The following is a 49,632-nucleotide window of genomic DNA, read 5'->3' as shown; positions in this document are numbered from 1 at the left end:
CGGTGGCGGCCGGCAGCGGCAGGGGCAGCGGCGGGAGTTCGGTGGCCAGCCCGGTCGCGGCCGAGGCAGGCGCGGCGGGGCTGACGGCCGCGACGGTGGTCGTCGCGGGGGCCGGGTGAAATCGGGAATAGGTGGCGACGTAGGAAACGGCGATCGCGATCACGCATCCGAAAAATACGGCCAGGCCGCGCTTCTGACTCACCCGTGCGATCCCCTCGTTATTGTCTGTTAGTGAGCGCGCGAAAGATACGCGTTGAACCCGTGATCGAGATACGCGTTGAGCGGCAGGTCGTCGCTGAGCATCGCCGCGTCGATGTCGGCGAGTTCGGCGGTGCGCTGCATGTCTTCCCAGTAGGCGATGCCGACGAGCCCCGCGAGCAGCAGCGCAAGCGGCCACGCGCGCAGCAGGCGGCGCGCGAACGACGCTTTCGGGCGGTTCACGGGCGCCGGTCCGTAGGCGCCGGCCGCGCCGGCGAAGGCCGGCACGAACACCGGCGCGGTCGCGGCTTCGGGCTTCTTGCGCGCGAGCCCGGCCCGGCGGGCGACGGCCAGACGATCGGTGGTCGCGGCAGGCAGCGCGGCCGCACGCTCGTCAAGCGCGCGGCGCACCTTCAGCGCGAATTCGTGTTCTCGGTTTGCGGGAGCGGAGCTCATAGCGTGATTCCTTTGGCCTTGAGCGCTTGCGCCAGGGTATGGGTGGCTCGCGAGCAGTGCGTCTTCACGCTGCCCTCGGAGCACCCCATTGCGGCGGCAGTCTCGGCGACATCCATATCTTCCCAATAACGCATCAGGAACGCTTCCCGTTGACGCGCCGGAAGCTTCTGGATTTCTTCGTCGATCAGGGCCAGAACCTGCTCTCTTTCGAGGCGGTGCTCGCTGCTCTCGACGCCCGCGTTGTCGTCCGCGGATTCGAGTGTTTCGAGCGGGTCGAAGTCTTCGTCGTCGGTATTGTTCAGCGACGAGAAGAGCGTGACCCACGTGTTGCGGACCTTCTGCCGGCGAAACCAGTCGTGGACCGTATTCTGCAGGATCCGCTGAAAAAGCAGCGGCAATTCGGCCGCCGGCCGGTCGCCGTACTTTTCCGCAAGCTTGATCATCGCGTCCTGCACGATGTCGAGCGACGCATCGTCGTCACGCACGGCGTACGCAGCCTGCTTGAACGCGCGCCTTTCGACGCCCGCCAGAAAGTCGGCGAGTTCCTTGTCTGATGCCATTCCGTGAAGGTATGCGCTGCGGGCCGCTGCGTGGTGTAAAAGGTCGAAAAATTTCGTAAAACCCGCGGATGCTATCAAATTTTCGTGCCGCTTGGCACCGGGTCGGGCGCCGCACGTTGCGCGCGAGCCGCGGCGGCGGGGCGCCGGGCGGCGCGCATGATGCGGTGCGGGATATTTTGCTTGACGACCCAACCACGACCCGCTATCGTCAACGATTCGCAACATGAAGTGATGGTCTCATTTGAGGCTGGCCCAAGAAGCCCGCCCTTCAAACTGGACGCGCCGCTTGAACCCGAGCCACAAGCCCGGCAGAGAGCACCCGATCAATTTTTTGCCGAAAATTCGAAAGGTCAAAATGAACATGCCCAGCGCGGAATTCTCCACGTCGGAACCCCTTTCCCCTCCCGATAGCGACTCCATCGGCGGCACCGTGCTGATGAAGGCACTCGCCGACGAAAACGTCGAATTCATCTGGGGCTATCCCGGCGGCTCGGTTCTCTATATCTACGACGAGCTGTACAAGCAGGACAAGATTCAGCACGTGCTGGTGCGCCACGAACAGGCGGCCGTGCACGCAGCCGATGCGTATGCGCGTTCCACCGGCAATGTCGGCGTCTGCCTCGTGACGTCGGGCCCCGGTGTCACCAACGCGGTGACCGGCATCGCAACGGCCTACATGGATTCGATCCCGATGGTCGTGATCAGCGGCCAGGTGCCGACTGCCGCGATCGGCCAGGACGCTTTCCAGGAGTGCGACACCGTCGGCATCACGCGTCCGTGCGTGAAGCACAACTTCCTCGTGAAGGACGTGCGCGACCTCGCGGAAACCGTCAAGAAGGCGTTCTACATCGCCCGCACCGGCCGTCCGGGCCCGGTGCTGATCGACATCCCGAAGGACATCTCGAAGACGCCGTGCCAGTACGAGCCCGTCAAGAGCGTGTCGCTGCGTTCGTACAACCCCGTCACGAAGGGCCATTCGGGCCAGATCCGCAAGGCCGTGTCGCTGCTGCTGACGGCGAAGCGTCCTTACATCTACACGGGTGGCGGCATCATCCTCGCCGACGCGTCGCGCGAACTGAACCAGTTCGCGGACCTGCTCGGCTACCCGGTCACGAACACGCTGATGGGCCTCGGCGGCTATCGCGCGTCGGACAAGAAATTCCTCGGCATGCTCGGCATGCACGGCACCTACGAAGCGAACATGGCGATGCAGCACTGCGACGTGCTGATCGCGATCGGTGCCCGCTTCGACGACCGCGTGATCGGCGACCCGGCGCACTTCGCGTCGCGTCCGCGCAAGATCATCCACATCGACATCGACCCGTCGTCGATCTCGAAGCGCGTGAAGGTCGACATCCCGATCGTCGGCGACGTGAAGGAAGTGCTGAAGGAACTGATCGAGCAGCTGCAGACGGCCGAGCACGGCCCCGACACCGAGGCGCTCGCGCAATGGTGGAAGGACATCGAGGGCTGGCGCGCGAAGGACTGCCTGAAGTACGACCGCGAAAGCGAGATCATCAAGCCGCAGTACGTGGTGGAGAAGGCGTGGGAGCTGACGGACGGCAATGCGTTCGTGTGCTCGGACGTCGGCCAGCACCAGATGTGGGCCGCGCAGTTCTACCGTTTCAACAAGCCGCGTCGCTGGATCAACTCCGGCGGCCTCGGCACGATGGGCTTCGGCCTGCCGGCGGCGATGGGCGTCAAGATCGCGCACCCGGACGACGACGTGCTGTGCATCACGGGCGAAGGCTCGATCCAGATGTGCATCCAGGAGTTGTCGACCTGCCTGCAGTACGACACGCCCGTGAAGATCATTTCGCTGAACAACCGCTACCTCGGCATGGTCCGCCAGTGGCAGCAGATCGAATACAGCAAGCGCTATTCGCATTCGTACATGGATGCGCTGCCCGATTTCGTGAAGCTCGCCGAAGCGTACGGCCATGTCGGCTTGCGGATCGAAAAGACCTCGGATGTGGAGCCGGCGCTGAAGGAAGCGCTGCGCCTGAAGGACCGCACCGTGTTTCTCGACTTCCAGACCGATCCGACCGAAAACGTCTGGCCGATGGTACAGGCCGGCAAGGGCATCACCGAGATGCTGCTCGGATCGGAAGATCTGTAACGGCGCGACGCGCGCCTGGCCCGAGGCGGCCGCCTTCACGAAGGGCGGTGCGGCACGCGGCGGCGCGCGGCGCGAGTGAATCGACACGGACACATTCTGGAAGAAGCGAACATGAGACACATCATTTCCGTCCTGCTGGAGAACGAACCGGGCGCGCTGTCGCGCGTGGTCGGTCTGTTTTCCGCACGCGGCTACAACATCGAAACCTTGACGGTGGCGCCGACCGAAGACCAATCGCTGTCGCGGCTCACCATCGTTTCCATTGGCTCCGACGACGTGATCGAACAGATCACGAAGCATCTGAACCGCCTGATCGAGGTGGTGAAAGTGGTGGACCTGACCGACGGTGCACACATCGAACGCGAGCTGATGCTGATCAAGGTACGTGCAGTGGGCAAGGAGCGCGAAGAAATGAAGCGGATGTCGGACATTTTCCGCGGCCGCATCATCGACGTGACCGAGAAGACCTACACGATCGAATTGACGGGCGCGAGCGACAAGCTCGACGCATTCATCCAGGGGCTGGACGCGGGCGCGATCCTAGAGACCGTGCGCACCGGCAGCTCCGGCATCGGACGCGGCGAGCGCATCCTGAAGGTGTGATGCCGAATTTGCCAGACCGGCACGCCGGGTGCGCCGTCATGTCCCGGCCCGCAGTACTCCATCCGAACGAATTGTTGAATTTTTGAATTAGCGAAGGAACCATCATGAACGTTTTCTACGACAAAGACGCCGACCTCTCCCTCATCAAGGGCAAGCAAGTCACGATCATCGGCTACGGCTCGCAAGGCCATGCGCACGCGCTGAACCTGAAGGAAAGCGGCGTGAACGTGACGGTCGGCCTGCGCAAGGACGGCGCGTCGTGGAGCAAGGCCGAAAACGCCGGCCTGTCGGTCAAGGAAGTCGCGGAAGCGGTGAAGGGCGCGGACGTCGTCATGATGCTGCTGCCGGACGAGCAGATCGCCGACGTGTACGCGAAGGAAGTGCACGCGAACATCAAGCAAGGCGCGGCGCTGGCATTCGCGCACGGCTTCAACGTCCACTACGGCCAGGTGATCCCGCGCGCCGATCTCGACGTGATCATGATCGCGCCGAAGGCACCGGGCCACACCGTGCGCGGCACGTACTCGCAAGGCGGCGGCGTGCCGCACCTGATCGCGGTTGCGCAGAACAAGTCGGGCGCGGCACGCGACATCGCGCTGTCGTACGCGGCGGCGAACGGCGGCGGCCGTGCCGGCATCATCGAGACGAACTTCCGTGAAGAGACCGAAACCGACCTGTTCGGCGAGCAGGCCGTGCTGTGCGGCGGTACCGTCGAGCTGATCAAGGCGGGCTTCGAGACGCTGGTCGAAGCAGGCTACGCGCCGGAAATGGCGTACTTCGAGTGCCTGCACGAACTGAAGCTGATCGTCGACCTGATCTACGAAGGCGGCATCGCGAACATGAACTACTCGATCTCGAACAACGCCGAGTACGGCGAGTACGTGACGGGCCCGCGCGTTGTCACGGAAGAGACAAAGAAGGCGATGAAGCAGTGCCTGACCGACATCCAGACCGGCGAGTACGCGAAGAGCTTCATTCTCGAGAACAAGGCAGGCGCCCCGACGCTGCAGTCGCGCCGTCGCCTGACGGCCGAGCACCAGATCGAACAGGTCGGTGCGAAGCTGCGTGCGATGATGCCGTGGATCGCGAAGAACAAGCTCGTCGACCAGACGAAGAACTAAGCACCGCGAGCTGTTCCGGCCCTTCGAGTGGAGGGCCGGTTTCAAAAAGCCGTCCGAAGGCAGCAGTGCCCCGGGCGGCTTTTGCTATCCTACGGGCTTTGCAATTCACCGAACACAGAACGAATCCATGAACTATCCTCATCCGATCATCGCGCGCGAAGGCTGGCCGTTCATCGCGATTGCTGCCGTCATCGCGCTGTTGATCCACGCCGTCGGGGGCTTCGGCTTCGCGTGGCCGTTCTGGCTGCTGCTCGTCTTCGTCGTCCAGTTCTTCCGCGATCCGCAGCGCCCGATCCCCGCGCAGCCGAACGCGGTGCTGTGCCCGGCAGACGGCCGCATCGTCGCGGTCGAGACCGCACAAGACCCGTACGCGAACCGTGAAGCGCTGAAGATCAGCGTGTTCATGAACGTATTCAATGTCCATTCGCAGCGTTCGCCGGTCGACGGCGCGATCACCAAGGTCGAGTACTTCCCGGGCGCGTTCCTGAACGCGGCGATCGACAAGGCATCGACCGAGAACGAGCGCAATGCGGTCGTGATCCAGACGGCGAGCGGCAAGACCGTCACCGCCGTGCAGATCGCGGGCCTCGTCGCCCGCCGGATTCTCTGTTACGTGCGTGCCGGCGAGCCGCTGTCGCGCGGGCAGCGCTACGGTTTCATCCGCTTCGGCTCGCGCGTCGACGTGTACCTGCCGCTCGGCAGCCGCGCGAAGGTGTCGATCGGCGAGAAGGTCTACGCGTCGTCGACGATCCTCGCCGAGCTTGAGCAGTAAGCGGCGGGGCGCACGATGGCCGCATTCAAACCGCGTCGGCCGCGTAACGGCTCCGGCCAGACGCCACGACCGTTCCGCCGCAACAAGGGGATGGCGCCCGATCCGGCGCCGCTCGAGAGCCGTCGCGCCGCGCGCCAGCGGTTCCTGAAGACCCGCGGCATCTACCTGCTGCCGAACGCATTCACGACCGCCGCGCTGTTCTGCGGCTTTTTCGCGGTCGTGCAGGCGATGAACGTGCGCTTCGAGATTGCCGCGATCGCGATTTTCGTCGCGATGGTGCTCGACGGGATGGACGGGCGCGTCGCGCGCATGACGCACACGCAGAGCGCGTTCGGCGAGCAGTTCGACAGCCTGTCGGACATGGTGTCGTTCGGCGTCGCGCCCGCGCTCGTGATGTACGAGTGGGTGCTGAAGGATCTCGGCCGCTGGGGCTGGCTGGCCGCGTTCGTCTACTGCTCGGGTGCCGCGCTGCGCCTCGCGCGCTTCAACACGAACATCGGCGTGGTCGACAAGCGCTTCTTCCAGGGGCTGCCGAGCCCGGCCGCCGCCGCGCTGATCGCGGGCTTCGTGTGGCTCGCGACCGACAACCGCGTGCCGATGAAGCTCGGCTGGCTGCCGTGGGTCGCGTTCGTGCTGACGATCTACGCCGGCGTGACGATGGTGTCGAACGCGCCGTTCTACAGCGGCAAGGCGCTCGACGTGCGGCACCGCGTGCCGTTCGCGGCGATCCTGCTGGTCGTCGTCGCGTTCGTGCTCGTGTCGTCCGATCCGCCGCTGATGCTGTTCTGCCTGTTCGTGCTGTACGGGCTGTCCGGCTACGTGTTCTGGGCCTACATGGCCGTCCGCGGGCGCGCGAATCCGGCGCGCTCGTCGCAGCGCGATCACTGACGTGCGATCGACCGGAAACGGCGGCCGCAAGGCCGCCGTTTTCATTTGCCCCTTTTCCGCGCCGGGCGGCCGGAATCCCCGGGCGGCGTCCGATTGCGCGGCCAGCGGAATGCCGCTATAGTCTTCGGCATGACTGCATTTTCCCGCCTCTCCCTCCTTCTAGCCGGTGCGCCGCTACGCGCGCTAGCTTTGGCGCGCCTGCCGCGCTGACCGTTCTCGCCCTCCGTCAAGCCTCGTCTGTTGTTGAGCGTCGCCAGCGGTGGCGCGATCTCATTACGTTTGACTTCCGTATAAAGAGCCCTGGAGCCCCCCATGACAGACAAGCTGATCATTTTCGATACGACGTTGCGTGACGGCGAACAATCGCCCGGCGCGTCGATGACGAAGGAAGAGAAAATCCGCATCGCGAAGAATCTCGAGCGGATGAAGGTCGACGTGATCGAGGCCGGCTTCGCGGCCAGTTCGAACGGCGACTTCGACGCGATCCACACGATCGCCGGTCTGGTGAAGGACAGCACGATCTGCTCGCTGGCGCGGGCCAACGACAAGGACATCCAGCGCGCGGCCGACGCGCTGAAGCCGGCCAACAGCTTCCGGATCCACACGTTCATCGCGACGTCGCCGCTGCACATGGAGAAGAAGCTGCGGATGACGCCCGACCAGGTGTTCGAGCAGGCGCGCCTCGCGGTGCGTTTCGCGCGCAAGTTCACCGACAACGTCGAGTTCTCGCCGGAAGACGGCAGCCGCTCCGACATGGATTTCCTGTGCCGCGTGCTGGAAGCCGTGATCGCCGAAGGCGCGACGACGATCAACATCGCCGACACGGTCGGCTACGGCGTGCCCGAGCTCTACGGCAACCTCGTGAAGACGCTGCGCGAGCGCATTCCGAACTCGGACAAGGCGATCTTCTCGGTGCACTGCCACAACGACCTCGGCATGGCCGTCGCGAACTCGCTCGCCGGCGTGAAGATCGGCGGCGCGCGTCAGGTCGAGTGCACGATCAACGGTCTCGGCGAGCGCGCGGGCAACACGTCGCTCGAAGAAATCGTGATGGCCGTGAAGACGCGCAAGGACTACTTCGGTCTCGACGTCGGCATCGACACGTCGCAGATCGTGCCGACGTCGAAGCTCGTGTCGCAGATCACCGGCTTCGTCGTGCAGCCGAACAAGGCGGTGGTTGGCGCGAACGCGTTCGCGCACGCGTCGGGCATTCACCAGGATGGCGTGCTGAAGGCGCGCGACACCTACGAGATCATGCGCGCGGAAGACGTGGGCTGGACCGCGAACAAGATCGTGCTCGGCAAGCTGTCGGGCCGTAACGCGTTCAAGCAGCGCCTGCAGGAGCTCGGCGTGTCGCTCGACAGCGAAGCCGAACTGAATGCCGCATTCATGCGCTTCAAGGACCTGGCCGACCGTAAGGCCGAGATCTTCGACGAGGACATCATCGCGATCGTCTCCGAGGAGTCGGCACTCGCGCACGAGCAGGAGCACTACAAGTTCGTGTCGCTGGCGCAGCGCTCGGAAACCGGCGAGCAGCCGCAGGCGAAGGTCGTGTTCGCGGTCGAAGGCCGGGAAGTGACGGGCGAGGCACGCGGCAACGGCCCGGTCGACGCAACGTTCAATGCGATCGAGGGTGAAGTCGGCAGCGGTTCCGAGCTGCTGCTGTACTCGGTGAACGCGATCACGACCGGCACGCAGGCGCAGGGCGAAGTGACCGTCCGGCTGTCGAAGAGCGGGCGGATCGTCAACGGCGTCGGCACCGATCCGGACATCGTCGCCGCATCGGCGAAGGCGTACATTTCCGCGCTGAACAAGCTGCACTCGAAGGACGACAAGCTCAACCCGCAGCGCGCGTAAGCGCCGCGCGCAGCGCACCACCGAAACGCCCCGCGGCCGTGTGCCGCCGGGGCGTTTTTTCATCGGCCGCTCATTCGGCCGCAGGGGCGCGGAACAGCCAGCGGCGCGCGGCGGGGCGCGGCGCCGGGCTGCGCCGGCGGAACTCGACCGCGATCCCGCGCCGCGGCGCGTCGGCGACGAACGCGTCGAGCAGTTCGAGCACGTCGTGATCGATGTAGTCGGCGCGCGTCGCGTCAATGATCACGGCCGCGCGATCCGGAATGTGCCGCAGGTGGTGCTTGACCTGCACCTTGCCGAGGAACGACACGTCCTTGCGGAACGACAGCAGGAAGTGGTCGTCGTGCTGCGCGAGCGTGACGGGGCTCTTCAGGTTCGCGACCGCGACGGCCAGCACGCTGCACGCGAGGCCGAGCGCGATGCCAAACAGCAGGTCGACCGCGAGCACGCCGACGATCGTCGCCGCGAACGGCACGAAGGCGGCCGGCCCTTGCTTCATCACCGAACGGAACAGCGCCGGCTTCGCGAGCTTGAAGCCCGTATGGATCAGGATCGCGGCCAGGCTCGCGAGCGGGATCAGGTTGATGAGGCCGGTGAGCGCGAACACGCTCGCGAGCAGCAGCATCCCGTGGACGATGGCCGACATCCGGCTTTGCGCGCCCGCGTTGACGTTCACCGAGCTGCGCACGATCACCGACGTGATCGGCAGCCCGCCGACCGCGCCCGCGACGAGATTGCCGACGCCCTGCGCCTTCAGCTCGCGATCGGGCTGGGTCGGCCGGCGCTTCGGGTCGATCTGCTCGACCGCTTCGAGGCTCAGCAGCGTCTCGAGGCTCGCGACGACCGCGAGCGTGATCGCGACGCGCCACACGTCCGGATTGACGAGCTGCGCGAAGTTCGGGCCGAGCTCCGCGTGCTTGAGCGAGGCCGCGAACGCCGCGAACGATCCGAGCTCGGGCAGCGTCACGCGATGGGCCGCGCCCGGCGCAACGGCCGGCGCGACGAAGCCCAGCACGAGCGTCGCGCCGATCCCGAGCACGACGACCGCGAGCGGCGCGGGCACCGCGCGCACCAGCGCGAAGCGGCGCAGCGTGGGCGTGTCCCAGGCGATCAGCAGCGCGAGCGACGCGAGCGCGATGGCCGTGGCGGCCCAGGCGACCGGCAGGTCCGGCCAGTTCGCAAACGATTGCGCGGCCGAGCCGCCGATGCCGAACGCGAACGGCATCTGCTTCACGATCAGCAGCAGGCCGATTGCGGCGAGCATGCCCTTGATGACGGGCGACGGCACGTAGGCGGCGAAGCGGCCGGCGCGCAGCATGCCGAACCCGAACTGCAGCACGCCGGACAGCAGCACCGCGAGCAGGAACGCGGAGAAGCTGCCGAGTTGCGCGATCCCTTCGACGACGATCACGACGAGGCCGGCGGCCGGCCCGCTGACGGACAGCGACGAGCCGCTCAGCAGCGCGACGACGATGCCGCCGACGATGCCGGACACGAGCCCGGCGAACGGCTCGACGCCGGAGGCGTTGGCGATGCCGAGACAGAGCGGCAGCGCGACGAGGAAAACGACGATGCCGGCGACGATGTCGCGCGGCAGGGTGGAGAGGCGCTCGTTCAGTTTCATGGTTGGGGCGTTTTCGTGGGCGTTGGGGCGGGGGATGAATCAGCCGAGCGCGGCGGCGGTCGTGGCCAGCGCGGGTTCGACGTCGACGGGCGGGGCCGCGTAGCCGGAATCGAGCTCCAGCAGGCGACCGTCGGCGAGCGAGAAGATCCAGCCATGCACGAGCGGCGGCCGTTCGCGGCCGCGCACGATCGGCGATGCGCGCAGCAGCCGCACCTGTTCGAGGACGTTCAGTTCGGCGAGGCGGTCGGCGGCGGCCGTGTCGTCGAGGCCGTCGAGCGTGTCGCGATGGCGCCGCGCGAGCGCGCAGAGCGGCGCGATGCGGCGCGCGACGTGCGGCAGGTCGGCCGGCGGCGGCAGCAGCGATGCGCGCACGCCGCCGCAGCCGTAGTGCCCGCACACGATCACGTGGTCGACCTTCAGCACCCGCACCGCGTACTCGAGCACGCTGGCGGAGTTGTCGTCGTCGGGGTGGAACAGGTTCGCGATGTTGCGATGGACGAACAGTTCGCCGGGCGCGCAGTGCGTGATGGTTTCGGCCGGCACGCGGCTGTCGGCGCAGCCGATCCACAGCACGCGCGGGTTCTGGCCGCGCGCGAGCGCGTCGAAGAAACCGGGCGTGTGTTCACGCGTCTCGCGGGCCCAGGCAATGTTGGCAACCAGCATGCTCTTGGGGCGATTCATGAGGACTCCTTTGTAATAAAGGCAAATCAATATCGATCGAAATGACGCAACCCCATTCTTTCTAAATTGAAAGGTTGGATTTCGACTGATATTAGGGGTATGCCCTAGCATTCCGGGGGCATTGAAACAAATTGTTTCAAATTGATTTGGCGCAGTGCATTGCTTGCACCAACCCGACGCACGACAGGCATCGGGCATGACAGTATCCGCGCAGACGACCGCATGACGGGGCGTTCAGCGGATTGTCATCGGGATGTCATCGACCGGAAAAGTTTTCCGTCATATTCCGTGAATTAAATAGCGGATCGGAAAAAACGAAATGGCCATTCACGCAATAATTCGTGAATGGCCATGGTGAAAATTGCGCGTAAATGCGTAATCGGTCAGAACAGGTTGCGACGATCGGGATCGTGCATCGGGTCCGGTGTTTTCTGCGTGATGCGCAGGATGCCCTGCGGATCGAAATAGAAGCTGTACATCATGTACCAGACGTTGTCCTCGAGATACCGGTACGTCCATACCTCGCGCTTCATCAGCGGGAAGTAGGACGTCTCGACCGGGCGTCCGAAATTGACGAGCACGTCGGTCTTCGTCCACTTGCCGATCTCCGCGCGATAGAACTCGCTCGGCTGCAGCACCTGGCGCACGTTGACGATCTTGTGGGCCGCGTCGACGTCGGCCGCGATCGTGATTTCGCCCATCGGCTGGGTCGGCCACATCAGCCGCTTGCCGCCGCCGGGCAGGTCGTAGATCTCGCGCGGCGGGCCCATGCGCGCGACGATCGCCGATTCGTCCTGGCCGGCCTGGTATTGCTGCCACGGTTGCGCGCAACCGGCCAGCAGTGCCGCGGCGCCGGCGACCAGCACCGGCAGGCGCGCGGGAATGCGAATGCGCATGGGATCCTCCAGAACACGGAAACAGGCCCCGTTGTATCACGGACGGCGCGTGCCGGTGCATCGCGCGGAAAAAATCGGTGCGGATCGGCGGCGCGGCGAGGCTTGCGGGCGGCGGGCGCGCCGGCCTATGATCCGCGCTTCTCGGGCAAATCGAAGGGCAGGTGGCCGATGCAGGGGTGGAAGCGGTACGCGCTCGCGTTGAGCGCAGGATGGGTGCTGGCTGCGTCCGCGTTCGCCGGCGGCGAGCCGGTGCGGATCGCGCTGATCGAAGGGATGTCGGGCCCGTTCGCGAACGCGGGCGCGGCGGTCGAGCGCAACCTGCGCTTCGGCGTCGAGCAGGTCAACGCGGCGGGCGGCGTGAAGTTGCGCGACGGCGCACACCCGCTCGAACTCGTCGTGCTCGACAGCAAGGGCAGCCCGGAGGAGGCGCTCGTGCAGCTGCGCGCGGCCGCGGACCGCCATATCGGCTTCGTTGCGCAGGGCAACAGCTCGGCCGTCGCGGCCGCGCTGGTCGCGGCGCTCGACAAGCTGAACGCGCGCGACCCCGACAACCGGATGCTGTTCCTGAACTATTCGGCCGACGATCCGGCGCTCACTGGCGCGCGCTGCAGCTTCTGGCATTTCCGCTTCGACGCGCACGCGGGGATGCGGATGGCCGCGCTCGCGGACGTGATGGCGCGCGACCGCGCGCTGCGCAAGGTCTACCTGCTGAACCAGGACTACAGCTTCGGTCACGACGTCAGCACGCTCGCGCGGCAGGCGCTGGCCGCGCGGCGCCCGGACGTGACGATCGCCGGCGACGAATTCCACCCGATCGGCCGGATCAAGGATTTCTCGCCGTACATCGCGAAAATCCGCGCGAGCGGCGCGGATGCCGTCGTGACCGGCAACTGGGGCAACGACCTCACGCTGCTCGTGAAGGCGGCGCGCGAGCAGGGGCTGAACGCGAAGTTCTACACGTTCTACGGCAACAGCCTCGGTGCGCCGGCCGCCCTTGGCGATGCCGGCGTCGGGCGCGTCGTGGCCGTGGCCGACTGGCATCCGAATGCGGGCGGCGCGAAATCCGACGCGTTCTACCGCGCGTTCCGGACCCGTTTCCCGGCCGCGCAGGACGACTATCCGGTGCGGCGCATGAGCCTGATGATCGAGATGCTGGCCGCGGCGATGAACCGGGCGGGGTCGGCCGACCCCGTCGCGGTCGCGCGGTCGCTCGAGGGCCTGTCGTTCGACGACGGTTTCCATGCGTCGCGGATGCGCGCGCAGGATCACCAGCTGATCCAGCCCCTTTACGTGATGGAGATGGACAAGGCCGGCGCGCCGGGCGTGCGCTTCGACAACGAGGGGTCGGGTTATGGCTTCCGGACGGTGCTGGCGGTGCCGGCGCAGCGCACGGAGATGCCGTCGGCGTGCTCGATGACGCGTCCGTGACAGGAGGCGGTAAGAACGGCGGGGAGTTGTGCTACAATGCCCGCCGGTTGTAAGTCACGGCACGGCCATTCTTCCGTGTCCGCCTGTTCAGTTAGAAAGGAAATCACATGTCTGTTGCAGATATCAAGAAGTCGGAAGTTGTTGCTCAGTTCGCCCGCGGTACCAACGACACGGGGTCGCCCGAAGTCCAGGTCGCACTGCTGACCGCACGTATCGTCGAACTGACGGGTCACTTCAAGACCCACGCGAAGGATCACCACAGCCGCCGCGGCCTGCTGCGCATGGTGAGCCGCCGCCGCAAGCTGCTCGACTACCTCAAGGGCAAGGATGCCGACCGTTACCGCGCACTGATCGAGAAGCTGGGTCTGCGTAAGTAATCGAGGCGATTGCCGCCAGCAAGATGCCTGTGTCAGTCCGCTGATACAGGCATTTTGTTTTTGCGCGGTGCGTAGCGTCACGCGCATCGCAGGCTGTCCGGCACGTTCGTGCGGGGCCGCCGCAACGACTGATTCCGGGGCAGGATTTGTGTCATTCCAGCGCGCTGCTGCACGAGCGCCGCGCTGGAATGGCATAAAAAACACACCTTGCTCCGGGTGATTCGGTCGAGACGCCGCCGTGCCGGATGGCCGGCGCGGCGAATGAAATGCATGAATACAAAGGAGCAACCATGTCCATGTTCAACAAGGTCGTGAAGGAATTCCAGTGGGGCCAGCACAAGGTGCGCCTCGAAACCGGTGAAGTCGCTCGCCAGGCGAGCGGTGCGGTGATCGTCGACGTCGAAGACACCGTCGTGCTGGCAACCGTCGTCGGCGCGAAGTCGGCGAAGCCGGGTCAGGATTTCTTCCCGCTGACCGTCGATTACCTCGAGAAGACCTACTCGGCCGGCAAGATCCCGGGCGGCTTCTTCCGCCGCGAAGGCCGTCCGTCGGAGCATGAGACGCTGACGTCGCGCCTGATCGACCGCCCGCTGCGCCCGCTGTTCCCGGAAGGCTTCTACAACGAAGTCCAGGTCGTGATCCACGTGCTGTCCGTGAACCCGGAAATCCCGGCGGACATCCCCGCGCTGATCGGCGCATCGGCCGCGCTCGCCGTGTCGGGCCTGCCGTTCAACGGCCCGGTCGGTGCCGCACGCGTGGCGTACATCGACAATGCGTACGTGCTGAACCCGACGCGTGACCAGATCAAGGCATCGAGCCTCGACCTCGTCGTCGCGGGTACCGAGCGCGCCGTGCTGATGGTCGAATCGGAAGCCGACCAGCTGTCGGAAGAAGTGATGCTGGGCGCGGTCGTGTTCGGTCACGAGCAGATGCAGGTCGCGATCGACGCGATCCACGAACTGGTGCGCGAAGGCGGCAAGCCCGAGTGGGACTGGCAGCCGGCGCCGAAGAACGAGGCGCTGATCGCCCGCGTGACCGAACTGGCGCAGAACGACCTGCTCGCCGCCTACCAGCTCCGCGACAAGCAAGCGCGTTCGGCGAAGCTGAAGGAAGTCTACTCGGCCACCTCGGCGAAGCTCGAGGAAGAAGCGCTGGCGGCCGGTACGGCTGCGGCCGACAAGGCCACCGTCGGCAACGTGCTGTTCGACATCGAGGCAAAGATCGTCCGTTCGCAGATCCTGAACGGCGAGCCGCGTATCGACGGCCGCGACACGCGCACCGTGCGCCCGATCGAAATCCGCACCGGCGTGCTGCCGCGCACCCACGGCTCCGCGCTGTTCACCCGCGGCGAGACGCAGGCGCTGGTCGTCGCGACGCTCGGCACGAAGGGTGACGAGCAGATCATCGACGCGCTCGAAGGCGAATACCGCGAGCGCTTCATGCTCCACTACAACATGCCCCCGTTCGCCACCGGCGAAACGGGCCGCGTCGGCTCGCCGAAGCGCCGCGAAATCGGCCACGGCCGCCTCGCGAAGCGCGCGCTGGTCAAGTGCCTGCCGAGCGCCGACGAATTCGGCTACTCGATCCGCGTCGTGTCGGAAATCACCGAGTCGAACGGTTCGTCGTCGATGGCGTCGGTGTGCGGCGGCTGCCTCGCGCTGATGGACGCCGGCGTGCCGATGAAGGCGCACGTCGCGGGTATCGCGATGGGCCTGATCCTCGAAGGCAACAAATTCGCGGTGCTGACCGACATCCTCGGCGACGAAGATCACCTCGGCGACATGGACTTCAAGGTGGCCGGCACGGAACAAGGCGTGACGGCGCTGCAGATGGACATCAAGATCCAGGGCATCACGAAGGAAATCATGCAGGTCGCGCTCGCGCAGGCGAAGGAAGGCCGCATGCACATCCTCGGCAAGATGACCTCGGCGGTCTCGGGTGCGAACACGCAGCTGTCGGAATTCGCGCCGCGCATGATCACGATCAAGATCAACCCGGAAAAGATCCGCGACGTGATCGGCAAGGGCGGTTCGGTGATCCGCGCGCTGACGGAAGAAACGGGCACGACCATCGACATCTCGGATGACGGCGTCGTGACGATCGCGAGCACCAGCAGCGAAGGCATGGCCGAAGCGAAGAAGCGCATCGAGCAAATCACGGCCGAGATCGAAGTCGGCCAGGTGTACGAAGGCACGGTGCTCAAGCTGCTCGATTTCGGCGCGATCGTGAACCTGCTGCCGGGCAAGGACGGCCTGCTGCACATCTCGGAAATCGTCAACGAGCGTGTGAAGGACATCAACGACTACCTGAAGGAAGGTCAGCAGGTCAAGGTCAAGGTCATTCAGACGGACGAGAAGGGCCGTGTGCGCCTGTCGGCCAAGGCGCTGCTGAACGAAGCCGCCGCGGCAGCGCAGTCGGATACGCCGCCGCAGCAGTAAGCGGACGGGCGGACCAGCGGCCGGCAGTGCGAAAGCGTGCCGGCCGTTTTTTCTGTAGCATCGTTGTGCGGCGCAGCAGCGCCGGCAAGGCGTCCGTGCCGCGTGCGCGGGCGGGCCATCCGATTCCGATCCTGGAGCCTCCTTCACCATGAAAGCCATCGAAATCACCGAATTCGGCGCCCCCGACGTGCTGAAGCTCGCGGAGCGCCCGCGCCCCGAACCGAAGCGCGGCGAGGTGCTGATCAAGGTGGCGGCTTCCGGTGTAAACCGGCCCGACGTGTTCCAGCGCAAGGGCGGCTATGCGCCGCCGCCGGGGGCGTCGGATCTGCCGGGCCTCGAGGTGGCGGGCGAGATCGTCGGCGGCGACCTGTCCGACGCCGCGCTGAACCCGTTCGGCCTGAAGCTGGGCGATCGCGTGTGCGCGTTGCTCGCGGGCGGTGGTTATGCCGAATACGCGGTCGCGCCGCTGCCGCAGTGCCTGCCGGTGCCTGACGGGCTCACCGATATCGAGGCCGCGTCGCTGCCCGAGACGTTCTTCACCGTGTGGAGCAACGTGTTCGACCGTGCGCGGCTCGGCGCGGGCGAGGGCGGCGAGCAGGAGACGCTGCTCGTGCAGGGCGGCTCGAGCGGCATCGGCGTGACGGCGATCCAGATCGCGCACGCGCTCGGCTTTCGCGTGTTCGCGACGGCTGGCACCGCCGACAAGTGCCGCGCGTGCGAGGCGCTCGGCGCCGAACGCGCGATCAACTACAAGACCGAGGATTTCGTCGAGGTCGTGAAGTCGCTGACGCACGATCGCGGCGTCGACGTGATCCTCGACATGGTGGCGGGCTCGTACGTGCCGCGCGAGCTGTCCGCGCTCGCGGACGGCGGCCGTCTCGTGCTGATCGCGCTGCTCGGCGGCGCGAAGGCCGACGTCAACCTGAGCGAGATCCTGCGCCGCCGGCTGACCGTCACGGGTTCGACGCTGCGCCCGCGTCCGGTCGAGTTCAAGGCGCGCATCGCCGCGCAACTGAAGGCGCGCGTGTGGCCGCTGATCGCCGACGGGCGCATCAAGCCGGTGATCTACCGCGTGTTGCCGGCCGCGGACGCCGCGCAGGCGCATGCGCTGATGGAAAGCAGCGAGCACACCGGCAAGATCGTGCTCGATTGGGGTACGAACGCCTGACGGCCCGCGTGGCCGGACTTGACATGCGCGGTTTGACCGGTTCAAGCCGTGCGCAGTAAAATCGCGGGTTTGCTTCGCCAGATCAAACCTGACGGCCGGTTTCCGGCGCGTCAATGACACAGCGGTGACGAGACAGACACGATGTCGAAACAGAGAACGAAGCGGGTGATCGGCAACTGGAAGATGCACGGCCGGCTGGCCGGCAACCAGGCGTTGCTGAACGAAGTGGTGCAGGGCGCGGGCGCGGTGGCGGCCGATACGTCGGTCGGCGTGTGCGTGCCGTTCCCGTATCTCGCGCAGGTTCAGGCGCAGCTGGGTGACGGTCGTGTCGTCTTCGGCGCGCAGGACGTGTCCGCGCACGAACAGGGCGCGTTCACCGGCGAAGTGGCGGCCGCGATGGTCGCCGAGTTCGGCGCGCGTTATGCGATCGTCGGTCACTCGGAGCGTCGCGCGTATCACGGCGAAAGCAACGAGACGGTCGCGGCGAAGACGCGGCGCGCGCTCGCAGCCGGGCTCACGCCGGTCGTGTGCGTCGGCGAGACGCTCGACGAGCGCGAATCGGGCGCGACCGAGCAGGTCGTCGGTGCGCAGCTCGACGCGGTGCTGGCCGTGCTGACGGCTGACGAGGCCGCGCGCATCGTCGTCGCGTACGAACCGGTCTGGGCGATCGGCACGGGCAGGAGCGCGACGTCGGCGCAGGCGCAGGACGTGCACGCGTTCCTGCGCGCGCGTCTCGCGGCGAAGGGGGCGGAGGACGTCTCCGTGCTGTACGGCGGCAGCGTGAAGCCGGACAACGCGGAAGAGCTGTTCGCGCAGCCGGACATCGACGGCGGCCTGATCGGCGGCGCGTCGCTGAAGGCGGAAGATTTCCTGGCGATCTGCCGGGCCGCGCGATAAGCGGTCCGAGATCGAATTGAACCATGACGGCGGCCGGACGGTCCGGTCGCCCGATCCAATCGGGTGGGTGTGATGCTGTTATTCAAGACGCTGATTATTGTGGTGCAGGTACTGTCTGCACTCGGTGTGATTGGTCTCGTGCTGCTGCAGCACGGCAAGGGTGCCGACATGGGCGCCGCGTTCGGCAGCGGCGCGTCGGGCAGCCTGTTCGGTGCGACGGGCTCGGCGAACTTCCTGTCGCGCACGACGGGCATCCTGGCGACGATCTTCTTCGTCGCGACGCTCGCGCTGACGTATCTCGGTTCGTACAAATCGACGCCGTCGGCCGGCGTGCTCGGCTCGGCAGCGACCGCGCCGGCACCTGCCGCATCGACGCCGGCCGTCGCGGCATCCGCGGCCGTCGCGGGCTCGGCGGCAAGCGCGCCGGGCCAGGATGTCCCGAAATAAAAAGTTAATTTTTTTGCGGTTGTGCGTTGAACAAATCTGGAACTCGGGTTAGAATTTAATTCTTGAAGCGATTCGCGGGAAACAAGCAGCACAACCCGAGTTGCATGCAGTGCCGACGTGGTGAAATTGGTAGACACGCTATCTTGAGGGGGTAGTGGCGAAAGCTGTGCGAGTTCGAGTCTCGCCGTCGGCACCAAAGTTACTCAATGCCAGCCGCTTCTAGTGGCTGGCATTTTTCATTTCTGGGGTGTGCTTGCGGTTGTCTTGCGATCGCCTGCACTCCGAAATGATTCCTTCCGCCGGAAGTGGTATTCTCCGGACGCTCAGAACCAACCGATAGAGGATTGCCTTGAACCTCGCAGCCTATTACCCCGTCTTGTTGTTCCTTCTCGTGGGCACTGGTTTAGGTATAGCGCTGGTCAGCATCGGCAAGCTCCTGGGTCCCAACAAGCCGGACGTCGAGAAGAACGCACCATACGAGTGCGGCTTCGAAGCCTTTGAAGACGCCCGGATGAAATTCGACGTCCGGTATTACCTCGTCGCCATCCTGTTCATCATCTTCGATCTCGAAACCGCATTCCTGTTCCCGTGGGGCGTCGCGCTCCGGGACATCGGCTGGCCGGGTTTCATCGCAATGATGATTTTTCTGCTCGAATTCCTGCTGGGCTTTGCCTATATCTGGAAGAAAGGCGGGCTCGACTGGGAGTGATGGGTTAATCGCCGGTTTGCATGGGCGGCCACGCTCGGTCGCTCGTCTGGAGTGGAAAGCAAATGAGTATCGAAGGGGTCTTGAAGGAAGGGTTTGTCACCACGACGGCTGACAAGCTGATCAACTGGACGCGTACCGGCTCGCTGTGGCCGATGACGTTCGGGCTCGCGTGTTGCGCCGTCGAGATGATGCATGCGGGCGCGGCCCGTTATGACCTGGACCGGTTCGGCGTCGTGTTCCGTCCGAGTCCGCGTCAGTCGGACGTGATGATCGTCGCCGGCACGCTCTGCAACAAGATGGCGCCCGCGCTGCGCCGCGTGTACGACCAGATGGCCGAGCCGCGCTGGGTGATCTCGATGGGGTCGTGCGCGAACGGCGGTGGTTATTACCACTACTCGTATTCGGTGGTTCGCGGCTGCGACCGGATCGTGCCGGTCGACGTCTACGTGCCGGGCTGTCCGCCCACGGCCGAGGCGTTGGTCTACGGCGTGATCCAGCTTCAGGCGAAGATCCGTCGCACCAACACCATTGCCCGTCAATAAAGCCCCGAGCGTCCCCTCAATATGGCAAGCAAAATCGAGACCCTCAAGGCAAACCTCGAAGCCGCGCTCGGCGCGCGCGTGGTGAGCCTCACCGAAGCGATCGGTGAACTGACGCTCGTCGTGAAGGCGAGCGATTACCTCGAAGTCGCAAAGACGCTGCGCGACGATCCGAAGCTCCGATTCGAGCAGTTGCTCGACCTCTGCGGTGTCGATTACCAGACCTTCGGCGACGGTGCCTACGACGGCCCGCGCTTCGCGGCCGTGTCGCACCTGCTGTCGGTCACGAACAACTGGCGCCTGCGCCTGCGCGTATTCGCGCCGGACGACGACCTGCCGATCGTGGCATCGCTGGTCGATACCTGGACCTCCGCGAACTGGTACGAGCGCGAAGCGTTCGACTTGTACGGCATCGTGTTCGAAGGCCACCCCGACCTGCGCCGCATCCTCACCGACTACGGCTTCATCGGCCACCCGTTCCGCAAGGACTTCCCGGTGTCGGGCTACGTCGAAATGCGTTACGACCCGGAAGAGAAGCGGGTCGTGTACCAGCCGGTGACGATCGAGCCGCGCGAAATCACGCCGCGCGTGATCCGCGAGGATCGCTATGGCGGTCTGAAACATTAAGGGGGCGTCATGGCAGAAATCAAGAACTACACGCTCAACTTCGGCCCGCAGCACCCGGCAGCGCACGGCGTGCTGCGCCTCGTGCTCGAGCTCGACGGCGAAGTCATCCAGCGTGCCGATCCGCACATCGGCCTGCTGCACCGCGCGACGGAAAAGCTCGCGGAATCCAAGACCTTCATCCAGTCCGTGCCGTACATGGACCGTCTCGACTACGTGTCGATGATGGTCAACGAGCACGGCTACGTGCTCGCGATCGAGAAGCTGCTCGGCATTGAAGTGCCGGAGCGCGCGCAGTACATCCGCGTGCTGTTCGACGAGATCACGCGCGTGCTGAACCACCTGATGTGGATCGGCGCGCATGCGCTCGACGTCGGCGCGATGGCCGTGTTCCTGTACGCCTTCCGCGAACGCGAAGACCTGATGGACGTGTACGAAGCGGTGTCCGGCGCCCGGATGCACGCGGCGTACTACCGTCCGGGCGGCGTCTACCGCGACCTGCCTGACGTGATGCCGCAATACAAGGCGTCGAAGATTCGCAACGAGAAGGCGCTCGCGAAGATGAACGAAGCGCGCAGCGGCTCGGTGCTCGACTTCATCGACGACTTCTTCACGCGCTTCCCGAAGTGCGTCGACGAATACGAAACGCTGCTCACCGACAACCGGATCTGGAAACAGCGCCTGGTCGGGATCGGCGTGGTCAGCCCGGAACGTGCGCTGCAGATGGGCCTGACGGGCCCGATGCTGCGCGGCTCGGGTATCGCCTGGGATCTGCGCAAGAAGCAGCCGTACGAAGTGTACGATCGCATGGATTTCGACGTGCCGGTCGGCGTGAACGGCGATTGCTACGACCGCTATCTGGTGCGCGTCGAGGAAATGCGCCAGTCGATCCGCATCGCGAAACAGTGTATTGAGTGGCTCCGCAAGAATCCGGGCCCGGTGATGACGGACAATCACAAGGTTGCCCCGCCGTCGCGCGTCGGCATGAAGACCAACATGGAAGACTTGATTCACCACTTCAAGCTCTTCACCGAAGGTTTCCATGTGCCGGAAGGCGAAGCGTACGCGGCGGTCGAGCATCCGAAGGGTGAATTCGGCATCTACCTCGTGTCGGACGGCGCCAACAAGCCGTATCGCCTCAAGATTCGCGCGCCGGGTTTCGCGCACCTGGCGTCGCTCGACGAAATGGCGCGCGGTCACATGATCGCCGACGCCGTCACGATCATCGGTACGCAGGACATCGTGTTCGGCGAGATCGATCGCTAATGGTTGCGCCGCCCGCGCGAGCGGGCGGCGAAGCAGTAAGTCACACGCGATGCGCGCTGAACCGGCGCGGCTTCGCAAGCTGTCAACAGAGTGAGCGCCAGGTCTGCCGTCCATGCACCCCAGTGTGCGGCAGGTTGTTCGTTCGGTAGGAATTGAAAGAGTCGTGTCTGAAAATGATCTCAGCTGAAGGCCTGAAGGAAATCGATCGAGCGTTGACGAAGTATCCCGCCGATCAGAAACAGTCCGCCGTGATGTCGGCGTTGGCCGTTGCTCAGGAAGAGCACGGCTGGCTGTCGCCCGAACTGATGCAGTTCGTCGCGGACTATCTCGGCATGCCGGCCGTTGCCGTGCAGGAAGTCGCGACGTTCTACACGATGTACGAGCTCAACCCGGTCGGCAAGCACAAGATCACGCTCTGTACGAACCTGCCGTGCCAGCTCGGCCCGCACGGCGGCGCGGAAGCGACTGCCGACTACCTGAAACAGAAGCTCGGCATCGGCTTCGGCGAGACGACGCCCGACGGCAAGTTCACGCTGAAGGAAGGCGAATGCATGGGCTCGTGCGGCGATGCGCCGGTGCTGCTGGTGAACAATCACAGAATGTGCAGCTTCATGAGCCGCGAGAAGATCGACCAGCTGCTTGAGGAGCTCTCGAAATGACGTCCCTCCACGACCGTCACATCAAACCGCTGATCCTCGCTGGTCTGAACGGCGAGAACTGGCATCTCGAAGATTACGTCGCGCGCGGCGGCTACAAGCAGTTGCGCCGCATTCTCGAAGAAAAGATTCCGCCCGAGCAGGTGATCGCCGACGTGAAGGCGTCGGGCCTGCGCGGCCGCGGCGGTGCGGGCTTCCCGACCGGCCTGAAGTGGAGCTTCATGCCGCGCCAGTTCCCGGGGCAGAAGTACCTCGTCTGCAACTCGGACGAAGGCGAGCCGGGCACGTTCAAGGATCGCGACATCCTGCGCTGGAACCCGCACGCGCTGATCGAAGGCATGGCCATCGGCGCGTACGCGATGGGCATCACCGTCGGCTACAACTACATCCACGGCGAAATCTTCGAAGTGTATCGACGCTTCGAAGCCGCGCTCGACGAAGCGCGCGCGGCCGGGTTCCTCGGCGACAACATCATGGGCTCGGAATTCTCGTTCCAGCTGCACGCGCACCACGGTTACGGCGCGTACATCTGCGGCGAGGAAACGGCGCTGCTCGAATCGCTCGAAGGCAAGAAGGGCCAGCCTCGCTTCAAGCCGCCGTTCCCGGCGAGCTTCGGCGTGTACGGCAAGCCGACCACGATCAACAACACCGAGACGTTCGCCGCGGTGCCGTTCCTGCTGTCCATCGGGCCGCAGAACTACCTCGAGATCGGCAAGCCGAACAACGGCGGCACGAAGATCTTCTCGGTGTCGGGCGACGTCGAGCGCCCGGGCAACTACGAAGTGCCGCTCGGCACGCCGTTCGCGACGCTGATGGAGCTCGCCGGCGGGATGCGCGGCGGCAAGAAGATCAAGGCCGTGATTCCGGGCGGCTCGTCGGCGCCGGTGATCCCGGGCGACATCATGATGCAGACGGATCTCGACTACGATTCGATCGCGAAGGCGGGCTCGATGCTCGGTTCCGGCGCGGTGATCGTGATGGACGAGACGCGCTGCATGGTGCGCTCGCTGCTGCGCCTGTCGTACTTCTACTACGAGGAATCGTGCGGCCAGTGCACGCCGTGCCGTGAAGGCACCGGCTGGCTGTATCGCGTCGTGAACCGTATCGAGCACGGCGAAGGCCGCCAGGAAGATCTGGACCTGCTGAACTCGGTGGCCGAGAACATCATGGGCCGCACGATCTGTGCGCTCGGCGATGCGGCGGCGATGCCGGTACGCGGGATGCTCAAGCACTACTGGGACGAATTCGCGTACCACGTCGAGCACAAGCACTGCATGGTCGGCGGCCACGCGCACGCGGCGGCGGCCTGAAGCGAACCCGGTTGCGGAATTTGAGCGCACGGTCGGGCCAAGGCGCGAACGGGCGGAAATAGGTTAAGGACCATTCACCATCATGGTTGAACTTGAAATAGACGGTAAGAAGGTCGAGGTGCCCGAAGGCAGCATGGTGATCCAGGCTGCGCACAAGGCGGATACGTACATTCCTCACTTCTGCTATCACAAGAAACTGTCGGTTGCGGCCAACTGCCGGATGTGTCTCGTCGAAGTCGAGAAGATGCCGAAGGCCGTGCCTGCCTGCGCGACCCCCGTGTCGGCCGGCATGATCGTCCACACGCAGTCCGACAAGGCCGTGAAGGCGCAGCAGTCGGTGATGGAATTCCTCCTCATCAATCACCCGCTCGATTGCCCGATCTGCGATCAGGGCGGCGAATGCCAACTGCAGGATCTGGCGGTCGGCTACGGCAAGTCGTCGTCGCGCTACTCGGAAGAAAAGCGCGTGGTGTTCCACAAGAACGTGGGCCCGCTGATCTCGATGGAAGAAATGTCGCGCTGCATCCACTGCACGCGCTGCGTCCGCTTCGGCCAGGAAATCGCCGGCGTGATGGAGTTCGGCATGCTGGGCCGCGGCGAGCACTCGGAAATCACGACGTTCGTCGGCAAGACGGTCGATTCCGAAATGTCGGGCAACATGATCGACCTGTGCCCGGTCGGCGCGCTGACCAGCAAGCCGTTCCGCTACAGCGCCCGTACGTGGGAGCTGTCGCGCCGCAAGTCGGTGAGCCCGCACGATTCCGTCGGCGCGAACCTCGTCGTGCAGGTGAAGAACAACCGCGTGATGCGCGTGCTGCCGTTCGAGAACGAAGCGATCAACGAATGCTGGATCTCGGACAAGGACCGCTTCTCGTATGAAGGCCTCAACAGCGAAGAGCGCCTGACGAAGCCGATGCTGAAGCAGGGCGGCCAGTGGATCGAAACCGACTGGCAGACCGCGCTCGAATACGTCGCGAAGGGCCTGAAGGGCATCGCCGCGGATCACGGCGCGAACGCGCTGGCGATGCTCGCGAGCGCGCACAGCACCGCTGAAGAGCTGTTCCTCGTGAAGCAGCTCGCCAACGAACTTAAGACGCCGAACGTCGACTTCCGTCTGCGTCAGCAGGATTTCTCGGCGCCGGTCCAGGGCGCGCCGTGGCTCGGCATGCCGATCGCCGACCTGTCGAACGTGGACGCCGCGTTCGTCGTCGGTTCGTTCCTGCGCCGCGACCACCCGCTGTTCGCGTCGCGCCTGCGTCAGGCCGCGAAGAACGGCGCGAAGCTGCATTTCCTGCACGCGACCGCTGACGACGCACTGATCCCGACCGCGCAACGCATCGTGGCCGCACCGTCCGCGTGGCTCGACGAGCTGGCCGGCATCGCCGCGGCCGTCGCGCAACTGCGCGGCGTCGCGCTGCCCGACGCGCTGGCAGGCGTCACCGCATCGCCGGCCGCGCAGGCTGTCGCGCAGTCGCTGTCGAACGGCGAACGCCGCGCGGTGCTGCTCGGCAACGTCGCGGTCCGCCACCCCGAATTCGCGAAGCTGCATGCCGTCGCCAAGTGGATCGCCGACAACACCGGCGCCACGTTCGGCTTCCTGACGGAAGCGGCGAACACGGTCGGCGCGCACGTCGTCGGCGCATTGCCGGGCGAAGGCGGCCTGAACGCACGCGAAGCGTTCGCGCAGCCGCGCAAGGGCTACGTGCTGCTGAACGTCGAGCCGGAATTCGACACGGCCGATCCGGCCCAGGCGCTGGCCGCGCTGAACCAGGCGGAAATGGTCGTCGTGATGTCGCCGTTCAAGCACGGCCTCGACTACGCCGACGTGCTGCTGCCGGTTGCGCCGTTCACCGAAACGGCCGGCACGTACGTGAACGCGGAAGGCACCGTGCAGAGCTTCAACGGCGTCGTGCGCCCGCTCGGCGACACGCGTCCGGGCTGGAAGGTGCTGCGCGTGCTCGGCAGCCTGCTCGGCCTGCCGAACTTCGAATACGAGACCGCGGAAGAAGTGCGTCTCGCCGCGCTCGGCGACGCCGGCGTCGCGGGCCGTCTGTCGAACCAGACGTCGGTCGCGCCGGTGCGTGCCGCGGCGAATGCCGCGAACGGCGGTTTCGAGCGCCTGGCCGATGTGCCGATCTATCACGCCGACGCGCTCGTGCGCCGCGCGGGTGCGCTGCACCTGACGGCTGCCGCGAAGGCGGCGAATGCCGCAGCCCTGCCGGCCGCGCTGTTCGACAAGCTGGGCTTGAAGGAAGGCGACGCCGTGCGCGTGCGCCAGGGCGAGCGTGCGGTGCAGTTGCCGGCCGTGCGCGACGCGAATCTTGCGGAGACGGTCGTTCGCGTGTCGGCGGCGACGCCTGCCGGCGCAGCGCTCGGCAGCCTGTCCGGTGAACTGGTGGTGGAGAAGGCGTAAATGAGCTTGTTCGATACGATCAACGCGGGCGGGGCCGAGCTTCTCGGCTTCGCGTGGCCGACGGTGTGGGCAGTCGTGCGCATCCTCGTCGTCTCCGTCGTCATCCTGCTGTGCGTCGCGTACCTGATTCTGTGGGAACGCAAGCTGATCGGCTGGATGCACGTGCGTCTCGGCCCGAACCGCGTCGGCCCCGGCGGCCTGCTGCAGCCGATCGCCGACGTGCTGAAGCTGCTGCTGAAGGAAGTCATTCAGCCGAGCGCCGCCAGCCGCTGGCTGTACCTGATCGCGCCGGTGATGACCGTCGTGCCGGCATTCGCCGTGTGGGCCGTGATCCCGTTCCAGGCCGAAGCGGTCCTCGCGAACGTGAACGCGGGCCTGCTGTACGCGATGGCGATCTCGTCGATCGGCGTGTACGCGGTGATTCTCGCGGGCTGGGCATCGAACTCGAAGTACGCGTTCCTCGGCGCGATGCGCGCCGCGGCACAGATGGTGTCGTACGAAATCTCGATGGGCTTCGCGCTGGTGCTTGTGCTGATGACGGCCGGCAGCCTGAACCTGTCGGAGATCGTCGGTTCGCAACAGCACGGCTTCTTCGCCGGCCACGGCGTGAACTTCCTGTCGTGGAACTGGCTGCCGCTGCTGCCGGCGTTCGTCGTGTACTTCATCTCGGGCATCGCCGAAACGAACCGCCACCCGTTCGACGTGGTGGAAGGGGAGTCGGAAATCGTCGCGGGTCACATGATCGACTACTCGGGCATGGCGTTCGCGCTGTTCTTCCTCGCCGAGTACATCAACATGATCGTGATCTCGGCGCTGGCTGCGACGCTGTTCCTCGGCGGCTGGGATGCGCCGTTCGAATTCCTGTCGTTCATCCCGGGCATCTTCTGGCTGGTGCTGAAGGTATTCGCACTGCTGTCGGTGTTCATCTGGGTCCGCGCGACGTTCCCGCGCTACCGTTACGACCAGATCATGCGTCTGGGCTGGAAGGTGTTCCTGCCCGTCACGGTGATCTGGGTGGTCGTGGTCGGCTGCTGGATGATGTCGCCGCTGAACATCTGGGTGAAGTAAGGACGAAATCATGACGGCTATCCAACACTTCTTTAAGACCTTCTTCCTGACCGAGCTGCTGAAGGGGCTCGCGCTGACCGGTCGTTACACGTTCAAGCGCAAGTTCACCGTGCAGTTCCCGGAAGAGAAGACCCCGATCTCGCCGCGTTTCCGCGGGCTGCATGCACTGCGCCGCTACGAAAACGGCGAAGAGCGCTGCATCGCGTGCAAGCTGTGCGAGGCCGTGTGCCCCGCGATGGCGATCACGATCGAATCGGAAACGCGCGCGGACAACACGCGCCGCACGACGCGCTACGACATCGACCTGACGAAGTGCATCTTCTGCGGTTTCTGCGAAGAGAGCTGCCCGGTCGATTCGATCGTCGAGACACAGATTCTCGAGTACCACGGCGAAAAGCGCGGCGACCTGTATTTCACGAAGGAAATGCTGCTCGCGGTGGGCGATCGCTACGAGAAGGACATCGCCGCGGCGAAGGCTGCCGACGCGCCGTATCGTTGATTGTGTTTGCAGTGCCGGCCCGCAGCCAGGGCCGAGCCGCCGCGACGGGTGCGGCACGCGAGAGCGTCCCGCAAGCCGCGCCTGACTATGGCCTAACGATGAACCGGTAATCATGGAATTCACGACCGTACTGTTCTACATCTTCGCGCTGCTCCTGGTGGTATCAGGGCTGAAGGTGATCACTTCGCGCAACCCGGTGGCGTCTGCGCTTTTCCTTGTGCTGGCGTTCTTCAACGCCGCCGCGATCTGGATGCTGCTGGAAGCGGAGTTCCTCGCGATCCTGCTGGTGCTGGTCTACGTGGGCGCCGTGATGGTGCTGTTCCTGTTCGTCGTGATGATGCTGGATATCAACATCGACTACCTGCGCCGCGACTTCAAGCGCTTCGTGCCGATGGCGACCGTGGTCGGCGCGATCATCGTGATCGAGACCGCGCTGATCCTGTGGCGCGGTTACGGCGACACGCACACCGTGCATGCGATGGCGACGGGCGAGATGGCCAACTGGTCGAACACGCGCCTGATCGGCAAGGTCATCTACACCGACTACATCTTCGCGTTCGAAATCGCCGGTCTCGTGCTGCTGGTCGCGATCATCGCCGCGATCGGGCTGACCGAGCGCAAGGGCAAGGACAGCAAGCGCCAGCGCGTGTCGGATCAGGTCAAGGTGCGCCGCAACGACCGCGTGCGCCTCGTGAAGATGGAAGCGGACAAGCCGCAGCCGGAAACGGCGCAGAGCGAAGCCGGTTCGGGCACCAACGGCTAAGCGGAGGAAAAGAAAATCATGCTGACTCTTGCTCACTACCTTGTGCTCGGCGCGATCCTGTTTGCGATCGCGATCGTCGGGATCTTCCTGAACCGCCGCAACGTCATCATCATCCTGATGTCGATCGAACTGATGCTGCTGGCGGTGAATACCAACTTCGTCGCGTTCTCGCATTACCTCGGCGACGTGCACGGCCAGATCTTCGTGTTCTTCGTGCTGACCGTCGCGGCAGCGGAAGCCGCGATCGGTCTTGCGATTCTGGTGACCCTGTTCCGTAAGCTCGACACGATCAATGTCGAGGATCTCGATCAGCTCAAAGGTTAATTTCAGGCAACGCTGTTATGTCAACGACACTCAATGAAAACCTGCTGCTGGCGATTCCGCTCGCTCCGCTGGCCGGCTCGCTGATTGCGGGGCTGTTCGGGAACGCAGTCGGGCGCAAGGGCGCACACCGGATCACGATCCTCGGCGTGATGATCGCGTTCCTCCTGTCGGCGAAAGTCTTCCTCGACGTGATGGGCGGCGCAAGCTTCAACGCGACCGTCTACGAATGGATGAACGTCGGCTCGCTGAAACTCGAAGTCGGCTTCCTCGTCGATTCGCTGACCGCGATGATGATGGTCGTCGTGACCTTCGTCTCGCTGATGGTGCACGTGTACACGATCGGCTACATGGCGGAAGAAGACGGCTACCAGCGCTTCTTCTCGTACATCTCGCTGTTCACGTTCTCGATGCTGATGCTCGTGATGAGCAACAACTTCCTGCAGCTGTTCTTCGGCTGGGAAGCGGTGGGTCTGGTGTCGTACCTGCTGATCGGCTTCTACTTCACGCGTGAGAGCGCGATCTACGCGAACATGAAGGCGTTCCTCGTGAACCGCGTGGGCGACTTCGGCTTCCTGCTCGGCATCGGCCTGCTGCTCGCGTTCGCCGGCTCGATGAACTACGGCGAAGTGTTCGCGAAGCGCGCGGAACTCGCGAGCCTGCACTTCCCGGGCACCGACTGGGGCCTGCTGACCGTGGCCTGTATCTGCCTGTTCATCGGCGCGATGGGCAAGTCGGCACAGTTCCCGCTGCACGTGTGGCTGCCGGACTCGATGGAAGGTCCGACGCCGATTTCGGCGCTGATTCACGCGGCGACGATGGTGACGGCCGGTATCTTCATGGTGTCGCGCATGTCGCCGCTGTTCGAGCTGTCGGATACCGCGCTGTCGTTCATCACGGTGATCGGCGCGATCACGGCGCTCTTCATGGGCTTCCTCGGCATCGTCCAGAACGACATCAAGCGCGTGGTCGCGTACTCGACGCTGTCGCAGCTCGGCTACATGACCGTCGCGCTCGGCGTGTCCGCCTACCCGGTCGCCGTGTTCCACCTGATGACGCACGCGTTCTTCAAGGCGCTGCTGTTCCTCGGCGCCGGCTCGGTCATCATGGGCATGCACCACGACCAGGACATGCGCAACATGGGCGGCCTGCGCAAGTACATGCCGATCACGTGGATCACGTCGCTCGTCGGTTCGCTCGCGCTGATCGGCACGCCGTTCTTCTCGGGCTTCTACTCGAAGGATTCGATCATCGACGCGGTGAAGCTGTCGCACCTGCCGGGTTCGGGCTTCGCGTACTTCGCGGTCGTCGCGAGCGTGTTCGTCACGGCGCTGTACTCGTTCCGCATGTACTTCCTGGTGTTCCACGGCGAGGAGCGCTTCCGCAAGCCGAAGCATCCGGAGTCGCCGATGGGCATGGCGGCCGCGCATGGCCACGACGATCACGGCCATGGCCACGGTCATGACGACCACGCGCACGAGCCGCACGAGACCCCGTGGGTCGTGTGGGTGCCGCTGGTCCTGCTGGCGATCCCGTCGGTGATCATCGGTGCGATCGCGATCAGCCCGATGCTGTTCGGCGATTTCTTCCAGCATGGCGTCGCCTTCGACAAGGTGATCTTCATCGGCGAAAACCACCCGGCGCTCGCCGAGATGGCCGAAGAGTTCCACGGCTGGGTGGGCATGGGCCTGCACTCGGTGTCGGGCCTGCCGGTTTGGCTCGCGCTCGCCGGCGTCGTGGTCGCCTGGTTCCTGTACCTGAAGCGTCCGGAACTGCCGGCGTCGATCCGCCGCGCGTTCGGCCCGATCTACACGCTGCTGGACAACAAGTACTACCTGGACAAGATCAACGAAGTGGTGTTCGCCCGTGGTTCGGTGGCGATCGGCCGCGGCCTGTGGAAGGAAGGCGACGTCGTGGTGATCGACGGCCTCGTCAACGGCAGCGCCCGGTTCATCGGCTGGTTCGCCGGCGTGATCCGCTTCCTCCAATCCGGTTACATCTATCACTACGCGTTCGCCATGATCATCGGCATGCTGGGGCTCCTGACCCTGTTTGTAACGCTCGGCGGCAAATAAGGCGAGGGGACAAGAACAATGCACGCTTTTCCGATTCTCAGTACCGCGATCTGGTTGCCGATCGTTTTCGGCCTCCTGGTACTCGCGGTAGGTAACGACAAAAATCCGGGGACGGCCCGCTGGATCGCGCTGATCGGCTCGCTGCTCGGTCTCGCGGTCACGATCCCGCTGATCACGGGCTTCGACTCGAGCACGGCCGCGCTGCAGTTCGTCGAGAAGTCGACCTGGATCGAGCGCTTCGACATCGCGTATCACCTCGGCGTCGACGGTATCTCGATGTGGTTCGTCGTGCTGACCGCGCTGATCACGGTGATCGTCGTGATCGCCGCGTGGGAAGTGATCACCGAGAACGTCGCGCAGTACCTCGCGGCGTTCCTGATCCTGTCCGGGATCATGATCGGCGTGTTCTCGGCGGCCGACGGCCTGCTGTTCTACGTGTTCTTCGAGGCGACCCTGATCCCGATGTACATCATCATCGGCGTGTGGGGCGGCCCGAACCGCGTGTACGCGGCGTTCAAGTTCTTCCTGTACACGCTGGCCGGCTCGCTGCTGATGCTGGTCGCGCTGATCTACCTGTACACGGAAACGCACTCGTTCGACCTCGCGACGTGGCAGAACGCGAAGATCGCGATGACGCCGCAGATCCTGTTGTTCATCGCCTTCTTCCTCGCCTTCGCGGTGAAGGTGCCGATGTGGCCGGTGCACACGTGGCTGCCGGACGCGCACGTGGAAGCGCCGACGGGCGGCTCGGTCGTGCTGGCCGCGATCATGCTGAAGCTCGGCGCCTACGGTTTCCTGCGCTTCTCGCTGCCGATCACGCCTGACGCGAGCCACTTCCTGGCACCGGTCGTGATCACGCTGTCGCTGATCGCGGTGATCTACATCGGCCTCGTCGCGATGGTGCAGGCCGACATGAAGAAGCTGGTCGCGTATTCGTCGATCGCGCACATGGGCTTCGTCACGCTCGGCTTCTTCATCTTCAACCAGCTCGGCGTCGAAGGCGCGATCATCCAGATGATCTCGCACGGCTTCGTGTCGGGCGCGATGTTCCTCTGCATCGGCGTGCTGTACGACCGCGTGCACTCGCGCCAGATCGCCGATTACGGCGGCGTCGTCAACGTGATGCCGAAGTTCGCGGCATTCGCGATGCTGTTCTCGATGGCCAACTGCGGCCTGCCGGGTACGTCGGGTTTCGTCGGCGAGTTCATGGTGATTCTCGCGGCCGTCCAGTACAACTTCTGGATCGCCTTCGGCGCGGCGTTCACGCTGATCCTCGGTGCGGCCTACACGCTGTGGATGTACAAGCGCGTGTACTTCGGCGCGGTGGCGAACGATCACGTTGCCAAGCTGAAGGACATCGGCCGTCGCGAATTCCTGATGCTGGCCGTGCTCGCCGCGTTCACGCTGCTGATGGGTCTTTATCCGAAGCCTTTCACGGACGTGATGCACGTTTCCGTGGAAAACCTCCTCTCCCACGTCGCGCAGTCGAAGCTGCCGCTGGCCCAGTAATCGCGAGCGGAGGAAACCAAGATCATGAATGCTCCTATGAATGTCCTGTTGCCTGACGCGCTGGTGATGGCCGCCATCGTCGTCGCATGGCTGAACGACACCTTTACCGGTGCTTCCGGCCGCCGCCTGACCTATCTGATCGCGGTCGTTTCGTCGGTCGTCGCGGGCGTGTGGTTCGCGGTGCAGGCACTCGACCCGCAGCAGTACTACTTCTTCTCGAAGATGGTCGTCGTCGACTCGTTCGCGAGCACGATGAAGGCCGTCGTGTCGTTCGGTTTCGCGGTCTCGCTGGTCTATTCGCGCAAGTACCTCGAAGATCGCGACATGTTCCGCGGCGACGTGTTCCTGCTCGGCATGTTCTCGCTGCTCGGCCAGCTGGTCATGGTGTCGGGCAACAACTTCCTGACGCTGTACCTCGGTCTCGAACTGATGTCGCTGTCGCTGTATGCCGTGATCGCGCTGCGCCGCGACGCCGCGCAGTCGAGTGAAGCCGCGATGAAGTACTACGTGCTGGGCGCGCTCGCGTCGGGCTTCGTGCTGTACGGCATCTCGATGCTCTACGGCGCGACCGGCTCGCTCGAGCTGGGCGAGGTGTACAAGGCCGTCGGCGGCAACACCGACGCAGCCGTGCTGATGTTCGGCGTGGTCTTCATCGTCGCCGGTATCGCGTTCAAGCTGGGTGCCGTGCCGTTCCACATGTGGGTGCCGGACGTCTACCAGGGCGCACCGACCGCGATGACGCTGTTCGTCGGCGGCGGCCCGAAGGTTGCCGCCTTCGCGTGGGGCCTGCGTTTCCTGGTGATGGGCCTGCTGCCGCTCGCCCAGAACTGGCAGACCGCGCTCGTGATCCTCGCCGCGCTGTCGCTGATCGTCGGCAACATCACCGGTATCGTCCAGCGCAACATCAAGCGGATGCTCGCCTACTCGGCGATCTCGAACATGGGCTTCGTGCTGCTCGGCCTGCTCGCGGGCATCGTGAAGGGCGACGCGGCGGCACCGGCGAACGCCTACAGCTCGGCGATGTTCTACGCGATCGTCTACCTGATCACGACGCTCGGCTCGTTCGGCGTGGTGATGCTGCTCGCACGCCGCGATTTCGAAGCGGAAACGATCGACGACTTCAAGGGCCTCAACAAGCGCAGCCCGGTGTTCGCGTTCGTGATGATGGTCATGATGTTCTCGCTGGCCGGCATCCCGCCGACCGTCGGCTTCTATGCGAAGCTGGCCGTGCTCGAGGCGACCGTCAACGCGGGCCTCACGTGGCTGGCCGTGCTGGCCGTGATCACGTCGCTGTTCGGCGCGTTCTACTACCTGCGCATCGTGAAGCTGATGTATTTCGATGCACCGCAGGATTCGACGCCGATCACGGGTGATTTCTGCAAGCGCACGATCCTCGTGCTGAACGGCCTGGCGGTCGTCGTGCTCGGCCTGATTCCGAGCCCGCTGCTGACGGCCTGCCTGCAGGCAATTCGTCACACGCTGCCGCTGTAATGTCGGCAGCCGGCTGGTTTATCGTGCTGTTGGCGCTCGTATGCGCCAACCTCCCGTTCCTGAACCAACGCCTCTTCGCCGTCGTGCCGTTCGGCGCGGCGAAGAAGAGCGCGTGGGTGCGGATCGGCGAGCTGATCGTGCTGTATTTCATCGTCGGCGCGCTCGGCTTCTGGCTCGAATCGCGTGCCGGCAACCGCTTTGAACAGGGCTGGCAGTTTTACGCGATCACGTTCAGTCTGTTCGTCGTGTTCGCGTTCCCCGGCTTCACGTTCCAGTATCTCGTCAAACGACGCTGACGGCCCCCGGCCGTCCGTCGTGCTCATCCAGGAGCCGCCGATGGCCGAACTACCCAATCACGACGCCGCACTGACCGAAACCTGCCTCGAGAGCGAGGCGATTTTCGAAGGCGCGTTCCTCAAGCTCAAGCGCGACACCGTCCGTCTGCCGGACGGCAAGAAGGCCACGCGCGAATACGTCCAGCATCCGGGCGCGGTGATGGTGATCCCGCTGTTCGACGACGGCCGCGTGCTGATGGAAAGCCAGTATCGCTATCCGATCGGCAAGGTGATGGCCGAATTCCCGGCCGGCAAGCTCGATCCGGACGAAGGCGCGCTCGCGTGCGCGGTGCGCGAACTGCGCGAGGAAACGGGCTACACGGCGCGTGAATACGTGTTCCTGGCCCGCATTCACCCGATCATTTCCTATTCGACCGAATTCATCGACCTGTACCTTGCGCGCGGGCTGACGGCCGGCGAGCGCAAGCTCGACGAAGGCGAATTCCTCGAGACCTTCACCGCGACGCAGGCCGACCTGCAGGAGTGGGTGCGCACGGGCCAGATCACCGACGTGAAGACGATCATCGGCATGATGTGGCTCGACAAGGTGCTGTCCGGCGCCTGGCCGCTCGGGCCGGTCCTGACGCCCTGAGCGTCGCGCCAACGGCGAGCGGGGCGCCGCGTTACAATCCGGTGACGCGGTGCATTCGTCCCGCGCGATCGGGATTTAGCACGATCGTTCACAAAACCGCAATTTGCGCTACACTCGTCACACGCCCTGATTCAGCATGAAGGTCCTCGATTTACAGTGCCCGCACGGTCATCGGTTCGAAGGCTGGTTTGCTTCCGCCGATGAATTCGAAGCGCAGTTGTCCCGCAAGCTGGTCGAATGTCCGGTGTGCGGAACGACCGAGGTCAACCGTCTGCCGTCGGCGCCGCGCCTGAACTTGTCGGGCGCGACGCAGGCCCGGCCGGCCGATCCGCGTGCGCTGCAGGCGCAGGTGATGCGTGCGCTGCGCGAGGTGCTGGAGAAAACCGAGAATGTGGGCGAGCGCTTCGCCGAGGAAGCGCGGCGCATCCATTACAACGAGGCGCCCGCACGCAGCATTCGTGGCGTCACGACGCCGGAAGATGCGCAATCCTTGGCCGAAGAAGGCATCGACGTGATGCCGCTGCCGATTCCTGCCGCGCTGAAAGAACCGCTGCAATGACGCATGCAGCGGATCCTTGCCGGGGCGGACGGCCGCGGCGAGCGTCTGCATGAGACCGGAGCAACCGCTGAAGCGCGCACTCCGGCCGACAGGAGACACTGCGCATGGATCTGGATTATTCCCCCGCCGACGACGCGTTCCGCGTTGACGTCCGCGCCTGGCTCGAGGCCAACCTGCCTCACGCGCTGCGCGCCAAAGTACTCGATCACAAACGACTCGACCGCGAGGATTTCGCGAGCTGGCACCGGATTCTCGGCCAGCGCGGCTGGTCCGCGCCCGCGTGGCCCGTCGAATACGGCGGCCCGGGCTGGAGCGCGACGCAGCGACACATCTGGGATGAGGAGTGCGCGCGGATCGGCGCGCCCACCGTGCTGCCGTTCGGCGTGTCGATGGTCGCACCGGTGCTGATGAAGTACGGCAGCGAGGCGCAGAAACGCCACTATCTGCCGCGCATACTCGACGGTTCCGACTGGTGGTGCCAGGGTTACTCGGAGCCCGGTTCGGGGTCCGATCTCGCATCGCTGCGCACGCGCGCCGAGCGCCATGGCGACCACTACGTCGTCAACGGCCAGAAGACCTGGACGACGCTCGGCCAGCACGCCGACATGATGTTCTGCCTCGTCCGGACCGATCCGGCCGCGAAGAAGCAGGAGGGCATCTCGTTCCTGCTGATCGACATGAAGACGCCCGGCATCACCGTGCGCCCGATCGTCATGCTCGACGAGGACCACGAGGTCAACGAAGTGTTCTTCGAGGACGTGAAGGTGCCGGTCGAGAACCTCGTCGGCGACGAGAACCGCGGCTGGACCTACGCGAAATACCTGCTCGGCCACGAGCGCACCGGCATCGCACGCGTCGGCGCGTCGAAACGCGAGCTCGCGTTCCTGAAGCGCGTGGCGTCGAACCAGCGCAAGAACGGCAAGCCGTTGCTCGCCGATCCGGTATTTGCCGCGAAGGTCGCGGCGCTCGAAGTCGAGCTGATGGCGCTCGAGGTGACGGTGCTGCGTGTCGTCAGCCGCGAGACGAGCGGCAAGGGGCCCGGCCCCGAGGCATCGATGCTGAAGATCAAGGGCACCGAGGTGCAGCAGGCGCTCACCGAACTGATGGTCGATGCGATCGGCCCGCTCGCCGCGCCGTTCGACGTGCCGTTCCTCGACGGCGAGCGCGAGCACAGCATCGCGGGCGACGACGATGCGGCGCCGCTTGCCGCGTACTACTTCAATTACCGGAAGACGTCGATCTACGGTGGCTCGAACGAGATCCAGAAGAACATCATCGCGCAGATGATTCTGGGGCTGTGATCAGGGAACGGAGACAACCATGGATTTCAGCTTTACCGATGAGCAGCAGCAGTTCGCCGACGCGCTGCGCCGGTATCTCGGCGAGCAATACGGCTTCGACGCGCGTCAGGCGATCGTGCGCGGCGACACGGGTGTCTCGGACGCGCAATGGCGCGCATTCACCGAACTGGGGTTGACCGCATTGCCGGTGCCCGACGCCCAGGGCGGCTTCGGCGGCGGTCCGGTCGACATGCTGGTCGTGATGCAGGAGCTCGGCCGCGCGCTCGTGATCGAGCCGTACTGGGCCACGGCGGTCGGCGTCGAGGCACTGCGCATCGCCGGCTCCGGCGCGGGCGACGATGCCGCGTTGCTGGAGGCGGTGGCGCAGGGACAGAAACGGCTGGCGGTTGCGTTTCATGAGCCGCAGGCGCGCTACGATCTGTACGAGCTCGACACGCATGCGCGCGAGCACGGCGGCACGTACCGGCTGACCGGCATCAAGTCGGTCGTTCAGCACGGCGCACAGGCGCATGCGTGGATCGTGCCCGCGCGTGTCGATGGCGGCGGCATCGGCCTGTTCGTCGTCGAACGCGACGCGGCGAACGCGAAGGTGACCGACTACCGGACGATCGACGGCCAGCGTGCCGCGACGATCGAATTCAACGCAACGCCGGCCCGGCTGCTGACGGGCGGTGCGCGCGACGCGGCGGCGCTCGAGCAGGTTGCCGATTACGCGACGTTCCTGCTGTGCGCGGAAGCGGTCGGCGCACTCGACGAGCTGAATCGCGCGACGGTCGAATACACGAAGACGCGCGAGCAGTTCGGCGTGCCGATCGCGCGTTTTCAGGCACTGCAGCACCGGATGGTCGACATGCTGATCCATGCGGAGCAGGCGCGCTCGCTGACCTATCTGGCGGCGGTGCGCTACGGGAGCGGCGACGCCGATGCGCGGCGCAAGGCCGTGTCCGCCGCGAAGGCACGTGTCGGCGCGGCCGCGCGTTTCGTCGGCCAGCAGGCCATTCAGTTGCATGGTGGCATGGGCGTGACCAACGAGGTCGCTGCCGCGCATTTGTTCAAGCGGCTGACGATCATCGAGACGACGCTCGGCGACACCGACCATCATCTTGCCCGGATCGCGGCGCTGCCCGATTTCGCGCAGGCCGACGCGGCATGACGGCGACGCGCGAGCGCGCCAGACAAGGAGACTTGCAAGTGGGTATCAGTTACGAAGACCTGGTGGTCGGCAGCACGACCGAAGTGGGCCGCTACACGTTCGAGCCCGACGACATCAAGGCGTTCGCGCAGCGCTACGATCCGCAACCGTTCCATCTCGACGAGGCGGCCGGGAAGGCATCGCATTTCGGCGGCCTCGTCGCGAGCGGCTGGCATACGTGCTCGGTGTTCATGAGCCTGCTCGTCCGGAAGCTCGGGCCGGATTCGACCAGCATGGGCTCGCCGGGCATCGACTCGATCCGCTGGCTCAAGCCGGTGCGGGCCGGCGACACGATCACGATGTACCAGAAGGTTCACGACAAGCGCGTGTCGGAGAGCAAGCCCGACCGCGGCATCGTGTCGACGGAGTGGGTCGGCGTGAACGAAGCCGGCGAGACGGTGATCAGCGTGCATACGAAGGTGCTTTTCGGGCTGCGCCATCCGGGAGGGGCGAGCGCATGACGGACGTGACCTTGCCGCTGATCGCGTCGGCCGAGGCGTTGCAGGCACGGGTCGGCGCGGAGCCGCTCGCGAGCGGCTGGATCGCGATCGACCAACATCGCGTCGACGGTTTCGCCGACGCGACCGGCGATCATCAATGGATTCACGTCGATCCCGAGCGCGCCCGACGCGAGTCGCCGTTCGGCGGACCGATCGCGCACGGGTTCCTGACGCTGTCGCTGATTCCCGCGTTGATGACCGATGCGATGCGCTTCGAGCAGAAGATGGGCGTGAACTACGGGCTGAATCGCGTGCGATTCCTGAAGCCGGTGCCGGTCGGTGCACGCGTGCGTGCGCTGTTCGCGGTGAAGGAAACCGCCGGCGCCGCGCAGGGCGGGGTGCAGGTGACGTGGTCGGTGTCGATCCAGGTCGAGCGTCCCGATGCGCCGCTGCTGGTGTGCGCGGCGGAGTTCATCACGCTGCACTACTTCTGACGCGCGGGGCGGCAGGCACGCTTGCCGCCCCGTCCGTCCCTGCGTGTCAGTGCTTCGCGTACTGCGTCGCGCCGAACAGCACTTCGCGAGCCTTGTCGTCCTGCAGTGCCTTGCGCATCGACGCGAGCACCTCGACGCCGCGCTGCACGGCGGGTCGCGCGGCGATCGCGTCGTACCAGCGCTTCACGTTCGGCAACTCGTCGAGCACGATGCCCTGGTTTTGCCACGAACGCGTCCACGGGAACGTCGCAATGTCTGCGATCGTGTACGCGTCGCCCGCGAGATATTCGGATTCGCCGAGGCGTTTGTCCATCACGTTGTACAGGCGTTTCGCTTCGTTCGTGTAGCGGTTGACCGCGTATTCGATCTTCTCCGGCGCGTACAGGCGGAAGTGGTGCGCCTGCCCGAGCATCGGGCCGACGCCGCCCATCTGGAACATCAGCCACTCGAGCGTTGCATAGCGCGCGGCCGGATCGGTCGGCAGGAACTTGCCGGTCTTCTCCGCGAGATAGATCAGGATCGCGCCCGATTCGAACAGCGAGATCGGTTTGCCGCCGGGACCGTCCGGATCGACGATGGCCGGGATCTTGTTGTTGGGGCTGATCTTCAGGAAGTCGGGCTTGAACTGGTCGCCCGCGCCGATATCGACCGGATGTGCACGGTATGCGAGGCCCGTTTCCTCGAGCATGATGTGCACCTTGTGGCCGTTCGGGGTCGCCCAGCTATAGACGTCGATCATCGTCAACTCCTCGGTTGCATGCGCGAAAACGGCGCCGGGGGCGCCGCGACAGGCGGACATTAGAGCATGGATCGACGCGGGCTGCTGGCGACGGAAACGTGCCTGCCGATGCGTGTGCGCAGGCGGCGTGAAGCGCGCCGCCGACGTCGGGCGCGACGTGCGTCAGTGCATTTCTTGCGCGGTATCGAGCGCCGTTACGACCGGGCGGCGTCGCGTCGTCACGAGAGAAGGCTGGCTCGATCAGCGCTTGTAACGCGGCTGGCGTTTCTCGAGAAACGCGGTGATGCCTTCGAGCCCGTCCGCATGATGCAGCGACGCGACGAAATGATCGCGCTCGGTACCGAGATGCGGTTCGAGCGATTGCGTCGTCGCATCGTCGAGCAGCGACTTGATGCGTGTGAGGGCGTTCGGCGAGATGCCGGCGAGTGCGTCGGCCCACGCGAGCGCGTCGGTCAGTGCCGCGCCGGGCACGGCGAGCCGGTTGACGACGCCGAGCGCATGCAGGCGTTCGGCCGTGACCGGCTTGCCTTCGAACAGGAGTTCGGCCGCCATCGCGCGCGGCAGTGCGCGCGCGAGGAACCACGAACCGCCGCCGTCCGGCGTGAGGCCCACACGCGCATACGACATCACGAATTTCGCGTCGTGCGCGGCGACGATCAGGTCGCACGCGAGCGCGAGCGAGAAACCCGCGCCGGCCGCGGCGCCTTCGACGGCTGCGATCACCGGTTTCGTCGACGCGCGGATCGCCGTGACCCAAGCGGCGAGCTGGTCGATGCTGTCGGCCTGGTAGGACGGATCCTTCGAACGGTTCTCGAGCAGCCGGTTCAGGTTGCCGCCCGCGCAGAAGAAGCGATCGGCACCGGTCAGGACGACTGCGCGAATCGCGGAATCGCGATCGGCGGTGGCAATCGCCTCGATGCCGGCCGCGTACATGTCGGGATGCAGCGCATTGCGCGCGCCGGGATTGGACAGCGTGAGGACGAGCGTCGAATCGCTCTCGGGCGGACGCGAGGCCAGCAGTTCAGCACTCATGCGAGCGTGTCTCCATCGGATGGCGGGGCGGCTGCGCCGCGCATGTTGCGCGAACAGCCGGAATGGCTGCCGCAGCGGATGTAATGTTGTCGTGACGAACGCAAAACTTGCTTTAGACTAGCACGAACGTGCTTTTCGGCGCGACGAATCTCGATGCGGCCGGCACCGTTACGGCCGCGCTTCAGCAAGGAAGGAGACCTTGATGCTACAGCTGTGCGGTATGCCGTTGTCCAACTATTACAACAAGGTGAAGTTCGTGCTGCTCGAGCACGACATTCCGTTCGAGGAGTCGGTGTGCGGTTTGCCGATCAGCGATCCGGCCCGGCTCGTCGATTCGCCGCTCGGCAAGATTCCGTTCCTGAAGACCGAGGAAGGCGCATTGTTCGAGTCGCAGGCGATCGTCGAATATCTGGCCGCGCGCTATCCCGAAAAAGGCATTTTCCCGGCGAGTCCGTTCGCGGCCGCGAAGGTGCGCGAACTGGTCGAGACGCTCGAGCTGTATCTCGAATGGGTGACGCGCGAGGTCTATACGGAGGCATTTTTCGGCGGCAAGGTCAGCGACGGGACGAAGGCGCACGTCGAGAAGCGCCTGCCGCGAGCGATCGATGCGTTCAAGCAGATGACGCGGTTTTCGCCGTATGTGCTCGGCGAGACGTTCGGCCTCGCGGACATCGCCGCGTGGGTTCATCTGCCGGTCATCGGGATGGCGACGAAGGCGATATTCGGGCGCGATTTCCTGCTCGACGCCGGCATCGACTGGAAGGCGCACGCGAAGCAGGTCGGCGAGCGTCCGGCCGCGCAGCGCGTGGCCGCCGAGCGCAAGGCATATATCGAAGCGACGCGCGTCGCGCGCTCGTAAGCGCGGTTCCGGCAGGGCGGCGGGGGCCGCCCATGCGGGGTTTACAGGCGGGCGAGCCGTTCGAGCGCGGACGCGAGCGTGCTTTCCTGCTTCGCGAAGCAGAAGCGTACGACGCCCGATTCATGCGGCTCGTGATAGAACGCCGACACCGGAATGGCGGCCACGCCGATCTCCGACGTGAGCCACTTCGAGAATTCCGCCTCGGGCAGGTCGCTGATCGCCGAGTAATCGACGCACTGAAAGTACGTGCCCGTGCACGGCAGCAGCTTGAAGCGCGTGCGCTCGAGGCCCGCACGGAAGAAGTCGCGCTTCTTCTGGTAGAAACCGGCCAGCGACAGATACGGTGCCGGGTCGCGCAGGTAGTCGGCGAGCCCGATCTGCATCGGCGTGTTCACCGTGAAGACGTTGAACTGGTGGACCTTGCGGAATTCCGCGGTCATCGCGGCAGGCGCCGCGACGTAGCCGACCTTCCAGCCTGTCACGTGATAGGTCTTGCCGAAGCTCGACACGATGAAGCTGCGTGCGGCGAGTTCCGGGTAGCGCGCAACGCTTTCGTGGCGTGCACCGTCGTAGACCATGTGCTCGTACACTTCGTCGGACAGGATCAGCACGTTGGTGCCGCGCACGATGTCCGCGAGCTTGCGCATGTCCGCCTCGCGCCACACGGTACCCGTCGGGTTGTGCGGCGTGTTGATCAGGATCATTCGCGTTTTCGGCGTGATCGCGGCCGCGAGGCGGTCGAACGGGATCGCATAATCGGGCGCCTCGAGCGTGACGAACACGGGCTTGCCGCCCGCGAGCTCGATCGACGGCAGGTAGCTGTCGTAGGTCGGTTCGACGACGATCACTTCATCGCCCGGATGCACCGCGCACAGGATCGCCGTCAGCAGCGCCTGCGTCGCGCCGGCCGTCACCGTGATCTCGGTGGCCGGATCGTAGCGCCGGCCATAGACCTGCGCGATCTTGTCGGCGATCGCGTCGCGCAGCGGTGCGACGCCGGCCATCGGCGGATACTGGTTGTGCCCGTTGCGCATCGCGGTCGCGACCGCATCGACGATGCGCGGATCGCAATCGAAATCCGGGAAGCCCTGGCCGAGGTTCACCGCGCCTTTTTCGGCGGCAAGCGCGCTCATGACCGTGAAGATCGTCGTGCCGACGTTCGGCAGGCGCGAGGGGAAAACGGGAGTCGTTGGCATGTCTGAAGGAGCGTTCATCGATACGGTCGGATTCGGGTGGTGCGGCGCAGGTCAGGCCGGCGTGGTCGTCGTGTCCGGTGCGGCGTCGAGCGCGCAGGCCTCGGCAAACGGCGCGGGCTGCGCGATCCGGAAGCCGAAGTCGCGTGCGGTGCGCTTCGCGAGTTTCAGCAGCGCGCGGTCTTTCGATACGAGCCACTCGGCCTGCGCGGCGCGGGCAAGTTCGAGAAACTTCTGGTCGTCGCGGTCCTTGCACTTCGGCAGCGGCGGCGCGTCGGCGTCGACAGGCGGCGGCTCGACGAGGCTCGCGAGGCGGGCGACGGTCGCGAGTGCGGCCGCCTTGTCGATCGCGCGCGACTGGAACTGCGGATAGTCGAGCACGTATTCGAGCTCGGTCAGGCAGCGGCCGTCGATCACGGCGGCAAGCGCGCCGCTTTCCAGCGCGGCCCGGATCGGGCGCGTAGCGGGGTCGTCGAATACGAGGATGTCGATCCAGACGTTCGAGTCGAGCACGACGCGGTGCGCGGCGTGCGGGGCGAGAGAGCGGGTCATTCGTTACAATCGGTGGTTTTCGTCTGACCGCAAGGCACGGCGTGCCAGCGAGCCTCTATGATAATCGTTCTCTCTCCAGCCAAATCCCTCGACTACGATACGCCCGCGCACGTCCAGTCTTACACGAAGCCTGCATTCGTCGACGACGCGTCCGAGCTGATCGACGGCCTGCGCAAGCTGTCGCCGCAGGACATCGCGACGCTGATGGATATCTCCGATCCGCTTGCGCGCCTGAATTTCCAGCGCTATGCCGACTGGTCGCGGTCCTTCACGCCGGCCAATGCGAAGCAGGCCGTGCTCGCGTTCAACGGCGACGTCTATGAAGGTTTCGACGCGAAATCGCTGTCGTCGGCCGATCTCGACTATGCGCAGCAGCACGTGCGTGTGCTGTCGGGCCTGTACGGATTGCTGCGTCCGCTCGACCTGCTGCAGCCGTACCGGCTCGAGATGGGCACGCGCTTCGCGAACGCGCGCGGCAAGGATCTGTACGCGTTCTGGGGCGACCGCATCACGCGGGCGCTGAACGAGCAGCTCGAGACGCGCAGCGGCGCGGCGCGTGTGCTGGTCAACTGCGCGTCGACCGAATACTTCAAGTCGGTCAAGCCGAAGCTGCTGGCCGCGCCGGTCGTCACGCCGGTGTTCGAGGACTGGAAGGGCGGCCGCTACAAGATCATCAGCTTCCATGCAAAGCGCGCGCGCGGGCTGATGGCGCGTTTTGTCGTCGAGAACCGGATTGCCGACCCGAAGGCACTGAAGGATTTTGCGACGGAAGGCTATGCGTTCGACGCGGCTGCGTCGAACGATTCGACGTACGTATATCGCCGGCGAGTCGGCGAGTGACCCGGCCGGCCGTTCACGAGACGGCCGGCACATGCATGAGGCCCGGCGCGCGGCATACCGTGCGTTCGGCCGCCCGCTTTACATGGGACCGGTGCGAGCGTCAAAGCGCTCACGCCGATCGACAAAGGAGAGACAGATGGCCCTTTCGATCACCAGCAATTTCGACGCAGGCGCGATCGACGTCGTGTCGTGCGACAGCCCCGACGCGATCCGGCTGCGCGTGCGTGGCGACAATCGCTCGGAATTCGCGCAATGGTTTTACTACCGGCTGACGGGCGCGCGCGGCGAGCGGTGCGTGATGACGTTCGAGAACGCGGCCGAATGCGCGTATCCGTCGGGCTGGCGCAACTACCAGGCGGTGGCGAGCTACGATCGGGTCGACTGGTTTCGCGTGCCGACGACGTTCGACGGCAAGACGATGACCATCGACCATACGCCGGAGTTCGACAGCATCTACTACGCGTATTTCGAGCCGTATTCGGAAGAGCGTCATGCGGCGTTTCTCGGCGCGGTCCAGCAGCTGCCGCAGGCGAGCGTCGTCGAACTTGGCCGTACGGTCGAAGGCCGTCCGATGTCGCTGCTGACGCTCGGCACGCCGGAAACCGGCGACGCGCCGAAGAAGAAGGTATGGATCATCGCGCGCCAGCATCCGGGCGAGTCGATGGCCGAGTGGTTCGTCGAGGGCCTCGTCAAGCGGCTGGCGGGATGGGGCGACTGGGCTGGCGATCCGGTCGCGCGCAAGCTCTACGATCGCGTGACGTTCCACATCGTCCCGAACATGAACCCGGACGGCAGCGTGCATGGCAACCTGCGCACCAATGCGGCAGGCGCGAACCTGAATCGCGAGTGGATGGCGCCGGATGCCGAGCGCAGCCCCGAAGTGCTGGCCGTCCGTGACGCGATCCATGCGATCGGCTGCGACATGTTCTTCGACATTCACGGCGATGAGGATCTGCCGTACGTGTTCGTCGCCGGTTCGGAGATGCTGCCGAGCTTTACCGCGCAGCAGGGCAAGGAACAGGCCGCGTTCATCGACGCGTTCAAGATCGCGAGTCCCGACTTCCAGACCGAGCACGGCTATGCGGCAAGCAAGTACAAGGAAGATGCGCTCAAGCTGGCGTCGAAATACATCGGCCACCAGTTCGGTTGCCTGTCGCTGACGCTCGAGATGCCGTTCAAGGACAACGCGAACCTGCCCGACGAGCGCGTCGGCTGGAACGGCGAGCGCAGCGCGGCGCTTGGCGCGGCGATGCTGGCCGCGATCCTGGTGCACGTCGACACGTTCGCGTAAGCGTATCGTCGTCATATGAAAAAAGCCGGGGCATCACAGGATGCCCCGGCTTTTTTGCGTCTGTCGTTGCCGCTCGGTCGTATCAGGACTTCTTCGCGGTTTTTTTCTTGACGGCTTTCTTCTGGCCGCTCGATTTCTTCGTGGTCACGGCCTTCTTGCCGGTGCGGCCCGATGCCTTCGCCTTGGCCTTGCCGCGGTGCGACTTGCCCTTGAACTTCTTCGTCGACGACGAGCGTTCCACGCGCGGCTTCAGCGGTGGGACGGGGTCGTTCCAGCTGAACGCGAGCATTTGCTGGCCGACATAACCGCAACGGAATTTCAGCGGCGTCGGGTCGCTGCCGTCGCTGTGAATGCCTTGCCCGTCGACCGTGACGATGTTGTCGACCTTCACGCGCTGCTTGCCCTGGTCGAACGAGTCGTTCCACGGCGTGATCGTCGCGTTGCCGCTGTCGAATGCGTTCGGCGCGAAGTCGACGCGGTCGAACGCTGTCGAGGTACTGGCGATGAAGCTGCCGTGCGCCGCACAATCGGCGGCGAGCGGATCGGCATGCATCTCGTTGACGAATTTGTTGATCAGTTCGGAGCGCTGGTCGAGCAGGTCGGCGAATGCCGGTGTGGGAAGCGCAAGCGACAGGCCCGCGATACAGGCTGCCAGCTTGCCGAGCGCCCGGAAAATCCGGAGCGAGGCAGGTGAGCTGTCCATCTGGTTATTGGTGAGGAGCGAATGAGACATCGGGCTCCTATAGATGCCCGATGAAGAACAGGAGTTCAATCTTAGCGTAAAAAAGTTGTGCGGCAGTAGACGGCCTGTTCTGCCGCGCCGCGGAAGAGGCGTGCGGCATGCGTGGACGGTGTGTGAATCCGGAGGAAATTCAGGCGCGCGGGCCGCCGAGGCGATAGCGCCGGACGTCGAAGGTCGTGACCCACGCAGGGCGGTAGACGGCGATGAGTGCCGTCGCCATGCCGGTGAACCACGCTTCGCCGAGCGCGAGCAGCGCGGTGTTCAGCAGATAGCCGGCCGGAATGACGACGGGCACGCCGTCCGCGAGCGCGAGCTGGACACCGGCCGCCGCTGCGGCGACTGCGACGATCGCGATAGCCGGCGACAGGAACCCCTGCCCGGTGATGAACGATGCGAGGTTGTGCGGCAACCACGCGAGCGCGGCGCGCTGCAGCAACGCCGACACGGCGACAGGGAGCGCCCCGTAGATCAGATAGGTCAGGCCAATGCCCTGCCACGGCGCGTCGAAGATGATCGCGGCAACCGCCGTGACGGCGCCCATCGCGATCAGCGCGAGTGTCCAGTCGAACAGTGTGACGAGCAGCGTGGCGCCAAGCAGATGCATGACGATGCCGTCTTCGAGCCAGGCATTCGATGCCCAGAGGACCGAAATTGCGGTGACGAGCGCGAGCCACACGTGCTGCAGCGTGGCATCCTGCAGGCGTACGAACGGGCGATTCCAGATCGCGAGCGCGAGCAGGGCCGCGGCGGCGATCCAGCCACCGATGCCAACCCAGAGCGGAAGCGGTGTGAAAAGAAAACCCATGCGTTCATATTACTCGTTGAGCATCAAAGGTGGGAATCCACACATACCGACCGTCGCAATATCGAGACTGTTTGCCTAGCGCCCGCGCCGGAACCGTGCCGGTGGCTCGGCGGCGAGTGGCAGGTCTTGCGTGCCGGCGTTTACGGCCGGCAATGGGTACGGATGGTCGTTCCGTTGTGCACGCAGCGGAACCGGACCGCGTTCGCCGATGTTCGGTTTGCGTGCGCGGTTGCGGTTCGCCAGCAGCACCTCGAGGTGCGGCGAGAGCCAGCCGTTGTAGATCGCGACCGCGGCGGCGCGGTTTGCGGCACCGAGCTGCTGGAAGATGCTGGCGAGGTGGATCTTCACGGTGCCTTCGCTGATGCCGAGCGTCCGGGCGATCATCTTGTTCGTGCTGCCCATGTGGACGAAGCGCATGATCTGCGCTTGCCGCGGCGACAGGAGGCCGCTGGGCGGGCGGCGGGGAAGCGATCCGGCAAGCGTCTGGAAATGGGCATCGTGGCGTGCCGCGGCCACGGAGGGCAGCAGACTCAGCGCGCTCGGCGGAATGTAGTGGCCGCCCAGCAGCACGATCTCGAGCGCCCGCACGATCAGGTGCGGCCGCGTGGAGTGCGGGATCACGCCCGCGACACCATGGTTGAAGAAGCGCTGGACGGCATCGGGTGGCGCTTCGTCGACCAGCACGGCGGCCGGTGTCGGCGAGCACGCGCTGCAGATCGCCTGAAGCTCGCCGAGCCGGCCTACGTCGAGCCAGTCGATCGCGACGAGGTCGAAGCGCTGGGCACGCAGCAGGCGGCGCGCCTGGAAACTGTCGGGCGCATCGTTGATGCTGGCGTGACGGTCGATCTGCCGCAGCAGGGCCTTCAGTCCATCACGCCGCTCGGCGTCTGAATTGAGCATCAGGAACCGCATATTCAATCTCCGTTAGGTTGAGTCATTGATTGCTGTCGGGCATGCGTTGATTCCGATCATGACAAAGACCTTACACGATGTCTGCTAGGCTGAAAGGCTTAGGAGTTGTCCGAAATTTCGGGCGGAAAAGGATCGGACAAGAAAAAAAGCCGCTCCGGCGGGAACCGGGAGCGGCTTCGGACCGACAGGCCGTGGCGGCCTGCGGCGTCGGATCAGTGGAAGTGCGGCTGGGCGGGCGATGCGTCTTCCGGCATTTCCGCATGGACGATTTCGCCGAGCGGATCCGCGTAGAGCGGCACGCCGCAGTCGTCGCAGTATTCCGGTTCGAAGCGGCCCGCGTGCCTGCGGACGTCGGTTACGCCGCATTCCTTCAGCAGGCTCACGATTTCCTCGAGCGGTCCTTCCATCGGCGCTTCGTCTTCGAGCGTCGCGTTGTCGATCGACACGTCGCCGTTTTCGCGGCCGTACAGCGGCCAGACGACGCCGTAGATCACGTCGTTGCTGGCGCGCCGCGTGAAGCCGACGCGATACTCGTCGATGCGGCGTTCGCCGAAGCCGGCGACCACCGCGCGCAACTCCTGCGGCGCCGCACCAAGTGTGTCAAACAGATAACGAATGGCCGTTCGTACCGTGTGCGGACGGATACGCTCGTCCGCATCGCGGCAGGCCGAGTAGTACGCGTCCGGAAGCAGGCATTCGAATTCGCAGCCGGGCAGGGCGATCGACAGGTTCGGGCCGCCCTGGGCCGTCCACTGCTCGAGACACTGGCCGCGTTCGATCCGGCTGCCGTTCTCCTCTTCCTGCCAGCGGAACAGCGGCGCGCCGGCAGGCGCGGCGACGACCGCAAGGAGGAAGCGGGGATCGGCCAGGATCGGCGACGTTTCGGGCAGGTCGCCGAAGCCCAGTTTGGGCGTGTGCTGGCCGATCGCCGCATGCGCGAGCTGCTGCGCAAGGCGGTAGGTCTCGACGTGGTGCCGCGGCAGCTGGTCGATGCTGTAGAGGAACGGCGCCAGCCCGACGAGCGTGCCGTTCGCGAGGACGTGTGCCTGCAGGTGCGTTCGCAGCGCGTCGGTAACGTCGCCCTTGAGCGGACCCGACGGAATCATGTAGCGCGTCCACGCGAGCACCGGAACCGCGACCAGCAGCGCATCGTACGGCTGGCCGTCGTGCTCGATCACCATCGACTCGCTGTGCGTCTCGGCCATGTCGGCCAGTGCACCGTACGCATCGGGGTGATTCTGCTGAAGATGATCGAGTGCTGCGTCTAGCGTGGTCTGGTTGCCGTTGCGGACAATCTTGGCGAGCAGCGCATCGAGCTTCGCTTCCCAGAAGCGATCCTCGATGCGGCTGCCCGAGGCGAAGAGCGCAAGCGACAGACCGACCAGTTTGTCGGCATCGGGGGGGAGGCGTTTGGCGATTCGCTGGCGCATATTAAAGACGTATATAGAAAGAGGCGAAGAACCTCACATTCTAGTCCGTTCTGTGCACCATAAGCGGTCTCGTGCCGGGACATGCGTGGCGGGCCGAAATGCGGCTTTCGTAGAAAAAGTTGCGTCGAGCCCCTTGCGCGATTGCCGACGGGTGCATAGAATCACGCCTCTTTCGCGCTCACGGAAACGCGGCGCGGAAGGAAGGGAAGCAGTGCGGTTGAGGCCCGGCAGGAACGGCCTCGGCGGTACGGAAGTTGAACCCCGCGGTCGCAACGACGTAGTGCAAAAAGTTGTTGACGAGCTGCGAAACACGGTTCATAATCTCGCTTCTCTGCTGCTGAAAACGCGGCGCTGCCGGGAAACACGATGTTCCTCGCAGATTGCTCTTTAAAAATTAACAGCCGATAAGTGTGGGCGCTTGATGGCGGCGAGCTGATCCTCGGATCAGATAGCGAAAGTATCAAGAGTCTCACACTAAAGTAAGTCAGGTTTATGAAGTGATTCATATTCCTGTCAGCTTTGAGTGAGCGACCGGTTCTTAACCGAACCGAAAA

At 65.0% G+C, this 49,632-nt stretch carries 49 protein-coding genes, 1 tRNA gene and 1 pseudogene; 37 read left to right on the top strand and 14 right to left on the bottom strand.

Annotated features, from left to right (window positions below):
* The 3 genes and pseudogenes from G3N62_RS15265 to G3N62_RS15255 form a co-directional block, all read right to left on the bottom strand.
* Window positions 1-202: pseudogene (locus G3N62_RS15265) on the bottom strand (hypothetical protein); the annotation flags it as partial.
* Window positions 203-228: 26 nt separating this feature from the next.
* Complete coding sequence (locus tag G3N62_RS15260) at window positions 229-654, bottom strand: DUF3619 family protein (protein WP_206141250.1); 426 nt, start codon at window positions 652-654, stop codon at window positions 229-231.
* Window positions 651-1,214 carry an RNA polymerase sigma factor gene (locus G3N62_RS15255; RefSeq protein WP_034190792.1) on the bottom strand — a complete coding sequence of 188 codons (564 nt, stop codon included), beginning with the start codon at window positions 1,212-1,214 and terminating at the stop codon, window positions 651-653. The genes G3N62_RS15260 and G3N62_RS15255 overlap by 4 nt, the downstream gene beginning before the upstream one ends.
* A 355-nt stretch (window positions 1,215-1,569) precedes the next feature.
* Here G3N62_RS15255 and G3N62_RS15250 point away from each other — a divergent pair, with 355 nt between their 5' ends.
* The 6 genes from G3N62_RS15250 (at window position 1,570) to G3N62_RS15225 (ending at window position 8,574) form a co-directional block, all read left to right on the top strand.
* Window positions 1,570-3,333 (top strand): acetolactate synthase 3 catalytic subunit, encoded by a 1,764-nt coding sequence (locus G3N62_RS15250; protein ID WP_124670621.1) that lies wholly within the window; start codon window positions 1,570-1,572, stop codon window positions 3,331-3,333.
* A 111-nt stretch (window positions 3,334-3,444) separates the two neighbouring features.
* Entirely contained in the window at window positions 3,445-3,936 is a 492-nt protein-coding gene (gene ilvN / locus G3N62_RS15245; protein ID WP_006398781.1) for an acetolactate synthase small subunit, read from the top strand.
* 104 nt (window positions 3,937-4,040) lie between these two features.
* Window positions 4,041-5,057: a ketol-acid reductoisomerase gene (gene ilvC, locus G3N62_RS15240; RefSeq protein WP_034190794.1), complete on the top strand. Its 1,017-nt coding sequence runs from the start codon at window positions 4,041-4,043 to the stop codon at window positions 5,055-5,057.
* Window positions 5,058-5,184: 127 nt separating this feature from the next.
* Entirely contained in the window at window positions 5,185-5,829 is a 645-nt protein-coding gene (locus G3N62_RS15235; protein ID WP_031401923.1) for a phosphatidylserine decarboxylase, read from the top strand.
* Between the two features lie 15 nt (window positions 5,830-5,844).
* A complete protein-coding gene (gene pssA / locus G3N62_RS15230; protein WP_034190795.1) occupies window positions 5,845-6,717 on the top strand; it encodes a CDP-diacylglycerol--serine O-phosphatidyltransferase in 873 nt (290 codons plus the stop codon).
* Between the two features lie 312 nt (window positions 6,718-7,029).
* The gene (locus G3N62_RS15225; protein ID WP_034190796.1) at window positions 7,030-8,574 is read left to right on the top strand and encodes a 2-isopropylmalate synthase; all 1,545 of its coding nucleotides are present in this window, start codon (window positions 7,030-7,032) and stop codon (window positions 8,572-8,574) included.
* 70 nt (window positions 8,575-8,644) lie between these two features.
* Here G3N62_RS15225 and G3N62_RS15220 read toward each other — a convergent pair whose 3' ends face one another.
* The 3 genes from G3N62_RS15220 to G3N62_RS15210 all read right to left on the bottom strand — a co-directional run bounded on the left by G3N62_RS15220 (window position 8,645) and on the right by G3N62_RS15210 (window position 11,772).
* Window positions 8,645-10,195 (bottom strand): SulP family inorganic anion transporter, encoded by a 1,551-nt coding sequence (locus G3N62_RS15220; protein WP_069705558.1) that lies wholly within the window; start codon window positions 10,193-10,195, stop codon window positions 8,645-8,647.
* Window positions 10,196-10,234: 39 nt separating this feature from the next.
* Window positions 10,235-10,876 (bottom strand): carbonic anhydrase, encoded by a 642-nt coding sequence (locus G3N62_RS15215; RefSeq protein WP_034190798.1) that lies wholly within the window; start codon window positions 10,874-10,876, stop codon window positions 10,235-10,237.
* A gap of 383 nt (window positions 10,877-11,259) precedes the next feature.
* Window positions 11,260-11,772 carry a hypothetical protein gene (locus tag G3N62_RS15210; protein ID WP_034190799.1) on the bottom strand — a complete coding sequence of 171 codons (513 nt, stop codon included), beginning with the start codon at window positions 11,770-11,772 and terminating at the stop codon, window positions 11,260-11,262.
* A 168-nt stretch (window positions 11,773-11,940) separates the two neighbouring features.
* Between G3N62_RS15210 and G3N62_RS15205 the strand changes: the two genes are divergently transcribed.
* From G3N62_RS15205 to G3N62_RS15070, 28 genes are all read left to right on the top strand, one after another.
* Window positions 11,941-13,200 (top strand): branched-chain amino acid ABC transporter substrate-binding protein, encoded by a 1,260-nt coding sequence (locus tag G3N62_RS15205; RefSeq protein WP_124670622.1) that lies wholly within the window; start codon window positions 11,941-11,943, stop codon window positions 13,198-13,200.
* 107 nt (window positions 13,201-13,307) lie between these two features.
* On the top strand, window positions 13,308-13,577 hold the full coding sequence (gene rpsO, locus G3N62_RS15200; RefSeq protein ID WP_006398792.1) for a 30S ribosomal protein S15: 270 nt from the start codon (window positions 13,308-13,310) through the stop codon (window positions 13,575-13,577).
* Window positions 13,578-13,867: 290 nt separating this feature from the next.
* Window positions 13,868-16,015 (top strand): polyribonucleotide nucleotidyltransferase, encoded by a 2,148-nt coding sequence (gene pnp, locus G3N62_RS15195; protein WP_059558205.1) that lies wholly within the window; start codon window positions 13,868-13,870, stop codon window positions 16,013-16,015.
* Window positions 16,016-16,163: 148 nt separating this feature from the next.
* Window positions 16,164-17,183, top strand: a complete 1,020-nt coding sequence (locus tag G3N62_RS15190; RefSeq protein WP_034190801.1) for an NAD(P)H-quinone oxidoreductase — start codon at window positions 16,164-16,166, stop codon at window positions 17,181-17,183.
* A gap of 141 nt (window positions 17,184-17,324) precedes the next feature.
* A complete protein-coding gene (gene tpiA / locus G3N62_RS15185; RefSeq protein ID WP_124609493.1) occupies window positions 17,325-18,080 on the top strand; it encodes a triose-phosphate isomerase in 756 nt (251 codons plus the stop codon).
* A gap of 72 nt (window positions 18,081-18,152) precedes the next feature.
* Entirely contained in the window at window positions 18,153-18,527 is a 375-nt protein-coding gene (gene secG, locus G3N62_RS15180) for a preprotein translocase subunit SecG (protein WP_034190803.1), read from the top strand.
* A gap of 111 nt (window positions 18,528-18,638) precedes the next feature.
* Window positions 18,639-18,723 (top strand) — tRNA-Leu (locus G3N62_RS15175).
* Window positions 18,724-18,876: 153 nt separating this feature from the next.
* Complete coding sequence (locus G3N62_RS15170) at window positions 18,877-19,236, top strand: NADH-quinone oxidoreductase subunit A (RefSeq protein WP_006398798.1); 360 nt, start codon at window positions 18,877-18,879, stop codon at window positions 19,234-19,236.
* A gap of 62 nt (window positions 19,237-19,298) precedes the next feature.
* Window positions 19,299-19,778 (top strand): NADH-quinone oxidoreductase subunit B, encoded by a 480-nt coding sequence (locus G3N62_RS15165; RefSeq protein ID WP_006398799.1) that lies wholly within the window; start codon window positions 19,299-19,301, stop codon window positions 19,776-19,778.
* Between the two features lie 21 nt (window positions 19,779-19,799).
* A complete protein-coding gene (locus G3N62_RS15160) occupies window positions 19,800-20,402 on the top strand; it encodes an NADH-quinone oxidoreductase subunit C (protein ID WP_034190804.1) in 603 nt (200 codons plus the stop codon).
* Between the two features lie 9 nt (window positions 20,403-20,411).
* Entirely contained in the window at window positions 20,412-21,665 is a 1,254-nt protein-coding gene (locus G3N62_RS15155) for an NADH-quinone oxidoreductase subunit D (protein ID WP_034190805.1), read from the top strand.
* Between the two features lie 173 nt (window positions 21,666-21,838).
* On the top strand, window positions 21,839-22,324 hold the full coding sequence (gene nuoE, locus G3N62_RS15150) for an NADH-quinone oxidoreductase subunit NuoE (RefSeq protein ID WP_006756903.1): 486 nt from the start codon (window positions 21,839-21,841) through the stop codon (window positions 22,322-22,324).
* A complete protein-coding gene (gene nuoF / locus G3N62_RS15145; protein ID WP_006478267.1) occupies window positions 22,321-23,631 on the top strand; it encodes an NADH-quinone oxidoreductase subunit NuoF in 1,311 nt (436 codons plus the stop codon). The genes nuoE and nuoF overlap by 4 nt, the downstream gene beginning before the upstream one ends.
* A gap of 82 nt (window positions 23,632-23,713) precedes the next feature.
* Entirely contained in the window at window positions 23,714-26,044 is a 2,331-nt protein-coding gene (nuoG, locus tag G3N62_RS15140; protein ID WP_034190806.1) for an NADH-quinone oxidoreductase subunit NuoG, read from the top strand.
* Complete coding sequence (gene nuoH / locus G3N62_RS15135) at window positions 26,045-27,112, top strand: NADH-quinone oxidoreductase subunit NuoH (RefSeq protein WP_034190807.1); 1,068 nt, start codon at window positions 26,045-26,047, stop codon at window positions 27,110-27,112. It begins immediately after the preceding gene.
* 10 nt (window positions 27,113-27,122) lie between these two features.
* A complete protein-coding gene (gene nuoI / locus G3N62_RS15130) occupies window positions 27,123-27,611 on the top strand; it encodes an NADH-quinone oxidoreductase subunit NuoI (RefSeq protein WP_009691265.1) in 489 nt (162 codons plus the stop codon).
* Window positions 27,612-27,723: 112 nt separating this feature from the next.
* Window positions 27,724-28,374 (top strand): NADH-quinone oxidoreductase subunit J, encoded by a 651-nt coding sequence (locus G3N62_RS15125; RefSeq protein WP_011545812.1) that lies wholly within the window; start codon window positions 27,724-27,726, stop codon window positions 28,372-28,374.
* Window positions 28,375-28,392: 18 nt separating this feature from the next.
* Window positions 28,393-28,698: an NADH-quinone oxidoreductase subunit NuoK gene (gene nuoK, locus G3N62_RS15120; protein WP_006478272.1), complete on the top strand. Its 306-nt coding sequence runs from the start codon at window positions 28,393-28,395 to the stop codon at window positions 28,696-28,698.
* Between the two features lie 17 nt (window positions 28,699-28,715).
* On the top strand, window positions 28,716-30,770 hold the full coding sequence (gene nuoL / locus G3N62_RS15115) for an NADH-quinone oxidoreductase subunit L (RefSeq protein WP_034190808.1): 2,055 nt from the start codon (window positions 28,716-28,718) through the stop codon (window positions 30,768-30,770).
* Window positions 30,771-30,788: 18 nt separating this feature from the next.
* Entirely contained in the window at window positions 30,789-32,279 is a 1,491-nt protein-coding gene (locus G3N62_RS15110) for an NADH-quinone oxidoreductase subunit M (RefSeq protein ID WP_021162817.1), read from the top strand.
* Between the two features lie 36 nt (window positions 32,280-32,315).
* Entirely contained in the window at window positions 32,316-33,770 is a 1,455-nt protein-coding gene (nuoN, locus tag G3N62_RS15105; RefSeq protein ID WP_175028768.1) for an NADH-quinone oxidoreductase subunit NuoN, read from the top strand.
* Window positions 33,770-34,066, top strand: coding sequence for a DUF2818 family protein (locus G3N62_RS15100; protein ID WP_034190810.1), 297 nt, complete (start codon window positions 33,770-33,772; stop codon window positions 34,064-34,066). Before nuoN ends, G3N62_RS15100 begins: the two co-directional genes overlap by 1 nt.
* A 40-nt stretch (window positions 34,067-34,106) precedes the next feature.
* Window positions 34,107-34,697 (top strand): NUDIX hydrolase, encoded by a 591-nt coding sequence (locus G3N62_RS15095; RefSeq protein WP_034190811.1) that lies wholly within the window; start codon window positions 34,107-34,109, stop codon window positions 34,695-34,697.
* A 136-nt stretch (window positions 34,698-34,833) separates the two neighbouring features.
* A complete protein-coding gene (locus G3N62_RS15090; RefSeq protein WP_034190812.1) occupies window positions 34,834-35,256 on the top strand; it encodes a DUF1178 family protein in 423 nt (140 codons plus the stop codon).
* A gap of 104 nt (window positions 35,257-35,360) precedes the next feature.
* Window positions 35,361-36,557: an acyl-CoA dehydrogenase family protein gene (locus G3N62_RS15085; RefSeq protein WP_124670623.1), complete on the top strand. Its 1,197-nt coding sequence runs from the start codon at window positions 35,361-35,363 to the stop codon at window positions 36,555-36,557.
* 19 nt (window positions 36,558-36,576) lie between these two features.
* Complete coding sequence (locus tag G3N62_RS15080) at window positions 36,577-37,710, top strand: acyl-CoA dehydrogenase family protein (protein WP_124670624.1); 1,134 nt, start codon at window positions 36,577-36,579, stop codon at window positions 37,708-37,710.
* A 38-nt stretch (window positions 37,711-37,748) separates the two neighbouring features.
* Window positions 37,749-38,210: a MaoC family dehydratase gene (locus G3N62_RS15075; protein ID WP_034190838.1), complete on the top strand. Its 462-nt coding sequence runs from the start codon at window positions 37,749-37,751 to the stop codon at window positions 38,208-38,210.
* On the top strand, window positions 38,207-38,683 hold the full coding sequence (locus tag G3N62_RS15070) for a MaoC family dehydratase (protein WP_034190815.1): 477 nt from the start codon (window positions 38,207-38,209) through the stop codon (window positions 38,681-38,683). Before G3N62_RS15075 ends, G3N62_RS15070 begins: the two co-directional genes overlap by 4 nt.
* Before the next feature lie 46 nt (window positions 38,684-38,729).
* On the opposite strand, the gene G3N62_RS15065 is transcribed toward G3N62_RS15070, so the two are convergent.
* Together G3N62_RS15065 and G3N62_RS15060 are read right to left on the bottom strand one after the other, a co-directional pair.
* The gene (locus G3N62_RS15065) at window positions 38,730-39,422 is read right to left on the bottom strand and encodes a glutathione binding-like protein (protein ID WP_034190816.1); all 693 of its coding nucleotides are present in this window, start codon (window positions 39,420-39,422) and stop codon (window positions 38,730-38,732) included.
* 240 nt (window positions 39,423-39,662) lie between these two features.
* The gene (locus G3N62_RS15060) at window positions 39,663-40,454 is read right to left on the bottom strand and encodes an enoyl-CoA hydratase (protein WP_124670625.1); all 792 of its coding nucleotides are present in this window, start codon (window positions 40,452-40,454) and stop codon (window positions 39,663-39,665) included.
* A 202-nt stretch (window positions 40,455-40,656) separates the two neighbouring features.
* Here G3N62_RS15060 and G3N62_RS15055 point away from each other — a divergent pair, with 202 nt between their 5' ends.
* Entirely contained in the window at window positions 40,657-41,313 is a 657-nt protein-coding gene (locus tag G3N62_RS15055) for a glutathione S-transferase (RefSeq protein ID WP_124670626.1), read from the top strand.
* 41 nt (window positions 41,314-41,354) lie between these two features.
* On the opposite strand, the gene G3N62_RS15050 is transcribed toward G3N62_RS15055, so the two are convergent.
* Together G3N62_RS15050 and G3N62_RS15045 are read right to left on the bottom strand one after the other, a co-directional pair.
* Window positions 41,355-42,527: a pyridoxal phosphate-dependent aminotransferase gene (locus tag G3N62_RS15050; RefSeq protein ID WP_124670627.1), complete on the bottom strand. Its 1,173-nt coding sequence runs from the start codon at window positions 42,525-42,527 to the stop codon at window positions 41,355-41,357.
* Between the two features lie 33 nt (window positions 42,528-42,560).
* Window positions 42,561-43,058 carry a putative toxin-antitoxin system toxin component, PIN family gene (locus G3N62_RS15045; RefSeq protein WP_034190820.1) on the bottom strand — a complete coding sequence of 166 codons (498 nt, stop codon included), beginning with the start codon at window positions 43,056-43,058 and terminating at the stop codon, window positions 42,561-42,563.
* Between the two features lie 57 nt (window positions 43,059-43,115).
* Here G3N62_RS15045 and yaaA point away from each other — a divergent pair, with 57 nt between their 5' ends.
* A complete protein-coding gene (gene yaaA, locus G3N62_RS15040) occupies window positions 43,116-43,898 on the top strand; it encodes a peroxide stress protein YaaA (protein WP_034190821.1) in 783 nt (260 codons plus the stop codon).
* Window positions 43,899-44,034: 136 nt separating this feature from the next.
* On the top strand, window positions 44,035-45,189 hold the full coding sequence (locus G3N62_RS15035) for a M14-type cytosolic carboxypeptidase (protein ID WP_124670628.1): 1,155 nt from the start codon (window positions 44,035-44,037) through the stop codon (window positions 45,187-45,189).
* A gap of 82 nt (window positions 45,190-45,271) precedes the next feature.
* Here the strand turns inward: G3N62_RS15035 and G3N62_RS15030 are convergent, their stop codons facing one another.
* From G3N62_RS15030 to G3N62_RS15015, 4 genes are all read right to left on the bottom strand, one after another.
* Window positions 45,272-45,922: a hypothetical protein gene (locus G3N62_RS15030; RefSeq protein ID WP_049028785.1), complete on the bottom strand. Its 651-nt coding sequence runs from the start codon at window positions 45,920-45,922 to the stop codon at window positions 45,272-45,274.
* Between the two features lie 139 nt (window positions 45,923-46,061).
* On the bottom strand, window positions 46,062-46,736 hold the full coding sequence (locus tag G3N62_RS15025) for an energy-coupling factor ABC transporter permease (protein ID WP_034190824.1): 675 nt from the start codon (window positions 46,734-46,736) through the stop codon (window positions 46,062-46,064).
* 75 nt (window positions 46,737-46,811) lie between these two features.
* Window positions 46,812-47,648 carry a response regulator transcription factor gene (locus G3N62_RS15020; RefSeq protein ID WP_034190825.1) on the bottom strand — a complete coding sequence of 279 codons (837 nt, stop codon included), beginning with the start codon at window positions 47,646-47,648 and terminating at the stop codon, window positions 46,812-46,814.
* Window positions 47,649-47,860: 212 nt separating this feature from the next.
* Window positions 47,861-49,078 carry a DUF2863 family protein gene (locus tag G3N62_RS15015; protein ID WP_034190826.1) on the bottom strand — a complete coding sequence of 406 codons (1,218 nt, stop codon included), beginning with the start codon at window positions 49,076-49,078 and terminating at the stop codon, window positions 47,861-47,863.
* Between the last annotated feature and the right edge of the window lie 554 nt (window positions 49,079-49,632).

The organism is Burkholderia sp. Tr-20355 (assembly GCF_017104685.1).
GTDB classification, from domain to species: domain Bacteria; phylum Pseudomonadota; class Gammaproteobacteria; order Burkholderiales; family Burkholderiaceae; genus Burkholderia; species Burkholderia seminalis.
Note: the sequence above shows the minus strand (reverse complement) of the source record. Positions and strands in the feature narration are given on the sequence as shown.

Excerpts from the sequence above, each read along its gene's own strand:
- G3N62_RS15110 (WP_021162817.1), top strand. The coding sequence starts at position 30,789 with ATGCACGCTTTTCCGATTCTCAGTACCGCGATCTGGTTGCCGATCGTT.
- nuoE (WP_006756903.1), top strand. The coding sequence starts at position 21,839 with ATGATCTCAGCTGAAGGCCTGAAGGAAATCGATCGAGCGTTGACGAAG.
- G3N62_RS15165 (WP_006398799.1), top strand. The coding sequence starts at position 19,299 with ATGAGTATCGAAGGGGTCTTGAAGGAAGGGTTTGTCACCACGACGGCT.
- nuoF (WP_006478267.1), top strand. The coding sequence starts at position 22,321 with ATGACGTCCCTCCACGACCGTCACATCAAACCGCTGATCCTCGCTGGT.
- G3N62_RS15060 (WP_124670625.1), bottom strand. The coding sequence starts at position 40,454 with ATGAGTGCTGAACTGCTGGCCTCGCGTCCGCCCGAGAGCGATTCGACG.
- rpsO (WP_006398792.1), top strand. The coding sequence starts at position 13,308 with ATGTCTGTTGCAGATATCAAGAAGTCGGAAGTTGTTGCTCAGTTCGCC.
- nuoI (WP_009691265.1), top strand. The coding sequence starts at position 27,123 with ATGACGGCTATCCAACACTTCTTTAAGACCTTCTTCCTGACCGAGCTG.
- nuoG (WP_034190806.1), top strand. The coding sequence starts at position 23,714 with ATGGTTGAACTTGAAATAGACGGTAAGAAGGTCGAGGTGCCCGAAGGC.
- secG (WP_034190803.1), top strand. The coding sequence starts at position 18,153 with ATGCTGTTATTCAAGACGCTGATTATTGTGGTGCAGGTACTGTCTGCA.
- G3N62_RS15030 (WP_049028785.1), bottom strand. The coding sequence starts at position 45,922 with ATGTCTCATTCGCTCCTCACCAATAACCAGATGGACAGCTCACCTGCC.
- G3N62_RS15090 (WP_034190812.1), top strand. The coding sequence starts at position 34,834 with ATGAAGGTCCTCGATTTACAGTGCCCGCACGGTCATCGGTTCGAAGGC.
- G3N62_RS15085 (WP_124670623.1), top strand. The coding sequence starts at position 35,361 with ATGGATCTGGATTATTCCCCCGCCGACGACGCGTTCCGCGTTGACGTC.
- ilvC (WP_034190794.1), top strand. The coding sequence starts at position 4,041 with ATGAACGTTTTCTACGACAAAGACGCCGACCTCTCCCTCATCAAGGGC.
- G3N62_RS15160 (WP_034190804.1), top strand. The coding sequence starts at position 19,800 with ATGGCAAGCAAAATCGAGACCCTCAAGGCAAACCTCGAAGCCGCGCTC.
- G3N62_RS15050 (WP_124670627.1), bottom strand. The coding sequence starts at position 42,527 with ATGAACGCTCCTTCAGACATGCCAACGACTCCCGTTTTCCCCTCGCGC.
- G3N62_RS15100 (WP_034190810.1), top strand. The coding sequence starts at position 33,770 with ATGTCGGCAGCCGGCTGGTTTATCGTGCTGTTGGCGCTCGTATGCGCC.
- pssA (WP_034190795.1), top strand. The coding sequence starts at position 5,845 with ATGGCCGCATTCAAACCGCGTCGGCCGCGTAACGGCTCCGGCCAGACG.
- G3N62_RS15260 (WP_206141250.1), bottom strand. The coding sequence starts at position 654 with ATGAGCTCCGCTCCCGCAAACCGAGAACACGAATTCGCGCTGAAGGTG.
- G3N62_RS15205 (WP_124670622.1), top strand. The coding sequence starts at position 11,941 with ATGCAGGGGTGGAAGCGGTACGCGCTCGCGTTGAGCGCAGGATGGGTG.
- G3N62_RS15045 (WP_034190820.1), bottom strand. The coding sequence starts at position 43,058 with ATGACCCGCTCTCTCGCCCCGCACGCCGCGCACCGCGTCGTGCTCGAC.
- G3N62_RS15070 (WP_034190815.1), top strand. The coding sequence starts at position 38,207 with ATGACGGACGTGACCTTGCCGCTGATCGCGTCGGCCGAGGCGTTGCAG.
- G3N62_RS15035 (WP_124670628.1), top strand. The coding sequence starts at position 44,035 with ATGGCCCTTTCGATCACCAGCAATTTCGACGCAGGCGCGATCGACGTC.
- G3N62_RS15210 (WP_034190799.1), bottom strand. The coding sequence starts at position 11,772 with ATGCGCATTCGCATTCCCGCGCGCCTGCCGGTGCTGGTCGCCGGCGCC.
- G3N62_RS15190 (WP_034190801.1), top strand. The coding sequence starts at position 16,164 with ATGAAAGCCATCGAAATCACCGAATTCGGCGCCCCCGACGTGCTGAAG.
- nuoH (WP_034190807.1), top strand. The coding sequence starts at position 26,045 with ATGAGCTTGTTCGATACGATCAACGCGGGCGGGGCCGAGCTTCTCGGC.
- G3N62_RS15055 (WP_124670626.1), top strand. The coding sequence starts at position 40,657 with ATGCTACAGCTGTGCGGTATGCCGTTGTCCAACTATTACAACAAGGTG.
- G3N62_RS15095 (WP_034190811.1), top strand. The coding sequence starts at position 34,107 with ATGGCCGAACTACCCAATCACGACGCCGCACTGACCGAAACCTGCCTC.
- G3N62_RS15015 (WP_034190826.1), bottom strand. The coding sequence starts at position 49,078 with ATGCGCCAGCGAATCGCCAAACGCCTCCCCCCCGATGCCGACAAACTG.
- nuoK (WP_006478272.1), top strand. The coding sequence starts at position 28,393 with ATGCTGACTCTTGCTCACTACCTTGTGCTCGGCGCGATCCTGTTTGCG.
- G3N62_RS15125 (WP_011545812.1), top strand. The coding sequence starts at position 27,724 with ATGGAATTCACGACCGTACTGTTCTACATCTTCGCGCTGCTCCTGGTG.
- pnp (WP_059558205.1), top strand. The coding sequence starts at position 13,868 with ATGTCCATGTTCAACAAGGTCGTGAAGGAATTCCAGTGGGGCCAGCAC.
- G3N62_RS15250 (WP_124670621.1), top strand. The coding sequence starts at position 1,570 with ATGAACATGCCCAGCGCGGAATTCTCCACGTCGGAACCCCTTTCCCCT.
- yaaA (WP_034190821.1), top strand. The coding sequence starts at position 43,116 with ATGATAATCGTTCTCTCTCCAGCCAAATCCCTCGACTACGATACGCCC.
- G3N62_RS15155 (WP_034190805.1), top strand. The coding sequence starts at position 20,412 with ATGGCAGAAATCAAGAACTACACGCTCAACTTCGGCCCGCAGCACCCG.
- G3N62_RS15220 (WP_069705558.1), bottom strand. The coding sequence starts at position 10,195 with ATGAAACTGAACGAGCGCCTCTCCACCCTGCCGCGCGACATCGTCGCC.
- G3N62_RS15235 (WP_031401923.1), top strand. The coding sequence starts at position 5,185 with ATGAACTATCCTCATCCGATCATCGCGCGCGAAGGCTGGCCGTTCATC.
- G3N62_RS15255 (WP_034190792.1), bottom strand. The coding sequence starts at position 1,214 with ATGGCATCAGACAAGGAACTCGCCGACTTTCTGGCGGGCGTCGAAAGG.
- G3N62_RS15080 (WP_124670624.1), top strand. The coding sequence starts at position 36,577 with ATGGATTTCAGCTTTACCGATGAGCAGCAGCAGTTCGCCGACGCGCTG.
- G3N62_RS15225 (WP_034190796.1), top strand. The coding sequence starts at position 7,030 with ATGACAGACAAGCTGATCATTTTCGATACGACGTTGCGTGACGGCGAA.
- G3N62_RS15065 (WP_034190816.1), bottom strand. The coding sequence starts at position 39,422 with ATGATCGACGTCTATAGCTGGGCGACCCCGAACGGCCACAAGGTGCAC.
- nuoL (WP_034190808.1), top strand. The coding sequence starts at position 28,716 with ATGTCAACGACACTCAATGAAAACCTGCTGCTGGCGATTCCGCTCGCT.
- ilvN (WP_006398781.1), top strand. The coding sequence starts at position 3,445 with ATGAGACACATCATTTCCGTCCTGCTGGAGAACGAACCGGGCGCGCTG.
- G3N62_RS15025 (WP_034190824.1), bottom strand. The coding sequence starts at position 46,736 with ATGGGTTTTCTTTTCACACCGCTTCCGCTCTGGGTTGGCATCGGTGGC.
- G3N62_RS15215 (WP_034190798.1), bottom strand. The coding sequence starts at position 10,876 with ATGAATCGCCCCAAGAGCATGCTGGTTGCCAACATTGCCTGGGCCCGC.
- tpiA (WP_124609493.1), top strand. The coding sequence starts at position 17,325 with ATGTCGAAACAGAGAACGAAGCGGGTGATCGGCAACTGGAAGATGCAC.
- nuoN (WP_175028768.1), top strand. The coding sequence starts at position 32,316 with ATGAATGTCCTGTTGCCTGACGCGCTGGTGATGGCCGCCATCGTCGTC.
- G3N62_RS15020 (WP_034190825.1), bottom strand. The coding sequence starts at position 47,648 with ATGCGGTTCCTGATGCTCAATTCAGACGCCGAGCGGCGTGATGGACTG.